Annotated in this window: 52 protein-coding genes (1 of these 52 running past the window's edge); 22 read left to right on the plus strand and 30 right to left on the minus strand. The window is 63.0% G+C overall.

Annotation, left to right across the window (positions count from 1 at the left end):
* Positions 1-334 precede the first annotated feature (334 nt).
* Entirely contained in the window at positions 335-1,294 is a 960-nt protein-coding gene (locus VGO12_RS27200) for a S1C family serine protease (protein ID WP_327515835.1), read from the plus strand.
* 36 nt (positions 1,295-1,330) lie between these two features.
* On the opposite strand, the gene VGO12_RS27205 is transcribed toward VGO12_RS27200, so the two are convergent.
* Positions 1,331-2,527: an MFS transporter gene (locus VGO12_RS27205; protein WP_327515836.1), complete on the minus strand. Its 1,197-nt coding sequence runs from the start codon at positions 2,525-2,527 to the stop codon at positions 1,331-1,333.
* Between the two features lie 154 nt (positions 2,528-2,681).
* Complete coding sequence (locus VGO12_RS27210) at positions 2,682-3,251, minus strand: helix-turn-helix transcriptional regulator (protein WP_327515837.1); 570 nt, start codon at positions 3,249-3,251, stop codon at positions 2,682-2,684.
* A gap of 228 nt (positions 3,252-3,479) precedes the next feature.
* Here VGO12_RS27210 and VGO12_RS27215 point away from each other — a divergent pair, with 228 nt between their 5' ends.
* Positions 3,480-4,547: a hypothetical protein gene (locus VGO12_RS27215; RefSeq protein ID WP_327515838.1), complete on the plus strand. Its 1,068-nt coding sequence runs from the start codon at positions 3,480-3,482 to the stop codon at positions 4,545-4,547.
* Between the two features lie 132 nt (positions 4,548-4,679).
* Here VGO12_RS27215 and VGO12_RS27220 read toward each other — a convergent pair whose 3' ends face one another.
* The 3 genes from VGO12_RS27220 to VGO12_RS27230 form a co-directional block, all read right to left on the minus strand.
* Positions 4,680-5,645: a magnesium and cobalt transport protein CorA gene (locus VGO12_RS27220; RefSeq protein ID WP_327515839.1), complete on the minus strand. Its 966-nt coding sequence runs from the start codon at positions 5,643-5,645 to the stop codon at positions 4,680-4,682.
* A 62-nt stretch (positions 5,646-5,707) separates the two neighbouring features.
* Positions 5,708-6,001 carry a type II toxin-antitoxin system RelE/ParE family toxin gene (locus VGO12_RS27225; protein ID WP_327515840.1) on the minus strand — a complete coding sequence of 98 codons (294 nt, stop codon included), beginning with the start codon at positions 5,999-6,001 and terminating at the stop codon, positions 5,708-5,710.
* Positions 6,001-6,255: a type II toxin-antitoxin system ParD family antitoxin gene (locus VGO12_RS27230; protein WP_327515841.1), complete on the minus strand. Its 255-nt coding sequence runs from the start codon at positions 6,253-6,255 to the stop codon at positions 6,001-6,003. Before VGO12_RS27230 ends, VGO12_RS27225 begins: the two co-directional genes overlap by 1 nt.
* Between VGO12_RS27230 and VGO12_RS27235 the strand changes: the two genes are divergently transcribed.
* The 3 genes from VGO12_RS27235 (at position 6,248) to VGO12_RS27245 (ending at position 8,332) form a co-directional block, all read left to right on the plus strand.
* The gene (locus tag VGO12_RS27235) at positions 6,248-6,625 is read left to right on the plus strand and encodes a hypothetical protein (RefSeq protein WP_327515842.1); all 378 of its coding nucleotides are present in this window, start codon (positions 6,248-6,250) and stop codon (positions 6,623-6,625) included. The genes VGO12_RS27230 and VGO12_RS27235 overlap by 8 nt on opposite strands.
* A gap of 91 nt (positions 6,626-6,716) precedes the next feature.
* Positions 6,717-7,982 (plus strand): DUF2778 domain-containing protein, encoded by a 1,266-nt coding sequence (locus tag VGO12_RS27240; protein WP_327515843.1) that lies wholly within the window; start codon positions 6,717-6,719, stop codon positions 7,980-7,982.
* Positions 7,983-8,065: 83 nt separating this feature from the next.
* Entirely contained in the window at positions 8,066-8,332 is a 267-nt protein-coding gene (locus VGO12_RS27245; protein ID WP_327515844.1) for a DUF2277 domain-containing protein, read from the plus strand.
* A gap of 56 nt (positions 8,333-8,388) precedes the next feature.
* On the opposite strand, the gene VGO12_RS27250 is transcribed toward VGO12_RS27245, so the two are convergent.
* From VGO12_RS27250 to VGO12_RS27310, 13 genes are all read right to left on the minus strand, one after another.
* The gene (locus VGO12_RS27250) at positions 8,389-9,009 is read right to left on the minus strand and encodes a pentapeptide repeat-containing protein (protein WP_327515845.1); all 621 of its coding nucleotides are present in this window, start codon (positions 9,007-9,009) and stop codon (positions 8,389-8,391) included.
* 148 nt (positions 9,010-9,157) lie between these two features.
* Positions 9,158-10,435 carry a TadE/TadG family type IV pilus assembly protein gene (locus VGO12_RS27255; protein ID WP_327515846.1) on the minus strand — a complete coding sequence of 426 codons (1,278 nt, stop codon included), beginning with the start codon at positions 10,433-10,435 and terminating at the stop codon, positions 9,158-9,160.
* Positions 10,436-11,120: 685 nt separating this feature from the next.
* Positions 11,121-11,726 (minus strand): histidine phosphatase family protein, encoded by a 606-nt coding sequence (locus VGO12_RS27260; protein ID WP_327515847.1) that lies wholly within the window; start codon positions 11,724-11,726, stop codon positions 11,121-11,123.
* Positions 11,723-12,823 carry an ABC transporter ATP-binding protein gene (locus VGO12_RS27265; RefSeq protein ID WP_327515848.1) on the minus strand — a complete coding sequence of 367 codons (1,101 nt, stop codon included), beginning with the start codon at positions 12,821-12,823 and terminating at the stop codon, positions 11,723-11,725. Before VGO12_RS27265 ends, VGO12_RS27260 begins: the two co-directional genes overlap by 4 nt.
* Positions 12,820-14,565 carry an iron ABC transporter permease gene (locus VGO12_RS27270; protein WP_327515849.1) on the minus strand — a complete coding sequence of 582 codons (1,746 nt, stop codon included), beginning with the start codon at positions 14,563-14,565 and terminating at the stop codon, positions 12,820-12,822. The genes VGO12_RS27265 and VGO12_RS27270 overlap by 4 nt, the downstream gene beginning before the upstream one ends.
* Before the next feature lie 58 nt (positions 14,566-14,623).
* Positions 14,624-15,745, minus strand: a complete 1,122-nt coding sequence (locus VGO12_RS27275) for a substrate-binding domain-containing protein (protein ID WP_327515850.1) — start codon at positions 15,743-15,745, stop codon at positions 14,624-14,626.
* 27 nt (positions 15,746-15,772) lie between these two features.
* The gene (locus VGO12_RS27280) at positions 15,773-16,609 is read right to left on the minus strand and encodes a MurR/RpiR family transcriptional regulator (protein WP_327515851.1); all 837 of its coding nucleotides are present in this window, start codon (positions 16,607-16,609) and stop codon (positions 15,773-15,775) included.
* A gap of 269 nt (positions 16,610-16,878) precedes the next feature.
* Complete coding sequence (locus VGO12_RS27285; RefSeq protein ID WP_327515852.1) at positions 16,879-17,508, minus strand: dual specificity protein phosphatase; 630 nt, start codon at positions 17,506-17,508, stop codon at positions 16,879-16,881.
* A gap of 14 nt (positions 17,509-17,522) precedes the next feature.
* Positions 17,523-18,416 (minus strand): inositol monophosphatase, encoded by an 894-nt coding sequence (locus VGO12_RS27290; protein ID WP_327515853.1) that lies wholly within the window; start codon positions 18,414-18,416, stop codon positions 17,523-17,525.
* A gap of 69 nt (positions 18,417-18,485) precedes the next feature.
* A complete protein-coding gene (locus VGO12_RS27295) occupies positions 18,486-19,613 on the minus strand; it encodes an ABC transporter substrate-binding protein (protein ID WP_327515854.1) in 1,128 nt (375 codons plus the stop codon).
* Positions 19,614-19,654: 41 nt separating this feature from the next.
* Complete coding sequence (locus VGO12_RS27300) at positions 19,655-20,791, minus strand: ABC transporter substrate-binding protein (protein ID WP_327515855.1); 1,137 nt, start codon at positions 20,789-20,791, stop codon at positions 19,655-19,657.
* A 53-nt stretch (positions 20,792-20,844) separates the two neighbouring features.
* A complete protein-coding gene (locus tag VGO12_RS27305) occupies positions 20,845-21,978 on the minus strand; it encodes an ABC transporter ATP-binding protein (RefSeq protein ID WP_327515856.1) in 1,134 nt (377 codons plus the stop codon).
* Entirely contained in the window at positions 21,978-23,828 is a 1,851-nt protein-coding gene (locus VGO12_RS27310) for an iron ABC transporter permease (RefSeq protein ID WP_327515857.1), read from the minus strand. The genes VGO12_RS27305 and VGO12_RS27310 overlap by 1 nt, the downstream gene beginning before the upstream one ends.
* 594 nt (positions 23,829-24,422) lie before the next feature.
* On the opposite strand from VGO12_RS27310, the gene VGO12_RS27315 reads away from it, so the two are divergent.
* A complete protein-coding gene (locus VGO12_RS27315; RefSeq protein WP_327515858.1) occupies positions 24,423-25,412 on the plus strand; it encodes a LacI family DNA-binding transcriptional regulator in 990 nt (329 codons plus the stop codon).
* Positions 25,413-25,434: 22 nt separating this feature from the next.
* On the opposite strand, the gene VGO12_RS27320 is transcribed toward VGO12_RS27315, so the two are convergent.
* From VGO12_RS27320 to VGO12_RS27335, 4 genes are read right to left on the minus strand one after another with little or no spacing between them, the layout of a single operon-like run.
* Positions 25,435-25,728: a hypothetical protein gene (locus VGO12_RS27320; protein ID WP_327515859.1), complete on the minus strand. Its 294-nt coding sequence runs from the start codon at positions 25,726-25,728 to the stop codon at positions 25,435-25,437.
* A 2-nt stretch (positions 25,729-25,730) separates the two neighbouring features.
* Positions 25,731-27,440 (minus strand): metallophosphoesterase, encoded by a 1,710-nt coding sequence (locus VGO12_RS27325; RefSeq protein ID WP_327515860.1) that lies wholly within the window; start codon positions 27,438-27,440, stop codon positions 25,731-25,733.
* Positions 27,427-28,047: a protein phosphatase gene (locus tag VGO12_RS27330; protein ID WP_327515861.1), complete on the minus strand. Its 621-nt coding sequence runs from the start codon at positions 28,045-28,047 to the stop codon at positions 27,427-27,429. Before VGO12_RS27330 ends, VGO12_RS27325 begins: the two co-directional genes overlap by 14 nt.
* A gap of 55 nt (positions 28,048-28,102) precedes the next feature.
* Positions 28,103-28,942: an inositol monophosphatase gene (locus VGO12_RS27335; RefSeq protein WP_327515862.1), complete on the minus strand. Its 840-nt coding sequence runs from the start codon at positions 28,940-28,942 to the stop codon at positions 28,103-28,105.
* A 193-nt stretch (positions 28,943-29,135) separates the two neighbouring features.
* Between VGO12_RS27335 and VGO12_RS27340 the strand changes: the two genes are divergently transcribed.
* The 3 genes from VGO12_RS27340 to VGO12_RS27350 all read left to right on the plus strand — a co-directional run bounded on the left by VGO12_RS27340 (position 29,136) and on the right by VGO12_RS27350 (position 33,393).
* Entirely contained in the window at positions 29,136-30,449 is a 1,314-nt protein-coding gene (locus VGO12_RS27340) for an MFS transporter (protein WP_327515863.1), read from the plus strand.
* 680 nt (positions 30,450-31,129) lie between these two features.
* Entirely contained in the window at positions 31,130-32,713 is a 1,584-nt protein-coding gene (locus VGO12_RS27345; RefSeq protein ID WP_327515864.1) for a Na+/H+ antiporter, read from the plus strand.
* Between the two features lie 170 nt (positions 32,714-32,883).
* Positions 32,884-33,393: an NUDIX hydrolase gene (locus VGO12_RS27350; protein ID WP_327515865.1), complete on the plus strand. Its 510-nt coding sequence runs from the start codon at positions 32,884-32,886 to the stop codon at positions 33,391-33,393.
* A gap of 83 nt (positions 33,394-33,476) precedes the next feature.
* On the opposite strand, the gene VGO12_RS27355 is transcribed toward VGO12_RS27350, so the two are convergent.
* From VGO12_RS27355 to ugpB, 4 genes are all read right to left on the minus strand, one after another.
* Positions 33,477-34,526 (minus strand): sn-glycerol-3-phosphate import ATP-binding protein UgpC, encoded by a 1,050-nt coding sequence (locus VGO12_RS27355; RefSeq protein WP_327515866.1) that lies wholly within the window; start codon positions 34,524-34,526, stop codon positions 33,477-33,479.
* Positions 34,526-35,374 carry a sn-glycerol-3-phosphate ABC transporter permease UgpE gene (ugpE, locus tag VGO12_RS27360; protein WP_327515867.1) on the minus strand — a complete coding sequence of 283 codons (849 nt, stop codon included), beginning with the start codon at positions 35,372-35,374 and terminating at the stop codon, positions 34,526-34,528. The genes VGO12_RS27355 and ugpE overlap by 1 nt, the downstream gene beginning before the upstream one ends.
* A gap of 7 nt (positions 35,375-35,381) precedes the next feature.
* Positions 35,382-36,263: a sn-glycerol-3-phosphate ABC transporter permease UgpA gene (ugpA, locus tag VGO12_RS27365; protein WP_327515868.1), complete on the minus strand. Its 882-nt coding sequence runs from the start codon at positions 36,261-36,263 to the stop codon at positions 35,382-35,384.
* 66 nt (positions 36,264-36,329) lie between these two features.
* Complete coding sequence (gene ugpB / locus VGO12_RS27370) at positions 36,330-37,634, minus strand: sn-glycerol-3-phosphate ABC transporter substrate-binding protein UgpB (protein ID WP_327515869.1); 1,305 nt, start codon at positions 37,632-37,634, stop codon at positions 36,330-36,332.
* A 381-nt stretch (positions 37,635-38,015) separates the two neighbouring features.
* Here ugpB and VGO12_RS27375 point away from each other — a divergent pair, with 381 nt between their 5' ends.
* From VGO12_RS27375 to VGO12_RS27385, 3 genes are all read left to right on the plus strand, one after another.
* Positions 38,016-38,996 (plus strand): sugar-binding transcriptional regulator, encoded by a 981-nt coding sequence (locus tag VGO12_RS27375; protein WP_327515870.1) that lies wholly within the window; start codon positions 38,016-38,018, stop codon positions 38,994-38,996.
* Between the two features lie 58 nt (positions 38,997-39,054).
* A complete protein-coding gene (locus VGO12_RS27380) occupies positions 39,055-41,109 on the plus strand; it encodes a bifunctional aldolase/short-chain dehydrogenase (RefSeq protein WP_327515871.1) in 2,055 nt (684 codons plus the stop codon).
* Between the two features lie 70 nt (positions 41,110-41,179).
* On the plus strand, positions 41,180-41,398 hold the full coding sequence (locus VGO12_RS27385) for a DfrB family trimethoprim-resistant dihydrofolate reductase (RefSeq protein ID WP_327515872.1): 219 nt from the start codon (positions 41,180-41,182) through the stop codon (positions 41,396-41,398).
* 66 nt (positions 41,399-41,464) lie between these two features.
* Here VGO12_RS27385 and VGO12_RS27390 read toward each other — a convergent pair whose 3' ends face one another.
* Genes VGO12_RS27390 through VGO12_RS27400 form a run of 3 tightly spaced genes read right to left on the minus strand, consistent with a single transcriptional unit; the run spans position 41,465 to position 45,122 of the window.
* Complete coding sequence (locus VGO12_RS27390; RefSeq protein ID WP_327515873.1) at positions 41,465-42,508, minus strand: substrate-binding domain-containing protein; 1,044 nt, start codon at positions 42,506-42,508, stop codon at positions 41,465-41,467.
* 50 nt (positions 42,509-42,558) lie between these two features.
* Positions 42,559-43,608, minus strand: a complete 1,050-nt coding sequence (locus VGO12_RS27395; protein WP_327515874.1) for an ABC transporter permease — start codon at positions 43,606-43,608, stop codon at positions 42,559-42,561.
* Positions 43,605-45,122: a sugar ABC transporter ATP-binding protein gene (locus VGO12_RS27400; RefSeq protein WP_327515876.1), complete on the minus strand. Its 1,518-nt coding sequence runs from the start codon at positions 45,120-45,122 to the stop codon at positions 43,605-43,607. Before VGO12_RS27400 ends, VGO12_RS27395 begins: the two co-directional genes overlap by 4 nt.
* A gap of 146 nt (positions 45,123-45,268) precedes the next feature.
* On the opposite strand from VGO12_RS27400, the gene mtnK reads away from it, so the two are divergent.
* From mtnK to VGO12_RS27425, 5 genes are read left to right on the plus strand one after another with little or no spacing between them, the layout of a single operon-like run.
* On the plus strand, positions 45,269-46,540 hold the full coding sequence (mtnK, locus tag VGO12_RS27405; RefSeq protein WP_327515877.1) for an S-methyl-5-thioribose kinase: 1,272 nt from the start codon (positions 45,269-45,271) through the stop codon (positions 46,538-46,540).
* Positions 46,537-47,631, plus strand: a complete 1,095-nt coding sequence (gene mtnA / locus VGO12_RS27410; RefSeq protein ID WP_327515878.1) for an S-methyl-5-thioribose-1-phosphate isomerase — start codon at positions 46,537-46,539, stop codon at positions 47,629-47,631. The genes mtnK and mtnA overlap by 4 nt, the downstream gene beginning before the upstream one ends.
* 4 nt (positions 47,632-47,635) lie before the next feature.
* A complete protein-coding gene (locus tag VGO12_RS27415) occupies positions 47,636-48,571 on the plus strand; it encodes a transketolase (protein ID WP_327515879.1) in 936 nt (311 codons plus the stop codon).
* A gap of 2 nt (positions 48,572-48,573) precedes the next feature.
* Positions 48,574-49,575: a transketolase family protein gene (locus tag VGO12_RS27420; RefSeq protein WP_327515880.1), complete on the plus strand. Its 1,002-nt coding sequence runs from the start codon at positions 48,574-48,576 to the stop codon at positions 49,573-49,575.
* Complete coding sequence (locus VGO12_RS27425) at positions 49,575-50,693, plus strand: RuBisCO large subunit C-terminal-like domain-containing protein (protein WP_327515881.1); 1,119 nt, start codon at positions 49,575-49,577, stop codon at positions 50,691-50,693. Before VGO12_RS27420 ends, VGO12_RS27425 begins: the two co-directional genes overlap by 1 nt.
* Positions 50,694-50,707: 14 nt before the next feature.
* Here the strand turns inward: VGO12_RS27425 and VGO12_RS27430 are convergent, their stop codons facing one another.
* Entirely contained in the window at positions 50,708-51,538 is an 831-nt protein-coding gene (locus tag VGO12_RS27430; RefSeq protein WP_327515882.1) for an alpha/beta hydrolase, read from the minus strand.
* Positions 51,539-51,865: 327 nt separating this feature from the next.
* On the opposite strand from VGO12_RS27430, the gene VGO12_RS27435 reads away from it, so the two are divergent.
* The 5 genes from VGO12_RS27435 to VGO12_RS27455 all read left to right on the plus strand — a co-directional run.
* Positions 51,866-53,485: a benzoate-CoA ligase family protein gene (locus VGO12_RS27435; RefSeq protein WP_327515883.1), complete on the plus strand. Its 1,620-nt coding sequence runs from the start codon at positions 51,866-51,868 to the stop codon at positions 53,483-53,485.
* 4 nt (positions 53,486-53,489) lie between these two features.
* Complete coding sequence (kynA, locus tag VGO12_RS27440) at positions 53,490-54,326, plus strand: tryptophan 2,3-dioxygenase (protein WP_327515884.1); 837 nt, start codon at positions 53,490-53,492, stop codon at positions 54,324-54,326.
* Between the two features lie 42 nt (positions 54,327-54,368).
* Complete coding sequence (locus tag VGO12_RS27445) at positions 54,369-55,502, plus strand: ABC transporter substrate-binding protein (protein ID WP_327515885.1); 1,134 nt, start codon at positions 54,369-54,371, stop codon at positions 55,500-55,502.
* Positions 55,503-55,595: 93 nt separating this feature from the next.
* Positions 55,596-56,516, plus strand: a complete 921-nt coding sequence (locus VGO12_RS27450; RefSeq protein ID WP_327515886.1) for a branched-chain amino acid ABC transporter permease — start codon at positions 55,596-55,598, stop codon at positions 56,514-56,516.
* A gap of 7 nt (positions 56,517-56,523) precedes the next feature.
* Positions 56,524-56,663: the start of a branched-chain amino acid ABC transporter permease gene (locus tag VGO12_RS27455; RefSeq protein WP_327515887.1), read on the plus strand. It continues 832 nt past the right edge of the window; only the first 140 of its 972 coding nucleotides appear in the window; its start codon is at positions 56,524-56,526; its stop codon lies beyond the right edge, outside the window.

Here is a 56,663-nt window from a genome sequence, read left to right on the forward strand (position 1 = left end):
CCTTCGACAAAACCTCAATCCGCTGCAGATCGCGTTCGCTCATCGCAATCAATCCCATCCGCAATCTCCCAGGTCATCAAAACCCGGGGAGAGTGACATTCCAACTTTGCAGGATCAGGACACTTTAACTTTGCGGCTACATATGAAAGTCGCATAAGCTGAATTATGGAACTGCCGTGCTTCTGATATCCGTCGTGTTACGGGCTTTCGACGCGGCACCAGCCCCTGTCACGCAGGTGACAGGCTCCGGCGGGGTCACTTGCACTTGCCTCGGGCAGCGACCACATCAAGGTCCTGCTCACCTTTCTGCGGCGAGCTCATCAGGAGCACTGCAATGGGATATTTTGACAGGGACGTTCTGCGTCCCGACGATGCTGCGTTGATTGACGCCTACTCGCAAACGGTTGCCGACGCGGTTGATCTCGTCGGTCCTGCCGTCAGCCGCATCGAGCGGGCTGACGGCCGGCCGGGGCACGGGTCCGGGTTTGCCATCTCTCCCGACGGGTTGATCATCACCAACCACCACGTCGTCGAGGAAACGAAGACTGTGCGCATCCGGGCGGCCAACGGCAGCGTCGGCCACGGAACGGTGCTTGGTCGCGACCCGGACACCGACATTGCGCTCATTCGCGCCGACATGGATGTCCAGTCGTGGGCGCGCCTCGGCAACTCGAAAACTCTGCGGCGGGGTCACGTCGCGGTTGCCATCGGCAATCCGCTCGGCTTCGACTGGTCCGTGACCACGGGCGTGGTTTCAGCGCTTGGCCGCTCGATGCGGGCATCGAACGGCCGGTTGATCGATGACGTCATCCAGACCGACGCCGCGCTCAATCCGGGAAACTCCGGCGGTCCGCTGGTCTCTTCTTCAGGCGAGGTCGTCGGCGTCAACACCGCGGTGATCATGGGCGCCCAGGGGATCGCCTTCGCGGTCGCCTCCAACACGGCCAACTTCGTGGTTTCGGAAATCCTGCGCTTCGGCCAGGTGCGACGGGCCTTCATCGGCATCGCAGGCGATACCGTTGCCCTCCCCCGCCGGATTGCCCTGCAGGCGGGCGCCGTGCAGACCACGACCGTGCGCATCCGCCGGATCGAGCCGGCAAGCCCGGCCGCGCATGGCGGCTTGCGTGAAGGCGACTATATCATCGCCGTCGACACGCTGCCGGTCGCCGGCGTCGATGACTTGATCAGGCACCTCGACGGTTCGCGCATTGGCCGGATGGTCGCGCTCACGGTCTACGATGTCGACGGAAATCTCGTCACGCGCTATGTCGAGCCCGCTTCGCGCGCGGGCTGACGACATTTGCGCATGAAGTCGCTCCGCGGGGCCGTTTCATGCCGGCGCGGCCGCCGGGCTTGAGCCAGGTTCCGGCATCTTCGGCAGCACGAGCAGCAGGGCCACTGAAATCAGGTGAATCACGCATGTCACCGCTGCCAGCGCCGAAAGGCCGATTGTAATGAACGGTGCGGCAACCACTGTGCCGAGCGTCGTCGTCATGAAGATGAAGAAGACGATCAGCGCTGATCCACGGGCGTTGTTGGCGCCGGACGCGACGATGCCGCGATAAAAGCCGATCGGGCCGCGCAGGCCCAAGCCGAGCGCCATCGGCGTGAAAAGTACGGTGAGCCATATGGTGTCGCTGCCGCCAGAAAGGCCGTAGACGAGCAGCGAGACGGCGCTAAGAGCCGCGGTCGCTGTGCCGAAAGCGATGACGGGCTCGACACCAAAGCGTTCGGCAATCCGGGCGGTGAGATTGGCCGCGACGATGAAGCCGGTGATGTTGGTCACCTGCATGAAGATGAAGTCATCGAGCGATCCGCCCATGGTGGCGACGATGACGGTCGGGGCTCCGAAGACGAAGGTCAGGAGCCCGCCAAGGGTGGCTGCCTGGCTCAGCGCATAGCGCATGAAGATCCGGTCGGTGAGAAGCTGCACGTAGCTGCCGCGAGACCTTTCCGGTCCACCCGCCTCCGCTGGCAGCCCGAAGACGACGATGAGCAGCGCGGCTGCCGCCGTCAGGGCACCCAAGAGCTCGAACGACGACTGCCAGCCGAAATGTGCCAGCAGCGCCACGCCCAGGATCGGGGCCAGCGCCGGCACCAGCGATTCCACGCTGCCAAGAAAACCGACGGCGCGAACGGCGGCGCGATCGCTGAACAGCTGCCGGATCAGGCCGGGGCCGAAGACGGGGGCTGCGGCCGATGCCACGCCCTGAACGAACCTCAGGGCAATGAGGGTGGCGATATCGGGCGCGAATGTGCAGGCAAGCGATGCGATGGCGAAGGCGACGAGCGAGGCGACCAGCATGGTCTTGCGTGCGAAATGATCCGCCAGGCGACCAAACAGCAGCAGTCCCAATCCGCCGCCGCAAACATAGGCGGCAAGCACCAGCTGTGCCGTCGCCTCGCTTGCGTCGAAGATCTCGGGCAATTGCGGTACGGCCGGAAGGACGAGATCGGTTCCCGCCAGCGAAAGGGTGGCACAGAGGATCAGCAGGAGGAAGGCGATGGCGCGGCGCGAGGGTGTCATGGTGCGAAGGACTCTTGGGCGTGGTTCTTGATCCCATGAGCAAATTGGCCACCGACAGTCGGTCAGTTGACGCCCCGTCGGCAGCCACCAATATGGGTCGCCGGAATGCTAGCAAGCGCCGGCTTGCCCGGACAACGAATGAAATATTCGCGGCTCACAGCAGCCCGACCGTCGTCACCAGGCGGCCGACCCGCCCGCCGGAAATCCCGATCCTCTCCCATCGCACGGTGCTTGGAGGGATAGGCATCTCGGCATCGTTGCTGCCGCAGGTCGCGAACTCGACAGATCCCGAAGCGGCATCGTCGAACCAGCCGAGATCCGGCAACGCCAACTCGCATTCGATGATTTCCGGCGTCGCGTAGCGCCAGAGCGAGACACCGCGAAACGACGCCGCAGAGACGCGCCACTGCGCCTGCCGCGCCGGCGAAGCCGATAGAAGTACGTGGCTGTCGTCGCAGACCAGATGGACCGGAAAAGGCGCCTCTTCGACCAGACGATGCAGGGTGTCGTCGATGCCGGCGCTTTCATGCCGTTGGAGCAACGCCTCGATCCGGGTGCGGGTCTCGGTCGAGGGCTCATGCACCCCGGCTTCCCACCGGGACAGCATCCCTTGAGACACACCGAGGTCGGCCGCAAGCGCCTCCTGCTTGATCTGCCGCAGCCTGCGGAACCGGCGGAGCCTGCGTCCGAGCGGCAGAGCGCATATTCTCAGGTCGTCGGCCATGACCTTTTCCCGAGGGTTGATGATCGTCCTGAGTAGAAATGGCGTGCGGCGCCACGTCAACACGTCAGGCAGCTTTCGGGCGTTAGCAGCAACAACCGACAAGGCGTTCCAACAGCTTTCCAACTAAAAAACATCGCTTGGAGGCGCACTGTTGGTCATCTGCAAGTAATTGACGCGCGTCTGGTTTTTGCTATCTTGGGTTGTCGTTTAAATTCTCGGAGCGAGCCAGTGAGACGCAGTTTTTATCTAGTATCACTCGCGCTCCTGTCCGTCCTTGGACTGGGTGTTGCGGCATCTCACTTCTGTAAGGTAAGTCGCGACCAATTAAAGATCGAATCCGAAGCCGCTGAAAACTGCCGTTCCCCATCAATTCCAAGCCTATGGCACCAAATGCCTGTCTGGGCCGAGAAAGAGCGATTTCCTAACTACAACTCTCAACAAGTATCCAACTATCTCGGCGTCTTTGCTGCGTATGCAAACAACGCATACACTCCAGAACCTGAAATATATTTCGATCTAAAACCCGAGGTATTTGGCTGGAGACCGATCGGCAAGCCCATTGAGCGTGCAGGCGGGTTCCAGGCACATGTGTACTATAGGGATACCCCGGATAGGCTCTACGTCATGACCGTATATCGAGGTACCGACGGGTTCCTCGACTCCGACAGCTTTTCGAACGCCAGCTGGTTCACTCAGATGATCAATCCTTGGGACCAGTATCGAACAGCGCGAACAGCCTATCAGCAAATTCGCGCCGACGCGAAGAGCGTTGCTGGCACGAAGAGCATAGGTTACCTGACCGTTGGCCATTCTTTGGGTGGCGGTTTGGCGAGGCACGTTGCAAAGGCTTTCCCTTGCACTGCGGCTATTGTTTTCAATTCCAGTTTTGTAACAAATGAGTATCGTTTGGAGAACGCCTACACGGATGCTCTTGTAATAGATGTCTTCGAAGACCTTGATGTTCTCTCTTATGCCGCCCTATACGTGAACCCCACTGAGTTCTTCAAAATCAACAAAAGCCATTATTGGTATCGTCTGAACTTGAACCGGGCAAAGAACGAGCATGGGATCTTCAAATTTGCGGCGCATATGGCTCGAGTTCCGGTTGATTGCTGGGATGATCGAGAATGCTACCTCAAAGATTATCCTCCGCCACCCGGCGACTACGAAGTGATTTTTCCAACTGGGAAGGAAGAAGTCGATAACCTGCTTTGTAGTGCCGCCCCACCAAAAGTTAGGAACGAGGAAGAGTTGTGCCCTGGTGGGCTGACAGGCCAGTCGGCACTTGCACAATGAAGGCGTCGACTCCTTCCTGCTTTTTCGTCATCCAGAACGGACGACACACGGGGGCCCGTTCGAGACGTGCGGTGGTTCCTGTCGGACGGCTATGCCGCGATGGGGGTTCTTCGCGACACGCCGGACCGGCCCCTAGAGCCAACCGGCCTTCCTGAAGCGATAGTAGAGCAGTGAGCAGAGGAGCGCGATGGTTCCGAGCACGACGAAATAGCCGTATTGGGTCTTCAGCTCGGGCATGTTGTCGAAGTTCATTCCATAAATGCCGGCGATTGCAGTCGGCACCGCAAGAATGGCGGCCCAGGCGGCGAGCTGCCGGGTGATCGTCCCCTGCCGTTGCTGCTCCAGGAGGTTGCTGGCTTCGAACACGGAGGTGATGACCTCGCGCAATCCGCCGACGGTGCCTTCGACGCGCCGCACATGGTCGAGAACGTCGCGGAAATAGGGTTTGGCGTGGTCGTCGATACAGGGCAGATCGAGGTTCGTGAGCTTGCTTGCAACTTCGGACATCGGTCCGAGCAACCGCTGGAACAGGATGACCTGCCGTCGCAGGCGAAAGATGCGGCGGATTTCCTCGCGCTCCAGGAATGCGACCAGCATGTGTTTTTCCATGGCCAGCACCTTGTCCTCGATCGTCTGGACGATCGGCAGATAGCCATCGACGATGAAGTCGATGATGGCGTGCAGCACATAGTCGGTGCCCTTCTGCAAAAGCTGCGGCGAGGCTTCCAACTGGGCGCGAAGATCGGTGTGGGCGCGGGCCGAGCCCTGCCTGACGGAGATGATGTGATTGCGCCCGACAAACAGCGCCGTCTGTCCGTAGGCGATCTTGTCGCCTTCGAGATGGGCCGTCTTGGCGATGACGAAGGACTGCTCGCCATAGATTTCGACCTTTGCCAGCTGTTGCGTGCTGAGCGCGTCTTCGACAGCGAGCTGGTGCAGCCCGAAGGCCTTTTGCAGCGTCGCCATTTCGTCGGCCGTCGGGGCATACAGCCCGATCCATGCGAACTCGTTGTCGCCAAAAGTTCTCGCGGTCGGGGAAAGCGGCAGTTCTTCTGCGCGTTTTCCATCGCGGTAGAGGAATGATGCAACGACTGGCATGGGGTCTTTCTCTGGTGCAGGCGGCACGCCGGCCCCGCGCTAGGCGCGCTTGGCGTTTACCGCTAAAGGAGGTTGCTCACCCAGTCCTCATGTCCATGACGAACGCGGACGATGAGGATGTCATCGCCGGGCTCGATCCGGTAGACGACGAGATGGGCCTTGAAGGGATGGATGCGCATCGATGGCGACAGCTCGGGCCGCTCGCGCGCCATGCGCGGGTTCGCCGCAATCAGTTCGAAGACCGAGAAAAGCTCGTCGTGATAGCGCCGCGCCTGGGTGGCGCCGAAGAGGCGTATGCCTTGTTCTGCGATGCCGATGACATCGTCTTCGGCCGCCCGCGACAGGAGAAATGCCATTATCCGCGATCACGCGGCGTTTCGGCCCGCACAAGGGCAGCTGAAAAGAGATCGTCCCTGGAACGCTCGCCGATGCCGCTGTTCAGTCCGTCATCGACGAGGCGCTGCATCACGGCGATCTTGTCATTGCGCTCCTGGTCCCTGCGGATCAGGTCGCGCACGTAGTCGCTGGCGTTCGCATAGCGGCCCGTGCGTGTCTGCGCTTCCACCCAATCCTTCATCGGTTCGGGCAAGGATACGTTCATCGTGGCCATGTCAGCCTCCGTTTCCATAACCAATGATGGCATATTTTGGCAAAGATTGTCAATTTTGACGGAGCACGCGGCGCAGTGGCGCGACTTTTCCGCCACGGACCGTAGGCGTGCCGAGCGGCTCCGGCGCCGCCAAATGCGGTTGCGGGTGCGGCTGCGAGCAACTGTTGATCAGTCTTGTGGGGTTGAAAGGGCGAAAAAAAGGCGATTCTGGCATCATTTCGCGGTTGGAAAGCAAAATTTAACCATACTTGTCCATCCTTTCTCAATCCGTCGTCAAGAAGGGGACAATCCGGAAGTCGCGCTGAAGTGGTCGCTCGTCGGCCCGAAGAAACGTGCGTGGTTTGCTGGCTTGATTTGCGTAGTTGAGTAAGATCGCTCGTTCACAATTTTTGCACCGCCTGTTGCGGCCACTGCTGATTACTTGCTGCGGAACCGCCCTTGCCGGCACTGCGGCGTGGTCGATGGTTGGCATGGTCGCGATGGGCAGTTCCCACACGCACGGTTCGGGCAACTTCCTGCCCAAGCCGGAACTCTACCTGACCGAACGGGCGCAAGAGCGCCCGTGGAACAAGCATGCGCGGGTTACACCGAAGCAAACCCAAGACACGACGGCTGCGCAGCCGGTGACCTTCGCAAGCCTTTCTGCAAGCGAAGCAAAGTCGGGCCGAAGCTACGTGCTTCCGGACGGCGAGATGAGCGCCACGGCGTCGCGTTTCGACGCGCTGGCCAAGCAGGCCGGCCTGACGCCCGAGCTCCTTGTCAGCCATTTCAAGAAAGCGCAGGCAGCCAAGGCGCTTCAGGCCTCGGCAAAGGTCGAGCTCCCGGCGCCGGAACGTTTCGGGGCTCCGTCCACGGATACGACGCAAAAGCCCCTCACCCAGCTTGCCTATGCCACTCCCGCCCAGAGCGGAGCGACCGGTGCTGCGTTTTCGGCCGTGCTGACGGCACCGATCGAGGAAGATCGGGTCGAGGACGATCTGGCGGCATCGCCGGAGGTCGACGTCAGCGACGAAGCCGTCGCTTTGCCTGACTATGAGGCGACCCCGTCCGCAGGCCCGCTGCCGCAGTCCCGGCCGCGCGGCGAAGAGCCTCAGAAACAGGCGGTCGAGACGGAAAAGCCCGTTGGCAAACGCGAAGAGGAAGCGGTTGCTGCGAAGGCCGACGCGGCCGACAAGGCTGACCTACGCGAGGCGCCGAAGCAGAAGATCGCCTATGCCCGGCCGGACGATCCGACAAAGAGCAGCTCCGGCACCGGGTTCGGCCAGGCGCTGCGCAACATGTTCGGCGGCGGCGCAAAGGCCGGCGACGGCGTTGCCGTCTACGACATCACCGCCGCCAAGGTCTATATGCCCGACGGCAGCGTGCTCGAAGCGCATTCCGGCATCGGCAAAATGGCCGACAATCCGCGCTACGTCGACGTCAAGATGACCGGACCGACCCCGCCGCACACCTATAATCTGAGGATGCGCGAAACCCGTTTCCACGGGGTCGAGGCGATCCGCATGCTGCCGATCGACGGCAAGAACAAGCATGGTCGCGACGGGTTCCTGACCCATAGCTACCTGTTGCGCGGCGCGCGCGCAGAATCGCATGGCTGCGTCGCCTTCAAGGACTACCCGCGCTTCCTGACCGCCTTCAAGCAGGGCAAGGTCAAGCAGATCGTCGTGGTGCCGAGTGGCGGCCGCGCTGCCGGTACGCGCATCGCCCAGAACGGCAGGAGCAGCTGACGGGCAAGCCGCTCTTCCCTGTTGCGCGTGACGACCTATCTTGAGATCGTCACCGCGATTGGAAAGAGGACCGGGAGCTCGCCATGTGCCGCAACATAAAACCGCTGTTCAACTTCGAGCCGCCGGCGACGGACGACGAGGTCCGTGACGCAGCGCTGCAGTTCGTGCGCAAGCTGAGCGGAACGACGAAGCCATCCAAGCGCAACGAGGCGGCCTTCGAACAGGCCGTGGAGACCATTGCGGCCTGCGCCCGGGAGCTCATCGATGCGCTCGAGACGTCGCAGCCTCCCCGCAACCGCGAGGAGGAAGCAGCCAAGGCCCGGGCGCGCTCGGCCATGCGCTTCGCCTGACGCTCGCGCGAGCCTTCCCCAAAAGACCGATATGGCCGCCTGGCCTCAGCCGGCAGTCACTTGCGCCGCACATCGAGCCCGAGGGCTTCGGCAATCGTGATGGTCTGGTCGATCGTGATGATCGCATCCTTGAGCTGGACGTTTTCCGGGTCGATCGCGCTCAGGTCGCTGCCGCGCAGGTCGCAGGCAGTGAAGTCGACGCCATGCAGCCAGGCGCCGGAGAGGTCGACATCGCGCAGCGAGCCTTCCCTGCACGATGCGCCCGTGAGATCCGCCTCCCGCAGGCGTGTTTCCTTGAAGCTTGCGCGCCCGAGGGACGCGCCGGGCAGACCAGTAAAGGACCAGTCGCCGCCGGTCACCTGCATCTGGTCGAAATCGCAGGCGTCGAACATGCTGCCGACGAACTTGCACTCGGTGAAGCAGCTGTCGAAGAACTTGCAGGCGACGAAGGTGCAATTGATGAAGGCGCTCGCCTGGTGCGACGAGGCGTTGAAGCGGGCCTGGCGAAAGGTGCATTCGTGGAAGACCACGCCGACGGTCTGCGCTTCCGTCAGGTCAAGGCCGGTAAAGAGCGTGTTGTCATGGCGCTCGCGCTCGATCTGCCGGCCGTACCAGTCGGCGCCGGCGATCGTGCTTGCGGTCTTCGGCGCTGCTTCGCCATATCTTCGCTCGGCCATTGTCATCCCCCAGGGCTCTGCGCCCGAAGGGCGAACGCGCTGCTGCTCGTCCAAACCACCATTTCCCACTTCGCCTGGTTCGGCAATGTGAAAACAGGCGTGCGAGCGGGCCGCCGCAACTCGGGTTCGCGCGCCTTACCGGCAACCGCTATTCCACCAGCCGGACGCCGCCTGTTCCCGCAAGGCCCTTCTGAGCGAACGTCTCGCCTGCCGCCGTCGGCTTCTTGAAGTATGTTGTTCCGGAAACGTAGAGGTTCAGCACTTTGGTGATCAAAGCCGTGAAACTGGATTCCGAATTGAGGCTGCCGCTGACGTTCCAGTCGATGACGGCATAGGGCAGGTAGATTGCGCCATTGTAGAAGCTTCCCGCAGAGGTGTTGATGCGAAACTGCACGCTGCTGTCCTTGGCCTGACGGCCCTGGAACATGAGGATGCCCGCATGCGTGCCGGACGTGGGTGCGGAAACCTGCAGGACCGCGGCTCCGTTCAGCATCAAGGGGGACTGCGCGTCCTCGAAGTAGAACTGAACGTCCTTTCCGATCACCTTGGCGGACGTGTTCAGGGTGAAGGCGCCGCCACGAAACGTGTAAATTCCAGGCTTCAGCGTCAGGTCATCGGTCGCGTTCACGGTCAGCCCGCCGCAGTAGACGCCCGGCTCAAGCGAGGTCTTGCCCTGGCTGTTGATCGTTTTCAGGCTTTTGGAAGTGCAGGCCGCACCTCGGGCGACCGGCTCCGCCATGCCCGCCAGGGGATCGGGAACGACAGGAGATCCGTCCTTCGGTTGCGGCGAAATCATCGTGCCGGAGAGCTTGGACTGGCCGGCGACCGCGATGTGCGATGCGGAGAACTTGCCCTGGTTTTCCATGTAGAACGCACGCTGCGAATGCAACGAGTTTACCTGGAAGCCGCATTCATTGATGACGGAGTTCGAGTTGCTGATCCTCAGCGCGTCGCTCTTGCTCGGGTCGAGGATCAGGACACAGGCCGAGGCACCGGCTTTTCTGACGGCCTTTGCGTAAACCGAAATCGGCAGCGTCTCGTAGCCGAAGATGTGCATGACCGCGGTCTTGTAGTCTTCCCGCACGACGACGGCGACCGTGTCACGCTCGATGGTGACTTGATGCGTCCAGTCCGGCGGCGCTTTCGGGTTGGTAGCGTTGTTGCTGCCGAGATGGGCGCCGAGAAAACCGTGGGCGACGGTCTGTTCCGAACCCGTGCCGGCGGCCGCCCCTGCCAATGCCGCAGCGTCCGCCGCACTTTGCATGGCGTTCTTGCGGTTGAGCGCAGAGGCGAAGTCGATCGCGATGCCGGCGGCAGCAATCAGCGGAAGCATGATCAGTGCCGCCAACATGCCGAAGTTGCCGGATTGGCTATGCAGCAGGGCCGAGGCGCAACGGACAATTGGAACGAGGTTCAAGATGATCATGGCGTGTTCTTTGCAACAAGATGGAGTGTCCATTGCCTCATCGCGCAGCCAACCTTGCCAAGCGTTTAACTCTGAATGCCAATTAACGGTATGCACTTGGACTTGTAGGGATACTTAAGCTACCTCTACATATGCATTTGCGTGGTTGCTTATTCTCCGAAATGCCGTGCTTCCCTCCTTCACGGCCGTCGAATGTGGCCGGCAGGCCTTCAATCGCTGCTGCCTCCGTTTCATTGACGGGGCCGGTCAAAACCATGCGGTCGGGCTAACCCTTTTGCAGGACCGGCCTAATCCTTGACTGAAACGTGCGCTGTGAGACGCTACGGCTTCAAGGTTGTAGTGCGTAAGGGGCGGACCATGAAGTTCTCGAAGACCAAGAGAAAGCATCCCGGGAAAGCATTCAAAATCGGAGGGGCAGACAGAAGCGCCTATGACGGGTTCGTCGGCGCGGCTCGTGCGGCCCCTGGTTTCTCCTATCGGGGGAGATGGGCCAGCGAAGGCAGCCCCGGCACGTTCGAGGCCTGGCTCGTTACCAAGGGCGTGATGCCCAAAGCGTAACGTCTCCCAATCGCCTGGCGCGTCGCTGCCCGATCGGTGGTGGAGACGGTCACGACCGTCGGCGAGCGCTGCGTGCCGCAGCGCTCCACCGATCTCGTTCGTTCGACCCGTCGCTGTCGTTACGGGCTCAGTCGGCGACACTTTCGTCCGGTGCGACCGACCCGATGTTGTAGCCCTCAAGCTGGGCTGCGGCGCTGTCGCGCTGCGGAAAATGCAGGATCGTCGCCGTTCCCGGCGTGACCGGAACGACCCGTGACGGCGGCAGATCCAGGAACTCGTGGCAGGCAGCCCGCACCACGCCGCCATGGGCGACGATCAGGAGGTCTCCCTCGGTACGGGACATCCAGTCGCGCACGCCCTCGGCCACCCGTCCACGAAAAGCGCTCCAGGTCTCGCCGTTCGCCGGCGTGAATGTGCCGGCGCGCCAGGCGGCATATTCATCCGGGCGCTCGGCGATCAGGTCCGGTTTGCGTCGCCCGGTCCACTCCCCCATGTCCAGCTCGCGGAAGCGCTCGTCTGTCGGGGCATCGGGGTGGCCGATGAGTGCGACGGTCTGACGGGTCCGGCCGAGATCGGAGGCGATGATGCGCACCGGTTTCAGCGCCTTGGCGTAGGGGCGAAACCGCCTGACCTGCGCGACCCCACGTTCGGACAGAAGCGAATTGTCCTGGCCCTGGAGGCGCTGTTCGGCGTTCCACTCGGTTTCCCCGTGGCGCATGAGGATGAGCCTCATTGATGGATCCTTTCTCCGGTGGCGGCGAAAACCGCGTCGGGTGTGCGAATGAACGAAAGGGGGATGAGTTCCCCCGGTGTCGCGGTAAAGTAGCCGTCGGCCATCGCCGTCAGGCGCAGCTCGCCGATCATGGCGGTCACCATCGTGCGGCCGGCAATCGGCGCGGCCTCGGCGAAACGGGCGATGAGCGATGGCGCTCCGTCGACCGAGCCGACGCTCAGGTCCTCTGCCCTGTAGAGCAGTTGGACCGCGTCGTGGCCAGCGGCAAGTGCGGCAGGCGCGAGCGCCGTCTCACCGAAGACCAGCCCGTCGCCCTCGCGGCGGACGCCTACCAGATTTGCCGGTGGCGTGCCAAGAAAGGTAGCGACGAATGTGGTTTGCGGATTGCGCAGGAGATCGATCGGCTTGCCGAACTGTTCGACGCGGCCATTGTTGATGACGGCGACATGGGTCGCCATGGTCATGGCTTCCACTTGGTCGTGCGTGACGTAAACGGAGGTGGCGCCGGTCGCCCGATGGATGCGCATCAGTTCGCTGCGCATCTCGATGCGCAGCTTGGCGTCGAGGTTCGACAGCGGCTCATCGAAGAGAAGGATGCTCGGCTCCGGCGCAATCGTGCGGGCAATCGCGACGCGCTGCTGCTGACCGCCGGAAATTTCCGCCGGGTAGCGCTCGGAAAGCGCATCGATGCCGAGAAGCGAAAGCACTTCCCTGACACGCCTTTCGCGCTTCTCCCGCGGCCATTTCGCGACCTTCAGCGGCCAGGCGATGTTGCCGGCAACGGTCATGTGTGGCCAGAGCGCGTAGCTTTGGAAGACAAGGCCGGCGTTGCGCTTGCCCGCATCGGCGATCACGCCGCCTGCCCCGCTTGAAACCGTCCGGCCGACGAAGTCGATCTCGCCCTCGCTCGGGCCTTCGAGGCCCGCCAGCATGCGCAACAGGGTCGACTTGCCGCAGCCGGAGGGGCCGACCAGCACGAGGAACGCGCCGGCGGGCACCGAGAGATTGACGTCCTTGACGGCGGTGAAGGCACCGAAGCGCTTGACGAGGCTGCGGATCTTGATGGCGTCCGCTGCGCCGGTTGCTATTGCATTCATGGTTGTTTCCATTTCTGGACGCGGTTCTGCAGGCTGTGGGCGACAAGCGAGGCTGCCAGGCAGACGACGAGGATGACGAGGGTGATGGCGTTGGCGAACTGCATGAAGCCTTCGGCCGCATAACGGTAAGCAACCATGCTGAGCACCGGCGAGGTGGCGGTGAACAGGAGCACGACAAGAGAAAGATCCCGCACCATCTTGACGAAGACGAGGATCGCGCCTGCAAACAGGCCCCGGATCGCCAGCGGAAAGATGATCGCAAACAGACGCCGGATCAGCCCTGCGCCGGTCAGCCGCGCACTTTCCTCGATATCGGCCGAGATCTGGCCGAGCACGGAGCGACCCGACTGCACGGCAAAGGGCAGATTGTGGGCCGATGCGGCAATCACGAGCAGGGCGAAGGTGCCGTAGAGCGAGGGCAACGGCCCGATCGGCGCTCCGAAGAGGGCGATATAGGCGGCGGCAAAGGCGATGCTCGGCACCAGGAGCGGCAGGAAGGCAAGCTGGCTGAGCACGCTCGCAAGCAGGCTGCCACGGCGCTGAACGATGGTGTAGGCGAGCGCAAGGCCGAGCACCATCGTCGTGAAGGCGACGACAAGGCCGAGCTTGATTGTGTTCCAGAGCGCATCGATCAGCACCGGGTTGCGGAAGATGCCCGCCTGCCCCTGCGCGATCTCGCCGCCCCCTTCCCCGATCCAGAAATGCAGCGTCCAGTTTGAAAACAGCGCTCCGCTCTGCGGTGCCAGGCTCGAGGCCGCCAGCACCAGCACGGGCATGACCGTGGTGAGGAGGCCGATCGCGAGCGCGATCGCAAAGAGTGGCCAGCGCCAGGCCCCGAGCGGGAAACGCTTGGTGCGCCCGCCCTTGCCTGTCACCGTGATGAAGGCCCTCCGTCCGGAAACGATACGGTCGGAAAACCAGAGGAACAGCGCCGAGACGGCAATCAGAAGCAGGGCGAGGACGAAGCCACGTTCATTCTGTCCGGTCTCGATCATGCCGAAGAGGCGGGTCGACAGCGTCTGCATGCGCACCGGAAGACCGAGCAGAGCGGGCGCTGCAAAATTGGCGACGGCGCCGGCAAAGGTCAGCGACGCAGCGGCGATCAGCGCCGGTGTCACGACTGGCAGGATGATGCCGAAGAAGATGCGGGGACGTCTGGCGCCGGCCATCTGCCCCGCTTCCACCAGATCGGCGCCGACCGAACTGAGGGCTGCGGCGATGATCGTGTAGGCGAGCGAATAGTAGTGGGCAATCAGCACGATCGCTGTCGGGACAAGGCCCCAGGCCAGCCAATCCGGGATGACAAGGCCGCTGGTTTCAAAGAAGCCGGCCGAACCGCCGAGGCGCGAATTGCGAAACAGCGTGCCCCAGGCGAGCGCTGCGGCAAAGCTCGGGATCATGTAGGGAAGCGTCGCCATCAGCCCGAGCATGCGTCGGCCGGGCACGTCGGTCATCACCACCAGCCAGGCGAGGAAGCCGCCGATCAAAAGGCAGCCGGCGCCGACGCTGAAGCCGAGGATCATGGTGTTCAGCAGCGGCCGCCACCAGAGATTGGCCGAGAGCGGGCTCGCGAGCACCGCCTTCCAGGCGGCAAGCCCCTCGGGTGTCAGCGTGGTGAGAAGGATGCGAAGGAGCGGAGCGACCACCAGTATGGCAACGATGGCGACGAGGATGGCCGGCAGGAGAAAGCCGGATCGGAGCAGCCGGCTGCCCGATGGCGCGAAAATCGATAAGGATGTCATGTGCGACCTCAGCGTCCGTCGGCACACTTTAGAGACGCGCGCCGACAGACGGTTTCCGTTACTGGAGCGTGATGATCAGATCGCCGATGCGCCCGCGCGCAGCCGCCGTCTTTGCCGGGTCGATGGTCCAGGCCTTCAGGTCCCCAAGTTTGACGGAGTCCGGATGGTCGGCGATGGTCTTGCGCGTGGCATAGTCGCCCGGGACATTGAAGGGCTCGAAGCCAGGGCCGCCTGACGGCGTGTCGTCGCCGAACATGAAGTCGATCAAGAGCCGGGCCGCAGCCGGGTTGGGCGCCTTGTCGGCGACCGTCAGGACCGCGGGAAAGAGGATGCCATTGGCCGGTTCGACATTGTTGGCGATCTGCAGCGCCCAGCCTTCCTTCTCGTTGTCGCGGCGGTCGGAATAGGTGCCGAAACCGACCGGCGGGTTCTTGGCATGGGCGTCGCCGACCGACTTGTTGAGTACGTCGCTGTTGGGGACGAGGATCAGGTCATTTTCAAACAGGTCCTTGATGAACTGTTCGCCGGCACCCTGAAGATCGGCCTCCACTTCGATATCCTTGCCGAAATGCGCCTTGTAGGCGGCTGCCATCTCGTCCGGATGCAACGCGATTTCCGTTAAGAGATCAAGCAGTTCGCCGCGCTGGCTCGGATCGACCATGAGCACCCTGCCCTGCCATTCCGGCTCGGTCAGTTGCCACAGGTTGGTAACCGGGGAACCGTCGGGGAATGCCTTCTCATTGTACATCAGCACTTTGGTCGAGAGGCGCTGGGTCAGAAGCGGTCCCTTGTAGCGCTCCTCCAGCTCATTCGAAATCCGCGGCGGCACGTAGTTGACGATGCGCTTGCCTTCCAGAAGCTTGGTGAAAACGACGGGCGTATCGGCGATGTAGAGCACGTCGACGGCATGCACGCCGGCCTGCTGCTCGGCCTCGATGCGGGCGATCTGCTTGGTCGAGCTCATGTCGAGGCCGATCAGGTCGATGCCCGGATAGGCTGCCTCGAAGGCCTTCTCGATCTTGGCGATGCGGCTCGACAGCGAGAAGACCGTGACGGTTCCCTCCTTTTGCGCGAGCGGCAGCAATTGTTGTGGCGTCAGGCCGTCGAGATCGGATGCCATCGCCATCGACGGCAGAACGAAACATGCGGCAAGCGCGGCAGTGGTCAGTCTTTTCTTCATGTTGTTCTCCTCCCTTATCAATTTCCCTCAGTCGAAGTCGTTGAACAGCTCCGACAGTTTCTCCAGCCTGCCGATCACCTGTCCCTGGTGGCGGCCGGCAATCGTGAGCACGACGGCATTGACGATCGCAAAGGGGATCGTCGGTGTCTGGAATTCGCTTCCCGAGCGTCCGCGTGGCGCCGCGAGCATGAGGTCGGCTGTGGGCTCCATCAGCGGCCCGGCGAGATCGGAAACGAGGATCGACCGCGCGCCGACTTGGGCTGCGTGCCGTACCAGGGGGCCGTAGCTTTGCGGCTGCTTGCGAAATGCCAGCGCGACCACCAGGTCACCGGCCTCCATGCCGACCAGGCGCTCGGCAATGTCGCGGCCGCGTCCCGTCAACTGGATCGTGGTCATGCCGAAGCGATCGAGGCGGCGTTGCAGGAAACCGGCCACCGATTGCGCATGGCCCTGACCGAAGATGTACACCCTACGGGCGGCAAAGATCAGATCGGCGGCCCTGTCGATCTCCGCCTGCTCGACCGCTCGCGCCAGCGTTTCCAGCGCTGCGATTTCGGCTGCGATGAGGTCGGTCAAATAATCGCCATGCTCGACTTTCGAAACCGAGCGACGCATGCGGTTGGCGGCATCCTGATCGTCGAGAACCTCGCGCTGCAGCTGCGCGCGCAGGTCCGGAAACCCCTTGTAACCGAGCTTTTGCGCGAGCCTTGTGGCGGTCGCCTCGTGGACGGTCGCCCGCTGTGACAGTTGCGGACCCGACAGGAACGCCGCTTCGGCGCGGTTCTCGAGCATGGTGGCGATCAGTTTCTGATCGGCCTCCGTCAACCGTCTGGAATGTGCCTTTATGCGATCGAGGATTGTCATGACGTCCCTGCAAGTTCATTTGCCGGACATATGGTCTCTGCAAGTTTTGCTGCCGTCAATGATGTTGGTGCAAGAATCTTTGCAAAGGCCTGCAAGGCGCGTTTCGCGGGTGCATGGCATCTGCGCTACGCTGTTTGACGGAGGACGCGACAGCCGATTTTCAATATCGAAGCGTGTCTATCCTGGTTGCTATTGCAATCTTTGGAGGTGGAGCAAAAATTCTTTGCAAGGAACCGCAAACCGCTTCCGACCGGGCAGCCCCGGGCGGGTCAGGTTTCACCGGTCTCTATCGCGCGGGCCCATGTCGCGGCACGTTGAGCCGCGGCTGCAAGAACGGGCTTCGGCGCCTTGTACCATTCGTCCTCCGGCAGGCCGCGCTTGCCGCGGACGAAGGCGATCGCCGCGTCCAGTGTCGGAAACTCGCTGGGCAGCGTCAGGTGCAGGAACAGCGAGACGACAACAACCGAGCGAGAGCGTCCGCCGCGGCAGTTGACGAGAATGCCGCCGCGCTCGCGCCGCGGATAGGAGGGTTTGTCCGGCAGGACCTGCTCCAGTGCTGCCTTCAGGATGTAGTGCGCGGCCAGCATCTGCGTATCCGGGTTACCGTCGCCGTCGATGAGCCCGACCTTGTAGTAGCGGATCTCGCCGGGGCCATGGACGCTGTTGCGATGATCCGAAACAAGCTTGGGCTCTGCGACGAAGTTGAAGTCCAGGTTGACGGCGCAGTTGACGACGGTGGTGATGCCACTCGCGCGCAGCAGCTCAAGATCGCTTGCCCCTTCCTTGCCGGCGATGAAGATGTCGACGTCGTAGGCCGGATGCTTGGCATAGACGAGGCTCAACCTGGCAAGCTCTCGGCTCGCCTTGCCAGCGGTCATGTCATTCGAAATGTCGTCCATGCTGTTCTCATGCCTCATGGTTTCGGAACCTCGGCGATCCGGCCATCGGAAATGGCCTCGGCGACGCGGTTCAAGGTCGGATAGTCCGCGCCGGCGCCATAGGCGAGATAACCGGGGCAGAGGTAATCGGCGGAGCCTGATGGTACCTTGCCAAGCGTGAGCGGCTCGTAGCGACCGCCGGCATTCTTCAGGATCAGGGTCGCTGCGGCCACATCCCAGGCATTGACCCCGAAACCGGCGGCGGCATCGGCGAAGCCCGCCGCCAGATGCGCGATGCTGAGTGCCGCACTGCCGGGCCGGCGCACGGTCGAAAAGGTTTCGACCAGGTCCCCATAGCGGCTGAGGGCGACAACACGGCCATCAAGGCGAAAGTCGCGCGAAACGGGATAGCCGGTGATCAGTGTCGCCCGGCTTTCCTCGCTCACCGACTTCGAGACGATGACCTCGCCGTTCAAATAGGCGCGCGTGGCATCGCTTGAAAACAGGAGATTGGCGACAGGATCGTAGATCACGCCTGCGACGACGGCTCCCTTCTCGACGGCGGCGATCGAGATGCACCAGAAGGCAAGGCCGCGCGCGAAGTTGGCGGTACCGTCGATCGGATCGACATACCACTGGATCTCGCCGCTGCCGACCTGCCCGCCTTCCTCCCCGAGCATGGCCGAATTCGGTTCGTGATCGAAGATGAAGTCGCGGATCAGGATCTCGGCGTTCCTGTCGTGGATCGTCACGATATCATGCAGGTCACGCTTGTAGTCGACCGTCATGTCGGAGCGAAAGGCTGCAAGCAGTGGGGCGCCCGCGGCGCGGGCTGCACCTTCGGCTATGCGCATCAGATGGCGCGAGCGGCTCAAGCGGTCCTCGTCATCCGAGGCCTGAGGGCTTGCCGCCGGGTTGGCGTTGATCATGCTCTTTTCCATTCATGCGGAGCGACGACCGGCGCGCTTGTCCTCGTCACGTCGCGCCGGCCGAGATTGCTATTTCGTGTAATTCACACGCCAGAAGTCCTGCCATTCCTCGCGCCGGTCGAAGTCGTCGAGGCCGGTCGCAGCGTCATAGGGGAACAGGCGGTCCGCCACTTCCATGATCCCCGATGGCTCGTCTTCCGGCATCTTGATGTCGATGTTGGTCGGCAGCTTGCCGTCCTTCATCTGCGGCGCGATGCCCTCTTCGGTCAGCACGTAGTGAATGAACAGCCTCGCCGCATTCGGGCTTGCCGACTTGGAGGCGATCAGGCCAAGCTTGGTGTAGGTCCAGCCGACCCAGGGCTGAAGCTCGGTGCAGAGCCCGAGTTTGTAGCCCTTGCCTTCGTTGTCGCGGAACTTGGCCGAACTCAGGAGCCCGAAGAAGGGCTCTTTCTGTCCGCTCGCGCCGACGGCTTCGGCAACGGGATCGTCGCCGTCGGTCACAAGTGGGCCGTTCTGCGCGAGCGCCTTGATCCAGGCGGCTGCGGCACTCTTCTCGGCGGTTTCGAGATCCTTGCCGAAGTGGACCTTGTAGGCCTCCTTCACCGCGTTGTCGGCGTGCTTTTCCAGCTGGTTGAACCAGTCGGTGTAGGTGCTCTTGGTCAGGGGATCGACGAGCGCGATCTTGCCTTTCCACTTGGCGTCGGTCAGCTCCCAGATGTTGCTGACCGGGCACTTGTCGTAGACTTCGGTGTTGTAGGCCCAGACATTGGCGTTGGTCGAAATCGCCAGCGGGTTCTGGAAGGCGGCCGGGATCTTTTCCTTCATGTCGCCGGGCAGATAGCTTTCGACAAAGCCCTGCGGCAGAAGCTGTGCCAGTGCCGCCGGCGCGTCGGTGATCAGGGCGACGTCGCCCTGGACGTTACCGGCCTGCGCTTCGCGAATGATCATTTCCAGCTGACTGTTGGCCGAGACTTTGACGCCTGTCGCCTTCACGCCGTACTTCGCGGTGAAAGCCTCGGCCATCTCGACGATCTTGCCGGTGCTGTCATAGACGTTGATCGGTTTTTCCTTTTCGGCGGCCTCCACCAGCGCATCGAGATTGAACGCCTCCTCTGCGTTTGCCTCGACCGCGACGGCCGTCGTCAGGGCGGCCAATGCCGCCCCGAATGCCAGGTATTTGTTCTTTGCTTTCTTCATGGTTTCCCCTCCCAAGGAGACCGTTTCAGACGTTACTGCACTTACTTCTGGTAGCTGAGACGCCAGAGGTCCTGCCAGGTTTCGCGCGCGTCCCAGTCTTCGAGGCTGGTTGCCATCTGGTAGGGCATGACCTGGTCGAGAACCGTGCCGATGCCCGACGGCTCGTCGGCCGGCAGCGCGACATCCTTGTTGGTCGACATCTTCCCGTCCTCGGCCTGCGGCGCGATGCCTTCGGCGGTCATGACGTAGTGGATGAAGAGCTTTGAGGCGTTGGGACTGTTGGTGCCCTTGGTGATCAGACCGACGCCCGGGTACATCCAGCCGAGCCACGGCTTCAGGTCCTTGCAAAGCCCGAGTTTCATGCCCTTGTCAGCGTTGTCGCGGAATTTTGCCGAGCTCATCAGCCCCATGAACGGCTGCGATTGGCCGGGTGCACCAACCGCATCGGCCGCCGCCGCATCGGCATCGGTCAACAGCGGCGCGTTGGCGGCGAGCGCCTTGACCCAGGCGGCCGTTGCACTGCCGTCATCGGCCTCGAGCTCCTTGCCGTAAAGCTCCTTGTAGGCGGCCGCCACCTTGTCGTCGCCGTGTTTGGCCATCTGGTTGAACCAGTCGACATAGCTGGGCTTGCCGAGCGGGTCCTGCATGGCGACCTTGCCCTTCCACTCGGGACCCGTCAGCTGCCAGATGTTGGTGACCGGGCACTTGTCGAAAAGCTCGGTGTTATAGGCCCAGACATTGGCGCTGGTGACGACCGTCAGCGGGTTCTGATACTCCGGCGCAATGTTGGCTGCGAGGTCCGGCGGCAGCCAGCTTTCGGCAAAGCCCTGTGGAATGAGCTGGGCCATCGCGGCCGGCGCGTCGCTGATGATCGAGACGTCGCCCTGGATGTTGTTGGCGCGGGCTTCGCGGATGATCATTTCAAGCTGGGCGGTCGCCTTGACCTTGGAGCCCTCGGCGCCGACGCCATATTTCTCGGCGAATGCCTTCGCCATTTCGACGATCTTGCCGGTGCTGTCATAGACCGTGATCGGCGGTTCCTTGCGCGCTGCCTCGATCAGCGCGTTGAGGTCGAACGGCTCTTGCGCCAGCGCCGGCCCGGCAAAGGCGACAATAGTGGTTGCCAGCAGTGCGCGCCTAAGCGCACCCTTTGTCCTGTCTTTCGTCCGAAAATGCATCGTCTGTTCCTCCCTCAGATTATGTTTCGGTTTGTTGTTCGGCGCGTGCCGCCTCAGTTCAGCGTATTCTTGCGCAGAAGCGCGTCCGCCTCGGTGATGCGCTGGCCATCCTTGTCGAAGACGTGCAGCGCCTCGGGCGGCGCAAAGAAGGAAACCTTCGTTCCCGTCTCGACGCGCGGCAAAGTGTTGGTGGTCAGGAACAGCGTGTCGCTGTCGTTCCTGAGTTCAAGGATCCAGCTGCCGCCGGTCGGCAGCACGCCCGTCACCGTCATCTCGCCGGCGAAACTGCCTGCCGGCACGTCCTCGCGTTTGACCGAATAGCCGATCGCCTCCGGTCGAAGGCCGATCGAGCCGATGCCGCGCAGTGATGGATGGCGCGCGCCGAGATAGGCTTCGGCGGCGCTCGACAGTTGCGAGGCTGCCGAGGAGCCGAAGGTCAGGATGTTGATCGGTGGGCTGCCGACGAATTCCGCAACAAAGCGGTTGGCCGGGCGGTCGTAGATGTCGTTGGGCGTGCCCATCTGCTGCAGCGTGCCCTCGTTCATGACGGCGATTGTCGTTGCCAGCGTCATTGCCTCCCACTGGTCGTGGGTGACGAAGACGATGGTCGTCTTGAACTCCTTGTGGATGCGCTTGAGTTCGGCGCGCATTTCGAGGCGCAGCCGGGCGTCGAGGTTGGAGAGCGGTTCGTCGAGCAGAAGCACGCCCGGATTGACGGCCAGCATGCGGGCAAGCGCCACGCGTTGCTGCTGGCCGCCCGAGAGCTGCGACGGATAGCGGTCGCGGTACTTGGCGATGTCGAGCGCCTGCATCACCTTCTCGACCCGGCGCTCGCGCTCCTCCTTCGGCAGCTTGCGCAGCCGCAGTCCGAAGTCGGTGTTGCGCTCGATCGTCAGATGCGGCCAGAGCGCGTAGCTCTGGAAGACCAGCCCCATCTCGCGCTTTTCCGGCGGAATGAACACCCCTGCCCGGACCGAGTCGACCACCCGCTCGCCGATGCGGATCTCGCCGTCCGAGAGATTTTCGAGGCCGGCGATCATCCTGAGCGTCGTCGTCTTGCCGCAACCGGACGGACCCAGAAGACACATGAACTCGCCATCGCGGATTTCGAGGTCGAGATTGGAGACTGCGTTGGCCGAGTTGACGCCGTAGTTCTTCTGCGCGCCGCTGAGATTGATGGTGGGCATCAGCTTCCGAGTCCTTCTGCGAGGTTGGTCTTGGTCAGCTTCTGGGCTGCCAGGGTACCGAGATAGGCGATCGCCGCGATGATCAGCACGACGGCGTTTGCCGCTTGCGTGTAGTGGTAGTCGACGAGCCGCAGCGAATAGGTGGTCAGCACGTCCGTGCTTGGCACGGCGAGGATGACGAACAGGCTCAAGCCCTTGATGCCGGAGATGAAGGGCAGGAGCACACCGGTGACGAGCGATCCCTTCTGGATCGGGATGACGATCGAGATCATCCGCCGGAACCAGCCGGCGCCGGCGATCTGGGCGGCCTCCTCGGGATCCTTGCCGAGTTGGGTCATCGCCGAGATGCCGGCGCGCGAGGCATAGGGCATCTGGTCGGCGATCAGCGCCAGCACCAGGATCGTGACGGTGCCATAGAGCGCCGGCATCGGCCCGCGCGGCACGGCAAAGAGCGACAGATAGGCGGCGGCAAAGGCGATACCGGGCACCAGATAGGGCAGGAAGGTGACCTGGCGCAGATACACAGACAGCGCCTTCACCGGAGTGCGAATGACGACGTAACCGACGAGCAGCCCGAGAATGCCTGACGTCACGGACGCAAGGCCGACGATCATGAGGGTGTTCTTGGCCGCCGCCCAGAGATCAGGGCTCAGAAGCACCCCGGTCTGCAGCGCGACGGTATGAAGATCGCGGCCGATCCAGTATTCGAGCGTGAAGTTGTCGAGCGTGAACTGGGCCGGAAGCTTCATCACGGTGGACAGGGACAGGGTCAGCAGCGGAAGGCCGACACTCAACAGGAAGATCAGCGCTGCGAAACCGGTGGCCGGAAGGCGATATTTCCCAAGCCGGCTCTGGCGGTTCATCGAGCCCTTGGAGCCGACCGTCACGAAGCGCCGAGCTTCTCGGACAAGCCTTGCGTCGATCATCAGGGTGATGATGCCGATCAACATGATCGAGGCCGCGACGACGCCGGCAACGCCGGTCTGGCGCGACGCGATGCTGCGGAAGAGCGAGGTGGACAGCACCTCGAACTTGACCGGCAGGCCGAGCACATAGGGCACGCCGAATTCGCCGAGGCACTTGGCGAAGATCAGCACCATCGAGGACAAGAGTGCCGGGCGCATCAGCGGCAGGATGATCTGCACCGCCACCTGATACCGTTTGGCACCCAGGATGCGGGCCGAGTCTTCGAGCTGGCTGTCGAAGCGGCGAAGTGCCGAGCCGAACAGCAGGATCACGAACGGGGTATAGTGCAACGCCAGGATGATAATGATCGGGAAGCGTCCATAGGCGACCCAGTCCGGCGGCGTCAGCCCCATGGCCTCGAACCAGCCCGGCTGGCCTCCGACGGTGCGGTTCTTGAACAGCGTCGTCCAGGCGAGCGCGAAGGTCCAGGCCGGCAGCATGTAGGGCACGATCAGCGCGGTCGCGAACCAGCGTCGACCAAACATGTCGGTGCGGCTGATCAGCCAGGCGAGCACCGTGCCGATCACAAGTGACAGGCTGATCGCGCCGAGCGCGACCGTCAGCGTGTTGAACAGTGGTCGCCAGAAGAGGTCGACCGAGACCGGCGAAAGGAAGGCTCGGTCCAGATAGTAGAGTGTCAGGTCGCCGAAATCCTTGCCGAGCCGACGCTCGTGTCCGAACTGCACCTGCACGGCGTCAAGCACGATCGAAATGATCGGCACGACGATGAGATAGGTAAACAACAGCGCCGTCAGGACGCCGATCAGCGTCGTCGGTTCCCGGGAGGCGACCTTCGCACGGTAGCGCCAGCGCTGCCATGCCGTCGGCGCAGCCGGCTCGAGCGGCACGACGGATTCCTTGGCTGTTTCTGTCACTAAGGCCATGCTCTTCCCCTTGGAACCCAACATGCGCGATGTGCCGCGGCTGACGCCGGACGGAACTCTTAAGCAATGCCAACGGGGAAACACGAAACAGGCGCCATGACTTGGCGCTGATACAAACAGCAAGCCGTGCGGAGCGCGTAGCGACCGCGCCTCACCAGCGTTCTCCTCCCCGTTCGCAAGGCAGGCGCGCGGCCTGCCTGATGGCGGCGCCGGCTCCTCAACCGGTCCGCCATCGTCACGAACATGGACGGAACAAAAATTCCAATTTCCGTCCGTCCATGGAATGCATGATCCAATGGAGCGGTGGCCTTGTCAACAAAAAAATGCACACGTGCGCAATGATCTAATCGTATGTTTTAGTTGATATTTTTATCGGGAGGCTACATTGTTTTGCGAACACGTGATCAATGTCCGTTCGAGCGCGCATTCCGAAGCTCCCATGGCTCAGTCTTTCGCGGGCGGGAGCCTCGAGTTTCCGGTCATCGACCGGGGCGGACGAGCGGCCCCCTCTGGGCGCGCGCGTATATTTTTTCATTGGAATGGTCGGGCTTTTGTGGCCCTGATGGAAACCGTCTGATTCTGCAGGGGAGAGGCATGGCAAGAGGCTTCGTGACGGCCGAAGAGGTTGCAAAACGCGCAGGCGTGTCGCGTTCGGCCGTATCGAGAACCTTTACGCCCGGCGCCAGTGTGTCCCAGGCTGTGCGGCGCAAGGTGCTGAAGGCCGCGCGCGAACTCGGCTACCGGGTCAACCGTCTGGCGCAGGGCCTCAACAACGATCGATCGAACCTCATCGGCGTCGTCGGCGCCAATCTCAGTTCGCCCTTCCACGCCAAGCAACTGGATCTGCTCAGCATCGGCCTGCTGCGCCGCGGGCTGCAATGTCTGCTGCTGAATGCCGCCGATGCGCGCAAGGATATCGCGCCGCTGATCGAGCTCCTGTTCGAGTTTCGGGCGCAGGCAATCGTCGTGCTTTCGGGCGAGCCACCGGAATCGATCGTCGACCAGTGCATCGCCAATGGCGTCAGGCTGATCCTGATCAACCAGAAGCTCGACCGCACCGACACCAGCATGGTGCTGAGCGATGACAGCCGCGGTGCCGATCTTGCGGCGCTGCGGCTGATCGAGGCGCGCTGCAAGAAGGTGGCGGTGGTTTCGAGCGGCAGCCATACGCCGGCACAGGTTCGCCGCACCACCGCGTTCAAGCAGAAGATGGCGACGGCCGGTGTCGAGGTGGTGTCCTGGGCGGGCGGCCCGACGAGCTATGAGACCGGCTATCAGGCGGGTTGCGAGCTGCTCGTCGACGAGGCGATCGACGGGGCCTTCTGCGTGACCGATCTTCTCGCACTCGGCTTTCTCGATGCCGCGCGCACCGAGATGCATCGGAGCATCCCGGCCGATCTTTCCGTCGTCGGTTTCGACGATATCCCGCAGGCGGGCTGGAAGAGCTATGAACTTACCACGGTAGCGCAGTCTCTCAGCGCCCTGACCGACCACGTGCTCGCAGCGCTTGAATCCGACGAGATGGAAACCCGGCTGCAGGTGGTTCCGGTGGCGATGGTCGAGCGCAAGACCGCCCGGCGGTGAAGCGTCGCCCTTCCCGATGCGCCTACTGCCGGCCGCGCAGCAGTTCCGCCCGGAAAAGCTCCTGAAAACAGCCGTAGCTCGCAAAGCCGAGATCGTTGACAAGCCGCATCACCGTCGTCGTCGAGACACCGCTGCGGCCGGCAACCTCGCGGGCGCTGGCAAAGGCCACGTCATAGGGATGGGCGAGCACGAACTTCGCCACCTTCAGGCGGCCGCCCTTCAAGCGGCGGGCGCCGATGCGCCAGGTATCCCTGAGCTCGGTGAAGGTTCTGGGCGGGGTTGCCGTGCTTTGCACGGAAGAAGCACCAAGTTCCATGGTCAGGCTGCCTCCTCCTCGCCGGATGTCACTTCGACGCGGATGTGCCGGCCGCCGGCTTCGGCACGATCGAGGAAGGCATCGAAAGCGCCGAAGAACACGGCCAGAAAGCCCGGGATCGAGCCGTCCCAACCCATTTCGGCGGGCCTGCCGAAGCGCTTGGCGATGGCGCGATAGAAAAGGCGGCGCGGCTCGGGGATACGATCGAGTGCAAGCACGCCCGCCTGCCTGAGGCAATACCAGTCGGCGATCAGTTCGAGCATGCCGATCTCAGCCAGCCCGTCCCTGTCGCCACCCGGTGGGAGCGTTGCGAGCGCGTTGTCCAGTGCGCCGGCCCCGTAGATGCGATCACAGCACGCCTTGACCGAGAGCCCCGATGTCTGATCGACCACGGCTTTCGGCCATTCCTTCGGGAAATACCGGTGTTCGACCAGCGCGCGCTTGTGCGCCTTCAGGAATGTTCCGTAGTCATGGGCCTCGAAGGCCGGATCCGGCTGCTCGCAAAGCTCGGCCATTTCGCGGCTGTAGGCGGCAAGCACCCGCGGGTCGACGGTGGTGGACGACAGCTCGACCGTTTCGACCGCAAGACCCGAAGCGATCGGCGCGATGACCTTTAACGCCGGGGGAAAGGCAACCAGCGAGGGCACGGCGATGTTGGTAAGAGAACGGCCCCCCCGCTTCAGGCCGGTGACGCCCTCCACATGCAGATGACCGCTGAAATGGGTGGTCATGCCCGCGCCCATCAGCGCTTGCGCCACCGCCGCGCCGGGGGTTCTGCGGGCAATGTTGGTCTCTCCGAAAAGCACGCCCTCGGCGCTTGTCGCACCATCGAAGGGATCAAGGACCGGGTAGTGCGAGAAGGCAAGAAGCTGCTTGCCGAGGTTCTTTGCACGGGCCGAAACGTCGGCGATCCAGTCAATGATGAACGGCTTCAGTCGAACAAGCGCGTTCCAGCCGGCAGCCGTGCTGTCGATGAACGCCGCCTCCTCGCCTGTCTCGAAGGTGCCGTCGCGCGGCTCGAAGACGTTGGCGTCGATCATCATGAGCCAGAGGCCGGGTTCCGGTTCGATGAGATAGGACGCGTCCATCAAGGTGTAGCGGTTGAGGCCATCGGGCGATGCGATGGAATAAAGGCGGTCCTCGACCCTGTCGGAGATGCCGAAAGGTGTCTCCCAATGATAGTCGCCGGATCTGCGGAAATATCCGAAGGCGGCCATTGCGGTGAGCCCCGTCGGGTACCCCTCGCAATACATGCGGGACGTCACATGGGCTCCGGAACTGGCCTTGCCCGCGTCGCTGGTCACCAAAATCCTGGCGCCGTTGCGGTCGAGAAACTGTTTGGTCTGATGCCGGCCCTGCGGCCCGAAGATGTCGTGGTTGCCGGGGAGTGCGTAGAAGCGCGTGCCGTGCCGGCGCTCGTGTTGGTCGAGCACGGCGCGGACGCGCTCGGTCGTCAGTCGCTGTCCGTCGTCGGTATAGTCCCCGAGCAATACGACGTGGCGGATGCCGCGGTGCACCACCTCCGCCAGTGCCTCGTCGAGCGCTCTGGCGCTTTCGTTGAAGACGCGGGTGGATTCGCGCGTGTCGGCCCAGCTTCTGACCGCCAGTCTTTCGCCATCGATCTCGATGGCCGGAAACCCGAAGTCGCCTTTCAGGTCGTGGAAATGCGCATCGGCAATGACGGCGATCTGCGGCAAATCAGGCATCTGCATTGGCCCTTGCGCGCGATTTTTCCACAAGGTCGATCCAGTCGGACGCCCGTCGGGCGGCCTCGTAAAGCATCGGTTTCGGTGTCTCGAACCATTCGTCCGGCCGCAACTCTCGGTGCTTTCGAATATGGGCGACCGCGGCGTCGAGCGTCGGAAACAGATTCGGTTGCTGCTTCAGCAGCAAGAGAGCAACGAGCGAAACCGACCGGCTGCGTCCGCCACGGCAATTGACCAGAATGTTGCCGCCGTCGCTGAAGGGATAGGTGGCGCGCTTGGGCATTGTCTGCCTGAGCGCGCCCTCGAGAATGTAATAGGCGCCGAGCATCATCGTGTCGGGACTGCCGTCGCCATCGATCATGCCGAGCTTGTAGTAGCGGATGTCGGCATAGCCGCTGGCGCACAGGTCGTCATTGACCGCGACCGCTTCCTCGCGCACGAGATTGATGTCGAGGTTGATCGCGCAGTTGACCACGATGGTGATGCCATGACGCTTCAGCATGTCGAGATCGCGTGCGCCGTCGCTGCCGCCGATATAGAGGTCGGCATGGTGTGGCCCGAGGCCGGTGGCAATCAGGCTGATTGCGGGTCTCGAATAGACCGGTGCATCCATTTCAGGGTCCTTTTTGGCTGCCGCATGGGTCGACCTTAGCATTGCTTTCGCGCCGTCAGGCCGGTTGAAGTTCGATCGGCTGTTCCCGGCTTTCGATCGGAATGCCCGAGGCGACGCTCACACCACGCGCGATTGCCGGCGTGGCGGCAAGAACCGGCCCGCCATTCAGAAGCGTGCCGATCTCCATGAACGGGCATACGACACCGCCGGCCTCGGCGACAAGGAGCAGCCCGGCAAGGCAGTCCCAGGCATTCATATGCAGTTCCACATAGGCGTCCGAGCGTCCGTCGGCGACATAGGCGAGCGCCAGAGCTCCCGAGGCGCCCCGGCGCACGTTGGCGCCCTTTTCGAGCAGCTGCCGCATGGTTTCAAGGAAGGCTGCGTCCGGTACCCGGCGCGACCACCCCATCTCGACGGAGGCGGCATCGAAGCCTGACGTCGGCGAAACCTTGATTGGGCTGCCGTTGAGCGTCGCTCCAGCGCCTCGCCGGCAAAAGTAGAGTTCGTCCTGGGCCGGATTGTAAATGGCGCCGATCTCCGCCCTGCCCGCTTCGACATAGGTGATCGAGATACAGAAATGCGGGATGCCGCGGGCAAAATTCGCGGTGCCATCCACCGGGTCCACCACCCACACGCAATCCGAAACGGTGCCGCCACCCTCCTCTCCTAGGAACGTGTCTTGCGGAAAGTGTTCGGCAATCGCCCGTCGTATGTGGGCTTCGGACGCGGCGTCGGTCTCGGTCAGAAAGTCCTGGGGGCCCTTCATCGAGAAGCCGCGCTTTTTGCTTTGCCTGAAGCCGTCAAGTACGAGGGCTCCGGCGGAGCGAATGACGTCCTGGCAGAGCAAGGCGCGGCCCGGAAGGTCATCTGAGTAACGCGGCTTAATGTGGTCCATCAACTGCTCCATTGCACACGCGTGCACAATTGCACGCGTGTGCACGACGCGCAAGCTGATTTTGCGCCGCTACTGCGCGAACCGGTATCGGAACCCGGCTGCACCACGCCCGTTCCAGCCTGTGGCATTTCTGCAATGTTCAAGTGAGACCGGCGGTCGTAGTGTCTGCCCGGCAAATCTTTGAGAGGACCGCATGACCACGACCACGATGCAGGACGCGCTCGACAGCGCAGGTACCGGCCCCTACCAGCGCAGGTTGATGGCCATTTTCGGCCTGGTCTGGGCCGCTGACGCCATGCAGGTTCTGGCTGTCGGGTTCACCGCGGCTTCGATCGCGGCAACGTTCGGCCTCAGCGTCCCGCAGGCGCTGCAGACCGGGACGTTGTTCTTTCTCGGCATGCTTCTTGGCGCTGTCGGCTTCGGGCGCCTGGCCGACCGGATCGGACGCCGCAAGGTGTTGATCGTCACCGTCGCCTGCGATGCCGTGTTCGGCTTCCTGTCGATCTTCGCGCCCAGTTTCGAAGTGCTGCTGCTGTTGCGTTTCCTGACCGGGGCGGCCGTCGGCGGCACCCTGCCCGTCGACTACGCCATGATGTCCGAGTTTCTGCCTGCCCGCAGTCGCGGCCGGTGGCTGGTGATGCTGGAAGGCTTCTGGGCCGTGGGTACACTGGTCGTCGCCCTGACCGCTTGGCTCATTTCACTTACGGATCTCACCGACGCCTGGCGCTACATTTTCGCCGTCACCGCCGTTCCGGCCGCGATCGGCATCGGCTTGCGCTTTCTTGTACCGGAATCGCCACTCTACCTGTTGCGTTCGGGCAAGCCGGCCGAGGCGAAGGTCATCGTCAACCGGATGCTCGTCGCCAATGGTCGGCCGGAACTTTCGCCGACGGTGACGATCGCCCTTCCCGCCGCATCAACGGGGGCCGGCATATTTTCTGGCGCCCTGCGCCGGCGCAGCCTTCTCGTTCTCGCCGTATGGTTCTTGGTCTCGGTTTCCTATTATGGTGTTTTCACCTGGATGCCGCCGCGACTGGCCGGCGAAGGCTTCGGCTTCGTGCGTGGCTACGGCTTCCTCGTTCTGATCGCGCTTGCACAGATCCCGGGCTATGCGCTTGCCGCCTATGGCGTCGAAGCGTGGGGGCGCCGCCCGACACTGGTCGGCTTCTGCCTGCTGTCCGCCTTCAGCTGCCTGCTGTTCGTCGTGGCGAACGACGCACCGCTCATTGCCGCCGCCCTGTTGATCATGAGCTTTGCGCTGCTTGGGACCTGGGGTGCGCTCTATGCCTATACGCCAGAGCTTTATCCGACGGAGACGCGCGCGACCGGGATGGGGACGGCCGGCGGCATGGCAAGGCTTGGCGGTCTGCTTGCGCCGTCGCTGATCGGACTTCTGGTGGCCAAGGGCTTTGCGCTGGCGATCGGAACGTTTGCCGGGCTGCTGCTGATTGCGGCGATGGCCGCCCTGCTGATCGACGCCGAGACCCGCCGTGCTTCGTTGACGTGACGGCCTCCTCGGGCGGGTCTGGCCGGGCATGGCGCCTCGATAGACACAGTTCGCCGAAACAGGAACGCGATCAACACCTTGGGCCGATATCGGCCTGTGGATTGACGGTGGATGGCCTGGGCATAACCTCAGGCGACCGACCGGCGGCTTTTCGATCGCGAAAGCTGGCCTAGAATGGTCCCCGTGGCCAAGCTCACCGGCCGCAGTGTAGCAATAGTGTAGCAACTATCTCATCGGGGTCGGCGCTTCCAGCCGGCCCCGATTGTCGTTCCACACATTTCCCAAAAGTCTGGGCCAGAACCGAACCGGCGGGCGTATCCCCCGACGCAACGGGCGCGTGCCCTTCGATATCTGCATAGCTGCATTGCACAATAAATGTTTTCCAGGTGGTCAAAAATCAGGCATAAAGCACACAGCTGATGCACATGGCGGCTCTCCTCCCATGTCCGCCGCACCAGCTGTTCCCCTCTGGAGGTTTTTGACCTTCACACCTTATGGGCCGCGGTCTTCCGTCGGCCCTTTTTTCTTTTCTGCAGCGCTTCGAACGCCAAACCCGCTGGTGACATGCGTTCCCGCCACGGTGGGACACCCTCCCCCGATCCGCAATCGCCGCGATTGCGTTCGGCATCAACGTGTTCTGTAATAAAGCCGATCGTCATGTGGACCGGAGGCTGGAGCTCGTGGGACCGACACATCTGTTCGAGCTGGTGATCGGAATGTTCGTCGCGATCATCGCGCTCCACTACGTTGCCCACCGTCTGGGGCTGCCGCCCTCGGTGGCGCTCCTGGCCGGCGGTGCTCTGCTTGCCTTCGTTCCCGGACTGCCGGCGATCGAAGTGAACCCCGAGCTGGTGCTGGTGATTTTCCTGCCGCCATTGCTGATGGACGGCGCCTGGACGATCGCTCTTGCCCGCCTGCGTCGTCATCTGATCGGCATTGCTTCGCTTGCGGTCGGTGCGGTGCTGTTTACCTGTGTCGTCGTTGCCGTGGCGACGCACCTGCTTTTTCCCTCGCTTCCGCTGGCGGCCTGCGCAGCGCTCGGGGCCATCGTCTCGCCACCGGACGCCGTTTCGGCGCGCGCGGTGCTGCAACGCGTACGGCTGCCAAGGCGGTTGCAGATCCTGCTTGAAGGCGAAAGCCTCTTAAACGACGCGAGCGGCCTGGTGTTGTTCCGCTTTGCGATTGCCGCCGGTGTCACAGGGGCCTTCAGCGTGACCGGCGCGGTCGGCAACTTCTTCCTCTTGGCCGTTGGTGGCGCCCTGGTCGGCATCGTTATCGGAACGGCCTGGGTCCAGCTCGCCCGTCGGCTCGGCGACGAATACCTTGTTATCGCAGCGACGGCCCTTTTGTCGTGGACGTCCTACCTGCTTGGCGAGTTCCTGCATGTCTCCGGTGTGATCGCGACCGTGACCACGGGCCTTGTCGCGAGCTGGCACCAGCACACGGTGCTTTCAGCGGCCACCCGCATGCGCGGCACCTCGTTCTGGACGGTGATCGTCTTTCTGATGGAGGCCGCCGTTTTCATTCTCATCGGCCTGTCACTGCGTGGCGTCGTCGAGCGCGGCGGCGGCTTCGAGACCGTCGCGGCCTCGTTGGCATGGCCGATCCTGGTGATCCTCGTCGCGCTCACGCTCGCACGTTTCGTCTGGGTATTCGGATCGGACTTCGTCATCCGCCTCGGCAATGCGGCCGGCATCAGGCGCTACACGCCGGTTGGCGCGCGCGGCGCGACCGTGCTTGCCTGGGCCGGGGTTCGCGGCGTGGTGACGCTGGCCCTTGCGCTGAGCGTGCCTGAAGGCTTCCCGGGCCGTGACCTCATTCTGGTGACGTCTTTCGCTGTCATCGTCGCAACGGTGCTCATTCAGGGCACGACGCTTGGACGGGTGATCGAATGGGCGCAACTGGTCGAGCCGCAATCGGAACGGGCGCGCCTGACCCTGAGCCAGGCCGAGGCCGCCATGGCGCAGGTCCAGCTGGTGACGGTCAAAAGCCAGGCCTATGACGAGGCCGGCAAGCTCATCCACCCGCAATTGCTCGAAAGATATCAGCGACGCGCGGTCTCCATCGTCGACTATGCCGAGCGCACGGAACACTACGTGCCCATTCTTCACGCGCATTTCGATCTGATCCTCGCCGCGGTCGCGACCGGGCGTCGCGAACTCATAAGGCTGCATCGCGCCGGCGAGATCGATGACGAGACGCTGCACGAGCTTGAGCGGGATCTCGATCTGGAAGAGTTGAGCGCCCTTGCCGCCAAGGCGTGAAACAACATCTCTGTCTTCGTCGTTTCCTTTTCGGTTCATCGGTCGGGATGGCTGACGCCGCCATGCGCTCGGATTTTGATTTTGGAGCATTTCCCTGCGCCAAAGTATTTTCACTTGAAGGCGTGATGCTCTAGAAGCTATCGCCAGGACGCGCCGAGGGTTGAGGGAGCTTGAAAGCGATCAAGAAATCGAAGGCGCAGAAATCACCCAAGCCGAGGACACTGCTGCAGAAACTGGCGGCTTCGCCTGAGAAACTCTTCTCGGGCGCCTTTCGCCAGCAGTACGCGGCGCTGTGTTTTCGCCGCACCGCCGACGGGTTTGCGCTCGAAATTCTGGTCGTCACCTCGCGCGACAGCGGCCGATGGCTCATCCCGAAGGGTTGGCCGATGAAGCAGAAGGAGCCGCATGAGGCCGCGGCCATCGAGGCGCTGCAGGAGGCCGGTGTCCGCGGCAAGGTTCGAAAGAAGCCGGTTGGCAGCTACACCTACCTGAAAATGCTTGATGACGGCGACGTCGTGCCCTGCGTCGTGGACGTGTTCCAGGTCGAGGTCACCAAGCAGGTGGAAAAGTACAAGGAAAAGGGCGAGCGCATCGTCGCCTGGGTGAGTGCCGACGAAGCGGCGCGGCGCGTGCGCGAAATCGAACTCAAGTCGCTGCTCATCGATTTCAAACCACGGTGAGATCGGCGATTGGAAAGGCGGCCCTTGAGCGGGCCGACTATGGTCAGATCACCAACTGAAGTTTCGCGCGCCGCCGAACGTCCTCATCCGCGCCGCTCGCCGTTCGCATCGAAGAAGTGGAGCGCGTCGGCCTTGGCGCCGACCTTCACCACGTCGCCGATCTCGTGGCGGGCGCGGCCCGAAACGCGGAAGATCAGGTCTGCGCCGTTTTCCAGCCTGCCGTGGATGAGGCTTTCGGCGCCGACCAGCTCGATGCCGTCGATGCGCACCGTTGCCTGGAAGGCAAGCGACGCACCGTCGGCGGGAAGCGGTAAAAGGTCCTCCGGCCGCACCCCGAGCGTATACTCGCCGCTCGGCTTTGGCACGTCCGCCGCAAGCGTCCACCCTGATGTGGTGCCCGTGCCCTTGAGCAGGTTCATCGACGGCGAGCCGATGAATGTGGCGACGAAGGTGGTTGCCGGCCGCTCGTAAAGCTCGAGCGGCGTGCCGACCTGCTCGATGCGGCCGGCATTGACGACGACCAGACGATCGGCAAGCGTCATCGCCTCCATCTGATCGTGGGTGACGTAGACGCTGGTCGTGCCGAGCGAACGCTGGAGCCGCTTGATCTCGATGCGCATCTGTCCGCGCAGCTTTGCGTCGAGATTGGAAAGCGGCTCGTCGAAGAGGAAGGCGGCGGGCTGCCGAACGATCGCCCGGCCCATGGCGACGCGCTGGCGCTGGCCACCGGAAAGCTGACGCGGCTTGCGGTCGAGATAGGGCTCGATTTCGAGCGTCTTTGCGGCAGTTGCGATTCGCCGGTCGATTTCGTCGGCCGGCGTGTTGCGGTTCTTCAGGCCATAGGCGAGGTTCTGGCGCACCGTCATGTGCGGATAGAGCGCATAGTTCTGGAAGACCATGGCAATGTCGCGCTCGGCCGGTTCGACGTCGTTGACGCGCCGTCCGCCAATCTCGATGTCGCCGCCGGTGATGCCCTCGAGCCCGGCAATCATGCGCAACAGCGTGGACTTGCCGCAGCCGGACGGCCCGACCAGGACGACGAACTCGCCGTCGGCGATGTCGAGCGAGACGCCCTTGATCGCGTCCACCGTGCCATAGGCCTTGCGGATGTCTTTGAGGGTGATCTCAGCCATTACTTTTCTGTCTCCACAAGGCCTTTGACGAACCAGCGCTGCATCAGCACGACGACGAGGATGGGCGGAATGATCGCGAGGATCGCGGTCACCATGACGTAGTTCCAGGGGGTCGAGGCGTCGGTGAAATCGATCATGCGCCTGAGCCCGATGATGATCGTGTTCATCTTGGCGTCGTTGGTGACGAGCAGCGGCCAGAGATACTGGGTCCAGCCATAGATGAAGAGAATGACGAAGAGTGCCGCGATGTTCGTTGCCGAGAGCGGCAACAGGATATCTCTCATGAAGCGGAACGGACCGGCATTGTCGATGCGCGCGGCCTCCACCAGTTCGCCGGGGATTGTCAGGAAGAACTGGCGAAAGAGGAAGGTCGCCGTTGCTGATGCCATCAGCGGTAGCGTGAGGCCCGCATAGGTGTCGATCAGGCCGAGATCGACGATCACCTTGTAGGTCGGCAGGATGCGTACCTCGACCGGCAACATGAGGGTAATGAAGATCATCCAGAAGAAGACCATCTTCAGCGGGAAGCGAAAGAAGACGATCGCAAAGGCCGACAGGAACGAGATGACGATCTTGCCGACGGCGATGGCAAGCGCGACGACCGTGGAATTGAACAACAGCCGTTCGAGGCTGACGCCGACGACGCGCTCGACGCCGCCGCCGACGGCTTCGCTATAGTTTGCGACAAGATGTTCGCCGACCGTCAGCGACATCGGCGGTCGCACGATCTCGATCGAGCTGTGGGTCGAGGCGATGAAGGTGTAGTAGATCGGCAGCGCGACGATGACGATGCCGATGACGAGCAGCAGGTGGCTGATCAGGGTCGATAGGGGGCGGTTCTCGATCATCGGCGGCTCACGAATAGTGGACCCGCTTCTCGACGAAGCGGAACTGGAAGGCCGTCAGGGCCACGACGATCGCCATCAGGATGACGGATTGGGCGGCCGAACTGCCGAGGTCGAGATTGACGAAGCCGTCGTTGTAGACCTTGTAGACGAGGGTTTCGGTGGCTTTTGCCGGGCCGCCGCCCGTGACCGCATGAATGATGCCGAAGGTGTCGAAGAAGGCGTAGACGGTGTTGACGACGAGCAGGAAGAAGGTCGTTGGCGCAAGCAGCGGGAAGACGATGGTCCAGAACCGCTTGGTGCCGCGGGCGCCGTCGATCGCGGCCGCCTCGATCAGCGACTTCGGGATTGCCTGCAGGCCGGCGACGAAGAACAGGAAATTGTAGCTGATCTGTTTCCAGGCCGCGGCAACGACCACCAGCAGCATCGCCTGGTCGCCGTTCAAAAGCGGATCCCAGCTGATGCCGTTGCGGCGCAGGATATAGGCGAAGGTGCCCATTGCCGGGTTGAACATGAACAGCCACAGCATGCCGGCGACGGCCGGCGCGACCGCATAGGGCCAGATCAAGAGCGTGCGGTAGAGGTTCTTGCCGCGCACGACCCGGTCGACGGAGGTCGCAAGCAGGAGAGCAACCGCCATCGACAGCAGCGCGGTTGCGAGGCTGAAGACGACTGTGACCTGCAGGGAGTGCAGGTAGTCCGGATTGGAAAGCACGGCGCGGAAATTGGCGAGCCCGACGAAGCCGGATTTCAGGCCGAACGGATCCTCGCGCAGCACCGACTGGTAGAGCGCCTGGCTTGCGGGCCAGAAGAAGAAGACCACGGTGAGCACGATCTGCGGCGCGAGCAGCAGATAGGGCAGAACCCTGTTGGGAAAGACGACGGACTGCATGGCGTGCCCCTTCCGTGAAAGATGGGGCCCGCGCGCAGATGCGGCGCGGGCCCTCGGGTTGGGGGATTAGTTGCCGACCGCGGCGGCAATCGCCGCGTTGGCCTTTTCGACGCCTTCGGTCAACGCTGCCTTGGCGTCCTTCTGGCCGGCAAGCATGGCCTCGAACTGTTCGTTGAGGATGTCGCGCACCTGCGGCAGGTTGACGAGGCGCACGCCCTTGGAGTTTTCCGTCGGCGCCTTGCCCATCATCTGCTTGATCGGCGTTTCGCGACCCGGGTTCTTGTCATAGAAGCCGGACTTCTTGGTTTCCTCGTAGGCGGCGATCGTCACAGGCAGGTAGCCCGAGACCTGATGCAGCTTGGCCTGGGTTTCCGTTTTCGACAGGAAATGGAAGAACTCCGCCACACCCTTGTACTCAACGTCTTCCTTACCGGCGAACACCCAGAGACTTGCGCCGCCGGGAATGGTGTTTTGCGGGCCGTGGCCTTCATAGTACGGCAGCTGGCCGACACCGTAATTGATGCCCGACTTCACGATGTCGCCAAGACCACCGGAGGATTCGGTCAGGATGGCGCATTCACCCGACATGAACAGCTGCTTTGCTTCCGATGTGCGGCCGCCATAGCGGAACGTTCCATCCTTGGCGAGGTCGGCGATCGACTGGAAATGCTCGATGAAAATCGGCGCATTGATCTTCAGTTCCACGTCGAGGCCCGCAAGCCCGTTCTCGTGGGTGCCATAGGGCACATTGTTCCAGGCGGAGAAGTTCTCGGTCTGGATCCAGGTCAGCCAGGTGGAGGTGAAGCCGCAGTTGGCAGCACCGCTCGCCTTGATCTTCTTGGCGGCCTCAAAGACCTCGGGCCAGGTTGCCGGGGGCTTTTCCGCGTCAAGGCCAGCCTTCGAGAAGGCGTCCTTGTTGTAATAGAGGATCGGGGAGGACGAGTTGAACGGGAAGGACAGCATCGTGCCGTCAGGCTTCGAATAATAGGCAACGATGCCTGGCAGGTACTCATCCTTGTTGAACTCGTAACCACCCTTCTTGAGCACGTCGACAACCGGAACCACGGCGCCCTCGGCGCCCAGCATCACGCCGCTACCGGCATCGAACACCTGAAGGATCGCGGGTGCCTGCTTGGAGCGGAAAGCGGCAATGCCGGCATTGAGGGTCTCGCCGTAGGTTCCCTTGAACACCGGGACGATCTTGTACTCCGACTGGCTTTCGTTGAATTCCTTGGCGAGCCGCTCGACCGTCTCGTTGTTGGCTCCGGTCATCGCGTGCCACCAGGAAAGCTCGGTGGCTGCAAGCGCGTCCGAAGCGACTGCGATCGAAAGTGCGGATGTGGCCGCAAGGGTCCACTGGAATGCTCTCATGGCGGTTCCTCCCGTTGATAGACGACAAAATATCTGGCCGCAGACGTGTCGGCCCTCCTCTGCCGGGCGCGTCTGACTTTCGTGGCGAAAGTGTGTTGATTAAAAACGAAAGACAACGAACCTGCAAGAGAAAATAGAACAAGCAATTCGAAAACCCAGCGATTTAGAAGATGCGTTCCATTGAATATACGGAAGCGCTAATTCTCCTTTCTCCAAGGGCGCGAGCCGGGCTATGTATTCAGCAGCCGCTTTATAGCGTCCCAACCCTCGAATCGTTGTTCGGTTCCCTCAAGCCCGTCATCCTGAACGAAAACGCCGCGCACGTTGACTTTTGTCAGCATTGATGAATTATGTCAGAACGATATTCGCGAAAGACGACCGATGCCGATCCGTGCCAACGACCAGATCATCCACAAGGCCGCCTGGCTCTATTATGCGCACGGCTTGCGCCAGGACGAGGTGGCCCAAAGGCTGGAAATTTCCCGCGCGTCGATCGCCATGTATCTGCGCAAGGCACGCGAAATGGGGATCGTCACGATCACGACGTCGACGGAACTCTTCTCCAGCGACGTTCTCGCACGCGAACTCGAGGATGCGACCGGGCTTGCGAGCTGCTGGCTCGTGCCCGAAGACCGGCAGGCCATGGATCCGGCGGCCGAAATGCCGGTTGTCGCCGCGTCCGTGTTCCTCGAACTGATCAACAAGGGCGACCGGATCGGCGTCGCCTGGGGCCGCACGGTCTATCATATCGCCGATGTCATGCCGTTTGCTGATCTGCGCGGCGTTACCGTCGTTCAGCTGTGCGGCAACCTCGGCGCGCCCTATTCCTACCGCCCGGACCAGTGCACCACGGAAATCGCCCGTAGGCTCAATGCGGAAGGCATCAACTTCTACGCTCCGCTGGTGCTTTCCTCGGAGCAACTGGCAAACGAGCTGCGTGGCGAGCCCGTCATCAAGGAACAGCTTGCGACGATCTCCGATTGCGCGCTGGCGCTCTATTCGGTCGGCGGCATCGAGGATGACAGCCATCTCGTCAAGTGCGGCGCACTCTCGGCCAAGGACATGCATGCCATGGGCGAGAAGGGTGCGGCCGGTGTGATCGCCGGCCAGCTGATTGACCGTGACGGACAATGGATGGATTGCGCTCACAATCGCCGCTGCATTTCCGCCGATCTCGATTCCATGCGCGCGATCAAGAAGCGCATGCTGGTCGTGCAGGAGGACAGCAAGTTCGAGCCGCTGATGGCAGCGCTCAAGGGTGGGTTCGCTTCGCATCTGGTGATCACGGAATCGATGGCGCGGCGGGTGATCGAGCGCTGGAGCCGTGAAGGGCTCGGCAAGGGGAGCTCCGGCGGAGCCTGAGCATCGGGTTTGGCTCCGCCGATGCCGGCCGGGCCGGTTTATCGGGAGGCTGAACACCATGGAAAATCTCTGGCGCGACGACGCGGCTGAAAAGATGGTCGCGGATTATGCGGCATCGGGCATCGGTCGTGATCTTGCTCTGCGCACCTACACGACCCGACTTCTTGGCGGCGAACCGCGTCTGGTCCTGCACGGCGGCGGCAATACGTCGGTCAAGACCGAGATCACCGATCTTGTCGGCGACACCCATGGGGTGCTCTGCGTCAAGGGCAGCGGCTGGGACATGGGCACGATCGAACCGGCGGGGCTGCCGGCCGTCAAGATCGCGCCACTGCTCAAAAGCCGCAGGCTCGAAAAGCTCTCGGACGAGGACATGGTGACGTTGCTGCGCGCCAACCTCATCGACCCGGCCTCCCCGAACCCTTCTGTCGAGGCGCTGCTACACGCGTTCCTGCCGCACAAGTTCGTCGATCACACCCATTCGACCGCCATCCTCGCCATTGCCGATCAGGCGAAAAGCAGGGAGATGTCTCAAGAACTGTTCGGGCAGAAAATGGGTTTCGTGCCCTACATCATGCCGGGTTTCGCACTCGCCAAGGCGGCGGCCGAGGTCTTTGACCAGGACCCGACGGTCGAGGGACTGATCCTCGACAAACACGGGATCTTCACCTTCGGCGCGACGGCGAAGGAAGCCTATGACCGGATGATCCACTATGTCACGCTGGCCGAGGAACACGTGACGTCGAAGGGGCGCTCCCCTTACACGCCGGCCACCCTGCCCGCGGTACTCGCGAGCCCGCTCGACATCGCCCCGATGCTGCGCGGCGCCGTTGCGGTCGACAAGGGCGAAGGCCGTTTCGATCGCATGGTCACCGTGTTTCGCGCCACGCCAGATATTCTTGACTTCGTCAATGCGGCTGAAGTGGAAAACATGGCGGCAAGGGGCGTCTCCACGCCGGACCTCTCCATCCGCATCAAGACCGGACCGATGGTGTTGCCCGCGCCGGCCAAGGAAGACCTTGCCGGCTACCGCGCGGTGATCGATGCGCGTGTCGCCGCCTTTGCTGCCGACTACACCGAATACTTCCGCAGCAACGATGCCCGCGACGAGGTCAGGCGCGTCATGCTCGACCCGATGCCGCGGCTGACGCTGGTGCCGGGGCTCGGCATGTTCGGCCACGGACGGACCTACAAGGATGCGACCATAGCGGTCGACGTCGGCGAGATGTGGATCGAGGCGGCGCGCGACGCAGAATCCGTCGGCCGGTTCGAGCCGGTCAGCCGGCCCGACCTTTTCGATCTCGAATACTGGTCGCTGGAGCAGGCAAAGCTCGCCGGCGCCAGGCCGAAGCCCTTTACCGGCCAGATTGCGCTTGTCACCGGCGGCGCCGGCGCCATCGGTGCGGCGATCGTCAAGGCGTTCGTGGCCGAAGGCGCCCATGCCGTGGTGCTCGATCTCGAAGGCGAAAAGGCAGCCGCTGTCGCCAGGGAGGCCGGCAACGGTTCGATCGGCATCGCCTCAGACATCACCGATCCGGCATCCGTGCGCGCGGCCTTCGAAAAGACGGTCGAAACCTTCGGCGGCGTCGACATTGTCGTCTCCAATGCCGGTGCGGCCTGGGAAAGTCCGATCGCGACGATGGACGATGCCTTGCTGCGCAGGAGCTTCGAGCTCAATTTCTTTGCGCATCAGACGGTGGCGCAGAACGCGGTCAGGATCATGAAGGCGCAGAAGACCGGCGGCGCGCTGCTCTTCAACGCCTCCAAGCAGGCGGTCAATCCGGGCGCGAAATTCGGCGCCTATGGCCTGCCGAAGGCGGCAACGCTGTTTCTCTCGCGCCAATATGCGCTTGAGCATGGCGCCGACAATATCCGCGTCAACGCGGTCAATGCCGACCGCATCCGCTCCGGCCTGCTCAATGACGAGATGATCGCCAACCGCGCAGCGGCGCGCGGCCTGTCGGTCAAGGAGTACATGGGCGGCAATCTGCTTGGCCTTGAAGTCACCGCCGAGGACGTCGCCCGCGCCTTCGTTCATCAAGCGCTGGCAGAGCGCACGACCGCCGACGTCACCACGGTCGACGGCGGCAATATTGCGGCGGCGATGCGCTGACCGGCTTCCGTCCGGGACCAAATTTTGCCACCATGCCGTCTCCCGCTAGAGTTGTTCGGATGGAGACGAGATGGTCGATCAATGGCCCTTGGATGCCGCGTTCAAAATGGGTGATTATGCCGCAAAGAAAGGCCGCGCTTCCTGGCGCGGCAGGATCGTCGGCTGGTACCGCACGGACCTGACCAGTCTCGGCTATGCGATCGAAAGCCACTTCGAGCCCGGTTCGGTGCAGATCTACCCCGAGACCGCGATTGAGGCATGGGAACCGCCGGCGGCGGCGAGCGCGTGACGGCGATCCGAGACAAAAAAAGGGGGCGGCCCGATAAGCCGCCCCCTTTCGGTTCGTCTTGGGAGACTAAGGCTTCGGCATCCAGGCGGGCATGGCGACATCCGCATGGGCGAACTGTGGCAGCTTCACGCCGAGTTCTTCCATGTTCTTGATGTCCTGATCGTTGAGGTCCTTCTGGGTGATCAGCGTCGGCGGCACGATGACCTGGCGGCCCGGATCCTCACCGGCAAGCAGCATGGCGAGCGAACGGACCGAGACCTGGCCGACCACGGCCGGGTTGGTGGCGGCGGTCGCAGTCCAGGCCGAGCCGGATTCGCGCATGGCGGCGATGTCGGAGGTCGAGATATCGGCCGAGTAGATCTTGACGCTCGAGGAGAGGCCTGCCTCGTCGACGGCGATCTTCACACCCTTGGCGAATTCGTCGTAAGGCGCAAACATCACGGTGATGTCGGGCTTGGCCGTGATCACCGCGCGGGCCTGGTTGGCGACCGAGTTGGCGATCGGGTTGTCCATGGTCCCGAACTGGGCGGCTTCCTCGATGCCCGAGTACTTCGCCTTGAATTCCTTCCAGGTTTCGTCGCGGCGGTCGAGCGGCGCGATGCCGGCGACATAGACATAGCCGGCCTTGAATGCTTCGCCGTTGTCCTTGACCGCCTGTTCGAGCGCAAGGCGGGCGAGGTCGCGGTCGGACTGTTCGATCTGCGGGATCTTCTCGTTTTCGACGTTGACGTCGAAGGCGACGACCTTGATGCCGGCATCGACCGCGCGCTGGGCGGCTTCCTTCATCGATTCCGTCAGGCCGTGCTGGATGATGATACCTTGCACCCCGAGCGCGATCGCCTGGTCGACCATGTCGGCCTGGAGCGCCGCGTCCTGGCGGCTGTCGAAGACCTGCAACTGGACGCCGAGCGCCTTTGACTGCGCCTCGACACCGGCAAGGTAGGACTGGAAGAAGTCGCCGGTCGAAAGGTAGCGCACGAGCGCGATCTTGACGTCTCCGGCCTTGTCGAACGGCTTCGGCATATCGGCTGCAAAGGACGGCACACCGAAGGCCGCGGCCCCCATCAACCCGAGCGTCAATGCGCCCAGGCTCCTGCGAGTGATGTTCATGTCAGTCTCCTCCACTGGTGAACTTTTTGTTGTCGGCCGAGGGGGCTCCCTCAGCGTTTGCCTCTTTTCGAGAGTGCAAAGGTGAAGATCAGGGCGATGACGAGCACCGCGCCCTTGATGAAGTCCTGGGTGTAGTAGGGGGCGTTCATCATCGTCAGACCCTGTAAAAGGATGCCGACGAAGAGCGCGCCGATGGCCGTGCCGAAGGCGTTGGGCTTGGCGGCGCCGAGCACGGCAAAGCCGATCAGGGCGGCGGCCACCGCGTCGAGAAGCAGGTTGTTGCCCGACGCGATGTCGCCACGGCCAAGGCGGGCGGCAAGCAGAATGCCGCCGACCGAGGCAAAAACGCCGGAGATGATATAGGCCGAGATCTTGTAGGCGTTGACCGGCGCGCCGGCGAGGCCGGCCGCGCGCTCGTTGGAGCCGACGGCATACATCATGCGACCGAAGCGGGTGTATTCGAGGAAGAACCAGATCAGTATCGCCAGCACGATCAGGACCACGACCGAGACCGGCAGCAGATTGGGCAGGATGAAATCGAAGCGGTGGCGGCCAAGCGCCAGGAAGCCCGGGCTGAAGGTGCCCGTGGCAACAGAGCCGTCGGGCAGCGTCATGCCGGTCGCAATCGACCGACCCTCGGTCGGGATGCGCTGAAGGCCGAGCAACAGGAACATCATGCCGAGTGTTGCGAGCAGGTCCGGCACGCGCATGTAGACGATGATGATGCCATTGACGAGGCCGACGAGCACGCCGATGGCAAGGCACACGAGCGTCGCCGTCAGCGCGTCGCCGCCCATCACCACCATCACATAGGACGAGGCCATCATCGCCGTCGTGGCGACCGAACCGATCGAAAGGTCGAAACCGCCGACGACCAGCGTTGCCGTCACCCCGAGCGCCAGGATGCCGGTGATCGACACGGACTGCAGGATGAAGACCGCACTTTGCGGCGACGCAAATCCGCCGGTGACGATGGAGAAATAGAGAACCATACCGGCCAGCAGCACGAGGAAGCCGTATTTGATCGCTGCTTCGCGCCATCCGGACGCACTTGAAAGTGTCCGGATCGGGGCTGCGGAATTGCTCTGTTCACTGCTCATGACGCATGGACCTGTTGATGGATTTGGCCGGCGATCTCGGAGAGCAGCCGGTCGACGTCGATATCGGCATTGCGGTGCTCGCCGACGATGGTGTGTTCCGACATGACGAGGATGCGGTCGGCGACCTCGAAGGCCTCGTCGAGTTCGGTCAGGAAGAGAATGGTGGTGCGCCCGGCTGCCGATGCGCGCAGCTTCGCGCCGATATCGCGACGGGCGGCAATGTCGACGCCCTGGAACGGCTCGTCGAGGATCAGCAGGCGCGAGGGCTCGGACAGCCACCGCCCGACCATCACCTTTTGCTGGTTGCCGCCCGACAGCGTCTGCATCTCGTCGCGTTCGCCGCGGCAGACGACACCGAGCGATGCGATCTGCTGGCGCGCCTTGCCCTTTTCTGCCCGGCGGCTTGCGATGCCGAACCGCGAAAGCCGGCGCAGGAACGGCAGGCTGATGTTTTCGTAGATGTTGAAGTCCGGGACGATGCCGCTGATCGCGCGGTCCTTGGCAACGAGGAAGACGCCGTGGTCGATGGCCTGGCCGGTGTTGCGCGGGGCAAAGCGCGTGCCATCGAGCGTCATCTCGCCGGCAATCGGAGCACGCGCGCCGAACAGCGTCTCGGCAAGTGCCGTCTTGCCGACGCCGACGAGGCCGGTGACGGCAACGATTTCGCCATCGCCGAGATCGAAATCGAACGGCAGCGACTGCGCGGTGAGTTTCAAGCCGCGCGCCTTGAAGACGGGGCGGCCGGCATCGACGAGGGCAACGGCGCCCGCCGATACCGTGCGGCCGAGCATGGCGTTGACGGCACCTTCGTAGTCGAGCTCGGGACCTTCGAAACGGCCGCTGATGCGGCCGTCGCGCAAAGCCACGATGCTGTCGGCCAGGCGGCGGATGTCTGACATGCGGTGCGAGATGTAGAGAATGGCGACGCCGCGCGCCTTCAACCGGTCGACGAGTTCGAAGAGACGATCGGCCTCCGCACTTGAAAGCGACGATGTCGGCTCGTCGAGGATCAGCACCTTCGGCTCATGCGCCATGGCGCGGGCGATCGCCACCATCTGCCGATCGGCGAGCGTCAGGTCGTTGATGTTGGCCGACAGATCGAGTTGAAGCCCCATGCGCGATGCGACGGCGGCTGCCTCGCGCCGCACGCGGCGCGGATTGAAGAAGAACCGCGCGCCGCGGCCGTTGAGCCGGTCAAGGGTGAGATTGGTGGCGACGTTAAGATCGGCGACGACGCCGTCATTGATGTTCTGATGCACGGTCACCACGCCGGCGCGGATCGCTTCGGCCGGGGTCACCGGCTGGAAGGCGCTCCCTGCAAGCACCATGGTGCCGGCATCGCGCGTGTAGACCCCGCTGAGGATCCGCACCAGCGTCGATTTTCCAGCGCCGTTGGCGCCCATCAGGACGGTCACCGCCCCGGCCTTGAGGTCGATGTCGACGCCGCGCAGAACCGGAACCGGCCCGAACGACTTGCGCACGCCCTCAATGCGAAACACTGCCTGTTCGCTCATTGTCTCCTCCCAGTGAAGGCAGGTTAGGATAGGCTCTCGTCAAATGTCAAGGTCATTGACATTTGACAGAATGGCGCCTTAGTTGTTCCCATGCAGGGCATGGTTGCGCGCGGTGGAGGCCGCGCCATGCCAAGGAGGAGAACACTATGGACAAGCAGGTCTTCGAGGCTTTGAGCGCCGAGACGTTGCCGGCAAAACTCGGAAGCAACGCCGTTCTCAGGCAGAGGATCGGAGAGGCCGCGTCGGGCTGGAACGTCAAGGAAGTTGGCGACGGTAACCTCAATCTCGTCTTCATCGTCACCGGCGACAAGGGAGCGGCCATCGTCAAGCAGGCGCTGCCCTATGTGCGCCTCGTCGGCGAGAGCTGGCCGCTGCCGCTGAAGCGCTCCTTCTTCGAATACCACGCGCTCACCCGCCAGGCGGCACGCGATCCGGGCATGGTGCCGGAGATCTTCTTTTTCGACAAAGCGCAGGCGCTGATCGTCATGGAATTCCTGACGCCCCACGTCATCCTCAGGCGCGCGCTGATCGACGGGCGGCAATTGCCTGGGATCGGCCGCGATCTCGGCCTGTTTGCCGCCCGCACCCTGTTTCGCGGCTCGGATCTGTCGATGGCCACGCGCGACAAGAAAGCCGACCTGGCAATGTTTTCCGACAATGTCGAGCTCTGCGACATCACGGAAAACCTTGTCTTCTCCGATCCCTATTTCGAGGCGACGCTCAATCGCCACACCACGCCGCAGCTTGACCCGATCGTTGAGGAACTGCGCGCCGACCGCGATCTCAAGGTCGAGGCGCAGCGGCTGAAACACCTGTTCTCCGCCAAGGCCGAGACCCTCTGCCATGGCGACCTGCACACCGGTTCGGTGATGGTCACGGATGACGAGACCCGGGTCATCGATCCGGAGTTTGCCTTCTACGGTCCGATCAGCTTCGACGTCGGCATGCTGCTAGCCAATTTCTGGATGAGCTTTTTCGCCCAGAGTGGGCACGAGACGTCAGCGGGTGCAAGGGACGGCATGCGGGCCTACCTGCTCGATACGGTCGAGACGATTTGGGAGACTTTCCGCGCGGAGTTCGCCCATCTTTGGCGAACGGAGCGCAAGGGCATTCTCTATCAGGCAAGCCTGTTCGAGGACCGCAACGATCCCTTCGGCGCCGAACAGGCGCTTCAGATCGTGATGGACGAAATCTGGTGCGAGATGCTCGGATTTGCCGGCGTCGAAATGCACCGCCGCATTCTCGGCCTCGCCCACAATGCCGATTTCGAAACGATCGCCAATCCCGACCGCCGCGCACCTTGCGAAGCCAAGGCGCTCAAGCTCGGACGTCATCTCGCCGTCAACCGGCACCACATCCACAGCCTCAAGGATATCCGCGCCGTCGCGGAGCGCCTTCAGAAGGAGACACTAGCGTGAAAGTCGGAGACCGCCACTACCATACGATCTGGCTCAGCGAGGACGGCCGCTCCGTCGATATCATCGACCAGCGCTGGCTGCCGCACGAATTCCGCGTCGTGACCTTGAAGACCGTCAAGGATGTCGCCGTTGCCATCCGTGACATGTGGGTGCGCGGGGCGCCACTGATCGGCGTTACCGCCGCCTATGGCGTGGCGATTGCCATGGCCAACGATCCGTCGGACGCCCATCTCGACGCTGTCTGGGAAGAATTGAACGAAACCCGGCCGACCGCCATCAACCTGCGCTGGGCGCTGAACGCCATGCGCGATCATCTCCGTCCCTTGCCGCAAGACAAACGCGCTGCCGCCGCCTACGCCCGTGCCGCCGAGATCGCGAATGAGGATGTCGAGCTCAACCGCGCCATCGGCGCAAACGGCCTGAAGGTCATCCGCGAGATCGCCGCGACGAAAAAGCCGGGAGAGCCGGTGCGCATCCTCACCCATTGCAATGCCGGGTGGCTTGCAACCGTCGACTATGGCACGGCGACAGCGCCGATCTACATGGCGGTCGAGGAGGGTATTCCGGTTCACGTCTATGTCGACGAGACGCGGCCGCGCAACCAGGGCGCCTATCTCACCGCCTGGGAAATGAACGGCCACGGCGTGCCGCATACGTTGATCGTCGACAATGCCGGTGGCCACCTGATGCAGCACGGCGACGTCGACATGGTGATCGTCGGTACCGACCGGACGACGGCCAATGGCGATGTCTGCAATAAGATCGGGACTTACCTCAAGGCGCTGGCCGCCCATGACAATGACGTGCCCTTCTACGTTGCCCTGCCCTCTCCGACGATCGACTGGACGGTTCGCGACGGGGTGAAGGAAATCCCGATCGAGGAGCGGACCGGCGACGAGGTGACCTTCGTGCAGGGGCGCGCGAGCGACGGATCGATCGCCAGTGTGCGCATTTCGCCGGAGGGAAGTCCGGCGGCAAACCCGGCCTTCGACGTCACGCCTGCCCGGCTGATCACCGGCCTTATCACCGAACGCGGCATCGCCACGCCTTCTCCGGAAGGTTTGAAGGCGCTTTTCCCGGAACGGAGTTGAGACGATGAGCCTTTTGAACCGCAGGTCCACCGAAGAGATTGCGCTCGGCATTCGCCGGCGCGTGTTCTTCCACACGATGAAGCACAATGGCGGCTATCTCAGCCAAGCCTGTTCGGCCGCCGAAAGTCTCGCCGTGCTCTACAACGAAGTTCTGAAGCTCGGCGAGCCGACTTTGCCGATGGTGCCGCTGCCGTTTCGCGGCGTGCCTTCGGCGCACAATCCGGACGCCTTTACGGGCGCCGGCTATCATGGGCCGGCCGGACCGGAGTTCGACCGCTTCTTCATTTCGCCCGCCCACTATGCACTGGTCATCTATTCGGCGCTGATCGAGACGGGGCGCATGGATGAGCACGCGCTCGACCACTTCAACAAGGACGGCGGTTCGGTCGAGATGATCGGCGCCGAGCACAGCCCCGGCATGGAGGTGACCACCGGCTCGCTGGCGCAGGGCCTTTCCATGGCCTCGGGCGTTGCCTGGGCGCGGCTGAAGAAGAAGGAGCCGGGCAAGGTCTGGGTCTACATGTCGGACGGCGAATTCCAGGAGGGCCAGACCTGGGAGTGCCTATCTGCCATGAGCTATCACGGGATCGACAACATCCGCGTCATTGTCGACGTGAACCGGCAGCAATGCGACGGCGCCATGTCCTCCGTGCTCGACCTCGGCGACCTGGCGTCCCGCGTCAGCGCTTTCGGCGTCACCTGCCGGTCGGTCGATGGTCACGATCTCGATGCGCTGCGCAACGCGGCGGGCAGTGCAGAAGCGGGCAAGCCGCTCGTCATCCTTGCCAACACCTCGCCCTATCAGGGCATGGAGTTCCTGAAGAAGCGCTTCCCGCGCCTCCACTATGTGCGCTTCAAGAGTGCCGAGGAGCGGCTGGAGATGCGGGCAGCCCTTGCTGCCGAGCTTGGCATCGACCTCAACGCGATGGAAGGGGCCTGATCATGGTCGAAATCGTCAATCGCCCCTATGCCAAGGCGTTCGAAGCCTTTGCCACCGCACGGCCCGAGGTCCTTTGCCTTTCGGCAGACCTCACATCCTCCTGCGAGGTCGATGGCTTTCGCGACCGGCATCCGGAGCAATTCCTCTCGCTCGGCATGGCCGAGCAGAACATGCTCTCCTTTGCGGGCGGTCTCGCGATGCAGGGCTTCCGGCCTTTCATCCATACCTTCTCGGTGTTTCTCTATCGCCGTCCCTACGATCAGCTGATCAATTCCATCGCCTATTCCAACCGCAAGGTGCGCCTGATGGGCTTCCTGCCCGGCATCACCACGCCTGGCGGCATCACCCACCAGGCGATCGAGGACATTGCCGTCTTGCGCGCCGTGCCGAACATGACGATCCTCGAAACCGGCGACGCGACCGAGGTCGAAACCGTACTTGAAGTCGCCGACAGCATCGACGGGCCCGTCTATGTGCGCGTCCTTCGCGGCGAAGTCCCGCGCCTGTTCTCGACGCCGTTCGCGTTCAACAAGCTGCGGGTCCTGTCTGAAGGCGACGACATTCTCGTCGTTTCCTCGGGCGTGTGCACCGAGGAGGCGTTGCGCGCGACCCGGGCGCTCGAAGCCCGCGGCATCGGCATTGCGCACCTGCATGCGTCGACCCTGAAACCGTTTGACCGAGATGGCCTGTTGAAGGCTGCACGCGGCAAGAAGGGCATCGTGACGCTGGAGAACCACACGGTGGTCGGTGGCCTCGGTTCGCTCGTTGCCGAGATCGTCGCCGAGGAAGGCCTCGGCGTGCGGCTGAAGCGGCTGGGCCTCAATGACACATTCGCCCACGGCGCTTCGAAACCCTACCTCATGAAGAAGTATGGCCTCGACGCCGGCGCGCTGGTTACTGCCATTGAAGGGCTTCTTGGCAAACACCTTGCGATCGGGGAGGATGAACTGGCGGAGGTTCGGCTCGATCACGTCCATTCGGCGCAGAAAGCGGAGGCGCTCTGATGGCTCCGCGTTTCTCGGTTACCTACTACATCCGCGCCGCGGACGCTGCCGAGGCCAAGGCGCGTGCGCTCGACATCGCACTGGAGCAGACCGTCGAGATCCCGCGCGATGTCGTTCCGAAGGGCTATGTCGAGGATGAGATCCTCGGCAAGTTGGAAACGCTCACCGAGGACCCGGCCGGGCGGCCGGGCTTCCTCGCTACCATCTCCTACTCTGATGACGATGTCGGCGGCGATTTTCTCCAGCTGCTGAACGTCATCTTCGGCAACAGTTCCATCAAGCCGGGTCTGAAGGTCGAGGATATCGCACCCTCGCCCGGAATTCTCGCACTCTGCCCGGGACCGCGTCACGGAATCGCCGGTCTTCGCGCCCGCGCCGGTATCGGTGAAAACCCGCTGTTGATGTCGGCGATCAAGCCGGTCGGGCTCTCGACAGCGGAACTTGCCCGCCGTGCCCATGATTTCGCGCTCGGCGGCATGCACTACGTCAAGGACGACCATGGCCTCGTCGATCAGAAGAACTCGCCCTTCGATGAGCGGCTCAGAGCCTGCATCGACGCGGTCGGCGAAGCGAACGCAAAGAGCGGCGGCAGGACCGGTTTCGTGCCGAACGTCACGGGACCGGCGGACGCCATCATCGACCGGGCCAGGCAGGCTCAGGCCGCCGGCGCGGGGGCGGTGATGATCGCGCCGGCACTGGCCGGCTACGACGTGGTGCGCACGCTTGCCGCTGCCCCCGATTTCACTCTGCCGATCGTCACGCATCCGGCCTTCTGCGGCGCAAACGTCGTCTCGGCTGACTGCGGCTTCTCGCATCGTGCCTATTTCGGCACGCTGCATCGCCTGATGGGCGCCGATGCGGTGATTTATCCCAATTTCGGCGGGCGTTTCGGCTTCACCCGGGAGGAGTGTCTGTCCATTGCCGATGCCTGCGCGGTCGGCATGGGCGGACCGAAGGCGATCGTTGCCGCCCCCGGCGGCGGCATGACGTTCGAGCGTGTGCCGGAAATGCGTGAGGCCTACGGCAACGACGTCATGTATCTGATTGGCGGCGCATTGCTGCAGCAACCGAACCTGGTCGACGCGTGCCGCCGCCTGGTGGCGGCGGTGAACGGCTAGCGGGCGCGCCAGCCTCAGTTGCCGAGCAGGGCGCGCGTCAGCGGGTGTTCTGCCTCGGCCAGCCCGTCGATGATGTTGAAGTGATGCCTGTCGGGTTCAACAACTGACGCCGTCGTTGCGCCAAGGCCCGTCCAGATATTGGCGAGCAAAGCATTCTGGCGCAGGAACTCTGCGCGTTCGCCGCCGCCGACCCAGCAGGTAATGCGGGCGCTTCGCATCGGCCTGAGCAGCGCCGGGCTTTGCGACAGCGCCTCGGCCTCGTCGATCGCGAGCTTCTCGTTCATCGCCGTCGACATGATGGGACGAAGGTCATGCACGCCCGAGATCGAGACGACGTTGCGGATCCGAGCCTGGATATCCGGCGAAAGCGGAGCCGTCGCCGTGATCATTCGGCTGACGAGGTGGCCACCGGCCGAGTGTCCGGTCAGCATCAACGGCCCCTCGACCAGTTTCGAGGCCTCGCTGATGGCCGCTGCGACCTCCGCGACGATGCCACCGATGCGGATCTCCGGGCAGAGCGTGTAGGATGGCATGGCAACGGCGTAGCCGCTAGCGACCGCCCCTCCGGCCAGATGCGACCAGAAACTCTTGTCGAGCTGCAACCAGAATCCGCCATGCACGAAGACCACCAGCCCCTTGGCCGGGCCATCGGGCAAAAACAGGTCCATGCGGTTTCTCGGGCGCTCGCCATAGGCGAGGTCGAGCTTCGCAAGTCCCGATGCCGAGCGAGCGGCGCGGAATGCCTCGGCCGGCCCAACCCATGCCTCCGGCCAACGGTCGCCGCGCGCGATGTTGACGCCGTTGGCATAGGCGTCGTTCCAGTCCGAAACACGGTGTTCGACCATCGACAAAATCCTCCCGTAAATGTCTCCCCAAGCCTAGAAATCACCCGCCTCATCGACAAACGCAATGGTCAGATTCGAAAAAACTTTAGGCTTGAAATAATTTTGGACTGGTGCGATGCTGACCCATGTTCAGCCGAGAAGTGGAGGTCTCGCTGTGCTTATCGCCATCCCTGAAGTCGCCAAGGCGACGGCGCGCCTCACCGGCAACGGTGCGACGATGTCTGCCGTCTGCCTGCGAATGAGGGCGCCGTTGCACCGCAAGACGTTTCGCCGGCCATAAAGACGCCTGGGCAACAGGCAGGACCGAAATGAGGGAACAGCCGTCACATGCTTGGACCGACTTCGCACGTCGACACGTTCACACGCGACCACCTGCCGCCAGAGGAGGAATGGCCGGACTTCCTGCTGGAAGGCTTTGATTACCCTGATCATCTCAATGCCGCGGTCGAACTGACCGATGCCATGGTTGCTAGAGGCTTCGGCGATCATACCGCGCTGATCGGCAATGGCCGCCGGCGGACCTACAAGGAACTCTCCGACTGGACGAACCGCCTCGCCCATGCGCTGGTCGAAAACTACGGCGTCAAACCCGGCAATCGCATTCTCATCCGCTCCGCCAACAATCCGGCCATGGTCGCCTGCTGGCTGGCCGCGACCAAGGCCGGCGCCGTCGTTGTCAACAGCATGCCGATGCTGAGATCCGGCGAATTGGCCAAGATCGTAGACAAGGCGGAGATCAGCCTGGCGCTCTGCGACACGCGACTGATGGAAGACATGATCGCCTGCGCCAAGGACAGCCGCTACCTGAAGCAGGTCGTGAGCTTCGACGGCACGGCGAACCACGATGCCGAACTCGACCGCATTGCGCTCGACAAGTCGGTGGTGTTTGCGGCGGTGAAGACCGGCCGCGACGACGTGGCGCTGCTTGGCTTCACCTCGGGCACGACAGGCGTTCCGAAGGCAACGATGCACTTCCATCGCGACCTGCTTGCCATCGCCGACAGCTATGCCCGCGAAGTGCTCGGGGTGACGCCTGACGACGTCTTCGTCGGCTCGCCGCCGCTCGCCTTCACCTTCGGCCTGGGAGGCCTGGCGATCTTTCCCTTGCGCTTCGGTGCGGCTGCGACCTTGCTTGAGCATGCGACGCCCGCCAACATGGTGGAGATCATCGAAAAGTACAAAGCGACGATCTCGTTTACCGCGCCCACCGCCTATCGGGCGATGATGAAGGCGATGGACAATGGTGCCGACCTTTCATCGCTCCGCGTCGCGATCTCGGCAGGCGAGACGTTGCCGGGGCCGGTCTTCGAAGAGTGGACGGCCAAAACCGGCAAGCCGATCCTCGACGGCATCGGCGCGACCGAGATGCTGCACATCTTCATCTCCAACCGTTTCGAGGACCGCAAGGCCGCCTCGACCGGCAAGCCGGTCAGCGGCTACGAGGCCCGCATCGTCGACAGCGACATGCGCGAGGTTCCGCGCGGCACGGTCGGCAGGCTTGCCGTGCGCGGCCCGACCGGCTGCCGCTACATGGCAGACAGTCGCCAGCGCGACTATGTCCGTGACGGCTGGAACCTGACCGGTGACGCCTTCTACCAGGACGAGGACGGCTTCTTCCATTTCGCCGCCCGCTCCGACGACATGATCGTCACCGCCGGCTACAACATCGCCGGGCCGGAAGTGGAGGCCGCCCTGATCGCGCATCCCGAGGTCGCCGAATGCGCCGTCGTCGCTGCGCCGGATGCCGAGCGCGGCCAGATTGTCGAAGCCTATGTCGTTCTGATATCTGGCGTCTCGGCGGACGACGCAACGATCAAGCGTCTGCAGGATCACGTGAAGGCGACGATCGCGCCCTACAAGTATCCGCGATCGGTCAAATTCCTGGACAGCCTGCCGAAGACAGCGACGGGCAAGATCCAGCGGTTCCGATTGCGGTCGGAGACCTGAAATCATGAGCAACTCATACGACCCTTCCAAGGAAGGCGCCCAGATGTCGTTCAAGGGACGCATGTCCTACAGCGACTATCTGATGCTGGAAAAGGTGCTGGACGCACAGGAGCCTCTGTCCAAGGCCCATGACGAAATGCTGTTCATCATTCAGCATCAGACGTCGGAACTCTGGATGAAGCTGGCACTGCACGAGATCAACGCCGCGGTCCGCTCGATCCGCGACGACCGGCTGGAGCCCGCCTTCAAGATGCTGACGCGGGTGGCGCGCATCTTCGAGCAGCTCAACAGCGCCTGGGACGTGCTGCGCACCATGACGCCCAGCGAATACACCACGTTCCGCGAATCGCTCGGGCAGTCCTCCGGTTTCCAGTCGTGGCAATATCGGGCGATCGAGTTTCTGGCCGGCAACCGCAACGTTGCCATGCTCGGGCCGCATGCGCACCGGCCGGATATCATGGAAAAGCTGGAAGCAATCCTCGCCGCCCCGTCGCTCTACGACGAAGCGATCCGGCTGCTTTCACGCAACGGCTTCGATGTCGGCGAGGAGGCTCACCGCACCGACTGGCGCGAGACGCGCACGGAAAGCGACAAGGTCTTTGCCGCCTGGCAGGTCGTCTATCGCGATCCCGAGCGCTACTGGATGCTCTACGAGCTTGCCGAAAAACTGGTGGATTTCGAGGACTATTTCCGTCGCTGGCGCTTCAACCACGTGACAACCGTCGAGCGCATCATCGGCATGAAACGCGGGACCGGGGGGACGTCCGGCGCCTCCTACCTCAAGAAGATGCTCGAAGTGGAACTTTTCCCCGAGCTCTGGCATGTGCGCACGGGTCTCTGATAGAACACAACTCAAAAGGGAACCTATAAAGAGGAGAACAGCATGAACCGCATTCTGGCAGCGAGCCTTCTTGGCCTTTCGCTTGCGACGTCCGCCTATGCCGAGCCGGTGAAGATCGGCGTGATCACCACGCTTTCGGGCGGCGGCGCCGGTCTCGGCATCGACATGCGCGACGCCTTCACGCTGGCGATCAAGCAGTCGGGCAACAAGGACGTCGAACTGGTGATCGAGGACGATGCCCAGAAGCCGGAACTTGCGGTGCAGATCGCCGAAAAGATGATCCAGGGCGACAAGGTCGACCTGATGACCGGGATCATCTGGTCGAACCTCGCAATGGCCGTCGTGCCGAACACTGTGGCGCAGGACATCATCTATCTTTCGCCCAATGCCGGTCCTTCGGCGCTTGCCGGTCAGAACTGCAACCCGAACTACTTCAACGTCGCCTATCAGAACGACAATTTCCACGAGGCGATGGGGCAGTACGCCAACAAGGACTACAAGAACGCCTTCGTGCTCGCTCCGAACTATCCGGCCGGCAAGGACGCGCTGACCGGCTTCAAGCGTTACTACAAGGGCGCGCTCGCCGGCGAAATCTACACCCAGGTCGGCCAGACCGACTATGCCGCCGAAATCGCCCAGATCCGTGCGTCGGGCGCTGACAGCGTCTATTTCTTCCTGCCCGGCGGGATGGGCATCGCCTTCATGAAGCAATATGCGCAATCGGGCGTGAACATCCCGGTCATGGGCCCGGGCTTCTCCTTCAGCCAGGACGTGCTGCCGGCGATCGGTGATGCGGCGCTCGGCGTCAAGAACTCTGCCACATGGTCCAAGGACCTCGACAACGACGCCAACAGGAAGTTCGTCGAAGCCTTCAAGGCGGAATACAAGCGCCTGCCCTCGATCTACGCTGCCCAGAGCTGGGATACGGCAAACCTGATCCTGGCGGCGCTGTCCAAGGCAAGCGTCAAGGACAAGGACGCTTTCCGCGCGGCGCTGAAGGCGGCCGATTTCCAGTCGGTGCGCGGCAAATTCGTCTTCAACACCAACAACCACCCGATCCAGAACATCTACGTTCGCGAGGTGGTCAAGGAAGCCGATGGCGTGCTGACCAACAAGATCATCGCGACGGCCTTCGAGGACCACAAGGACGCTTACGCCGAGAAGTGCTCGATGTAATCTCTCGCTTGTTGTCTGCCGGGTGCTCGGCTTTGAAAGCCGGCATCCGGTCGATGATCCGCGTCACTTCGACATGAAGCTTGGACCGACCTCTTGTTCACCGCACTCCTGATCGAACAGCTGCTCAACGGGCTCCAGCTCGGTGTCATGCTGTTTCTGATGGCCGCCGGCCTCACATTGATCTTCGGCGTCATGGGCCTGATCAATCTTGCCCACGGCTCGCTCTACATGATCGGCGCCTTTGCCTGCGCCACGGTCGCTGGTGCAACCGGCTCCTTCTGGATCGGGCTGATTGCCAGTCTCACGGCGGCAGCCGGCGTCGGCGCGATCATCGAGGTCGCCGTGATCCGCAGGCTCTATGACCGTGACCATCTCGATCAGGTGCTCGCCACCTTCGCGCTGATCCTGATCCTTTCGGAAGGTTGCCGCTGGCTGTTCGGTTCCTTCCCGCTCTATCTCGACATCCCGCCCGTGCTTCAGGGTGCCGTCCCGCTGCCCGGCGGCGGCCAGTACCAGCTCTATCGCCTGGCGATCATCGGCGTCGGCATTGCCGTGGCCGTCGGCCTCTACCTGCTCATATCGAAAACGCGGCTCGGCATGCGCATCCGCGCAGGCGAATCCGACCGCGAGATGATCGGGGCGTTGGGCGTCGACATCGGCACGCTCTACACCGTCGTCTTTGCGCTCGGGGCGGCGCTCGCGGGGCTTGCCGGCGCACTCGTCGGCGCACTGCAATCTGTGCAGGTCGGCATGGGCGAGCCGGTGCTGATCCTCGCCTTCGTGGTCATCGTCATCGGCGGCATCGGTTCGATCAAGGGGGCGCTTGTCGGCGCGGTCATCGTCGGCGTCGTCGACACGATGGGGCGCTTCCTTTTGCCTTCGCTGCTCTCGCTGGCCATGCCGGCCGCGCAGGCGACCACGATCGGTGCAGCGCTCGCCTCGATGCTGATCTACGTCGTCATGGCGCTGATCCTCGCCTTCCGGCCGAGCGGCCTCTTCGCTGCGCAGTCATGAGGTTGAGATGAGCCGCGAATCCACCGTCAATCTTGTACTCGGTCTCATCCTTCTCGGTGCGCCACTCGTGGCGGCCGCTCTCGGCGAGCCGTTCTACGTCACCCTTGCCACCCGCGTCGCCGTACTGGCGCTCGCCGCCGTCGGCCT

The organism is Ensifer sp. (assembly GCF_035999135.1).
Taxonomy (GTDB): domain Bacteria; phylum Pseudomonadota; class Alphaproteobacteria; order Rhizobiales; family Rhizobiaceae; genus Ensifer.

Excerpts from the sequence above, each read along its gene's own strand:
- VGO12_RS27335 (WP_327515862.1), bottom strand. The coding sequence starts at position 28,942 with ATGGACCACATTAAGCCGCGTTACTCAGATGACCTTCCGGGCCGCGCC.
- VGO12_RS27325 (WP_327515860.1), bottom strand. The coding sequence starts at position 27,440 with ATGCAGATGCCTGATTTGCCGCAGATCGCCGTCATTGCCGATGCGCAT.
- VGO12_RS27305 (WP_327515856.1), bottom strand. The coding sequence starts at position 21,978 with ATGCCCACCATCAATCTCAGCGGCGCGCAGAAGAACTACGGCGTCAAC.
- kynA (WP_327515884.1), top strand. The coding sequence starts at position 53,490 with ATGAGCAACTCATACGACCCTTCCAAGGAAGGCGCCCAGATGTCGTTC.
- VGO12_RS27385 (WP_327515872.1), top strand. The coding sequence starts at position 41,180 with ATGGTCGATCAATGGCCCTTGGATGCCGCGTTCAAAATGGGTGATTAT.
- VGO12_RS27355 (WP_327515866.1), bottom strand. The coding sequence starts at position 34,526 with ATGGCTGAGATCACCCTCAAAGACATCCGCAAGGCCTATGGCACGGTG.
- VGO12_RS27340 (WP_327515863.1), top strand. The coding sequence starts at position 29,136 with ATGACCACGACCACGATGCAGGACGCGCTCGACAGCGCAGGTACCGGC.
- mtnK (WP_327515877.1), top strand. The coding sequence starts at position 45,269 with ATGGACAAGCAGGTCTTCGAGGCTTTGAGCGCCGAGACGTTGCCGGCA.
- VGO12_RS27320 (WP_327515859.1), bottom strand. The coding sequence starts at position 25,728 with ATGGAACTTGGTGCTTCTTCCGTGCAAAGCACGGCAACCCCGCCCAGA.
- VGO12_RS27330 (WP_327515861.1), bottom strand. The coding sequence starts at position 28,047 with ATGGATGCACCGGTCTATTCGAGACCCGCAATCAGCCTGATTGCCACC.
- VGO12_RS27315 (WP_327515858.1), top strand. The coding sequence starts at position 24,423 with ATGGCAAGAGGCTTCGTGACGGCCGAAGAGGTTGCAAAACGCGCAGGC.
- VGO12_RS27380 (WP_327515871.1), top strand. The coding sequence starts at position 39,055 with ATGGAAAATCTCTGGCGCGACGACGCGGCTGAAAAGATGGTCGCGGAT.
- VGO12_RS27245 (WP_327515844.1), top strand. The coding sequence starts at position 8,066 with ATGTGCCGCAACATAAAACCGCTGTTCAACTTCGAGCCGCCGGCGACG.
- VGO12_RS27220 (WP_327515839.1), bottom strand. The coding sequence starts at position 5,645 with ATGCCAGTCGTTGCATCATTCCTCTACCGCGATGGAAAACGCGCAGAA.
- VGO12_RS27295 (WP_327515854.1), bottom strand. The coding sequence starts at position 19,613 with ATGAAGAAAGCAAAGAACAAATACCTGGCATTCGGGGCGGCATTGGCC.
- VGO12_RS27445 (WP_327515885.1), top strand. The coding sequence starts at position 54,369 with ATGAACCGCATTCTGGCAGCGAGCCTTCTTGGCCTTTCGCTTGCGACG.
- VGO12_RS27400 (WP_327515876.1), bottom strand. The coding sequence starts at position 45,122 with ATGAGCGAACAGGCAGTGTTTCGCATTGAGGGCGTGCGCAAGTCGTTC.
- VGO12_RS27375 (WP_327515870.1), top strand. The coding sequence starts at position 38,016 with ATGCCGATCCGTGCCAACGACCAGATCATCCACAAGGCCGCCTGGCTC.
- VGO12_RS27300 (WP_327515855.1), bottom strand. The coding sequence starts at position 20,791 with ATGCATTTTCGGACGAAAGACAGGACAAAGGGTGCGCTTAGGCGCGCA.
- VGO12_RS27290 (WP_327515853.1), bottom strand. The coding sequence starts at position 18,416 with ATGATCAACGCCAACCCGGCGGCAAGCCCTCAGGCCTCGGATGACGAG.
- ugpB (WP_327515869.1), bottom strand. The coding sequence starts at position 37,634 with ATGAGAGCATTCCAGTGGACCCTTGCGGCCACATCCGCACTTTCGATC.
- VGO12_RS27255 (WP_327515846.1), bottom strand. The coding sequence starts at position 10,435 with ATGATCATCTTGAACCTCGTTCCAATTGTCCGTTGCGCCTCGGCCCTG.
- VGO12_RS27265 (WP_327515848.1), bottom strand. The coding sequence starts at position 12,823 with ATGAATGCAATAGCAACCGGCGCAGCGGACGCCATCAAGATCCGCAGC.
- VGO12_RS27285 (WP_327515852.1), bottom strand. The coding sequence starts at position 17,508 with ATGGACGACATTTCGAATGACATGACCGCTGGCAAGGCGAGCCGAGAG.
- VGO12_RS27240 (WP_327515843.1), top strand. The coding sequence starts at position 6,717 with ATGGTTGGCATGGTCGCGATGGGCAGTTCCCACACGCACGGTTCGGGC.
- ugpA (WP_327515868.1), bottom strand. The coding sequence starts at position 36,263 with ATGCAGTCCGTCGTCTTTCCCAACAGGGTTCTGCCCTATCTGCTGCTC.
- VGO12_RS27390 (WP_327515873.1), bottom strand. The coding sequence starts at position 42,508 with ATGAACATCACTCGCAGGAGCCTGGGCGCATTGACGCTCGGGTTGATG.
- ugpE (WP_327515867.1), bottom strand. The coding sequence starts at position 35,374 with ATGATCGAGAACCGCCCCCTATCGACCCTGATCAGCCACCTGCTGCTC.
- VGO12_RS27210 (WP_327515837.1), bottom strand. The coding sequence starts at position 3,251 with ATGGCCGACGACCTGAGAATATGCGCTCTGCCGCTCGGACGCAGGCTC.
- VGO12_RS27280 (WP_327515851.1), bottom strand. The coding sequence starts at position 16,609 with ATGACAATCCTCGATCGCATAAAGGCACATTCCAGACGGTTGACGGAG.
- VGO12_RS27425 (WP_327515881.1), top strand. The coding sequence starts at position 49,575 with ATGGCTCCGCGTTTCTCGGTTACCTACTACATCCGCGCCGCGGACGCT.
- VGO12_RS27260 (WP_327515847.1), bottom strand. The coding sequence starts at position 11,726 with ATGAGGCTCATCCTCATGCGCCACGGGGAAACCGAGTGGAACGCCGAA.
- VGO12_RS27230 (WP_327515841.1), bottom strand. The coding sequence starts at position 6,255 with ATGGCCACGATGAACGTATCCTTGCCCGAACCGATGAAGGATTGGGTG.
- VGO12_RS27225 (WP_327515840.1), bottom strand. The coding sequence starts at position 6,001 with ATGGCATTTCTCCTGTCGCGGGCGGCCGAAGACGATGTCATCGGCATC.
- VGO12_RS27435 (WP_327515883.1), top strand. The coding sequence starts at position 51,866 with ATGCTTGGACCGACTTCGCACGTCGACACGTTCACACGCGACCACCTG.
- VGO12_RS27250 (WP_327515845.1), bottom strand. The coding sequence starts at position 9,009 with ATGGCCGAGCGAAGATATGGCGAAGCAGCGCCGAAGACCGCAAGCACG.
- VGO12_RS27420 (WP_327515880.1), top strand. The coding sequence starts at position 48,574 with ATGGTCGAAATCGTCAATCGCCCCTATGCCAAGGCGTTCGAAGCCTTT.
- VGO12_RS27395 (WP_327515874.1), bottom strand. The coding sequence starts at position 43,608 with ATGAGCAGTGAACAGAGCAATTCCGCAGCCCCGATCCGGACACTTTCA.
- VGO12_RS27200 (WP_327515835.1), top strand. The coding sequence starts at position 335 with ATGGGATATTTTGACAGGGACGTTCTGCGTCCCGACGATGCTGCGTTG.
- VGO12_RS27415 (WP_327515879.1), top strand. The coding sequence starts at position 47,636 with ATGAGCCTTTTGAACCGCAGGTCCACCGAAGAGATTGCGCTCGGCATT.
- VGO12_RS27430 (WP_327515882.1), bottom strand. The coding sequence starts at position 51,538 with ATGGTCGAACACCGTGTTTCGGACTGGAACGACGCCTATGCCAACGGC.
- VGO12_RS27275 (WP_327515850.1), bottom strand. The coding sequence starts at position 15,745 with ATGAAGAAAAGACTGACCACTGCCGCGCTTGCCGCATGTTTCGTTCTG.
- VGO12_RS27270 (WP_327515849.1), bottom strand. The coding sequence starts at position 14,565 with ATGACATCCTTATCGATTTTCGCGCCATCGGGCAGCCGGCTGCTCCGA.
- VGO12_RS27205 (WP_327515836.1), bottom strand. The coding sequence starts at position 2,527 with ATGACACCCTCGCGCCGCGCCATCGCCTTCCTCCTGCTGATCCTCTGT.
- VGO12_RS27310 (WP_327515857.1), bottom strand. The coding sequence starts at position 23,828 with ATGGCCTTAGTGACAGAAACAGCCAAGGAATCCGTCGTGCCGCTCGAG.